General features: G+C 73.7%; 54 protein-coding genes, 3 tRNA genes and 1 pseudogene (2 of these 58 running past the window's edge). 27 read left to right on the plus strand and 31 right to left on the minus strand.

The genetic code is table 11. The features are described from left to right. Positions 1–224: the 3' portion of a valine--tRNA ligase gene (gene valS / locus ACI79U_RS05145; RefSeq protein ID WP_457069050.1), read on the plus strand. 2,353 nt of this gene lie to the left of the window's left edge; the window shows 224 of its 2,577 coding nt (coding positions 2,354–2,577); its start codon lies beyond the left edge, outside the window; its stop codon occupies positions 222–224. A gap of 96 nt (positions 225–320) precedes the next feature. Continuing rightward, the gene (locus tag ACI79U_RS05150; RefSeq protein WP_457069048.1) at positions 321–1,268 is read left to right on the plus strand and encodes a DUF559 domain-containing protein; all 948 of its coding nucleotides are present in this window, start codon (positions 321–323) and stop codon (positions 1,266–1,268) included. A 57-nt stretch (positions 1,269–1,325) separates the two neighbouring features. On the opposite strand, the gene clpX is transcribed toward ACI79U_RS05150, so the two are convergent. From clpX to ACI79U_RS05175, 5 genes are all read right to left on the minus strand, one after another. Then, a complete protein-coding gene (gene clpX, locus ACI79U_RS05155; RefSeq protein WP_457069046.1) occupies positions 1,326–2,600 on the minus strand; it encodes an ATP-dependent Clp protease ATP-binding subunit ClpX in 1,275 nt (424 codons plus the stop codon). 326 nt (positions 2,601–2,926) lie between these two features. Then, on the minus strand, positions 2,927–3,556 hold the full coding sequence (locus ACI79U_RS05160; RefSeq protein ID WP_457069044.1) for an ATP-dependent Clp protease proteolytic subunit: 630 nt from the start codon (positions 3,554–3,556) through the stop codon (positions 2,927–2,929). 17 nt (positions 3,557–3,573) lie between these two features. Further along, positions 3,574–4,215 (minus strand): ATP-dependent Clp protease proteolytic subunit, encoded by a 642-nt coding sequence (locus tag ACI79U_RS05165; protein ID WP_457069042.1) that lies wholly within the window; start codon positions 4,213–4,215, stop codon positions 3,574–3,576. Positions 4,216–4,506: 291 nt separating this feature from the next. Beyond that, positions 4,507–5,943 carry a trigger factor gene (gene tig / locus ACI79U_RS05170; protein ID WP_457069039.1) on the minus strand — a complete coding sequence of 479 codons (1,437 nt, stop codon included), beginning with the start codon at positions 5,941–5,943 and terminating at the stop codon, positions 4,507–4,509. Between the two features lie 93 nt (positions 5,944–6,036). After that, positions 6,037–6,110: transfer RNA gene (locus ACI79U_RS05175), tRNA-Pro, on the minus strand. A gap of 730 nt (positions 6,111–6,840) precedes the next feature. Between ACI79U_RS05175 and ACI79U_RS05180 the strand changes: the two genes are divergently transcribed. Next, positions 6,841–7,314, plus strand: coding sequence for a hypothetical protein (locus tag ACI79U_RS05180; protein ID WP_457069037.1), 474 nt, complete (start codon positions 6,841–6,843; stop codon positions 7,312–7,314). Positions 7,315–7,591: 277 nt separating this feature from the next. Further along, positions 7,592–7,662 (plus strand) — tRNA-Gly (locus tag ACI79U_RS05185). Between the two features lie 49 nt (positions 7,663–7,711). On the opposite strand, the gene ACI79U_RS05190 is transcribed toward ACI79U_RS05185, so the two are convergent. Further along, complete coding sequence (locus ACI79U_RS05190; protein WP_457069035.1) at positions 7,712–7,945, minus strand: hypothetical protein; 234 nt, start codon at positions 7,943–7,945, stop codon at positions 7,712–7,714. 96 nt (positions 7,946–8,041) lie between these two features. Between ACI79U_RS05190 and ACI79U_RS05195 the strand changes: the two are divergent. Then, a pseudogene (locus ACI79U_RS05195) lies at positions 8,042–8,562 on the plus strand (transposase); the annotation flags it as partial. Positions 8,563–8,811: 249 nt separating this feature from the next. On the opposite strand, the gene ACI79U_RS05200 reads toward ACI79U_RS05195, so the two are convergent. Beyond that, positions 8,812–10,035: a glycoside hydrolase family 6 protein gene (locus ACI79U_RS05200; protein ID WP_457069033.1), complete on the minus strand. Its 1,224-nt coding sequence runs from the start codon at positions 10,033–10,035 to the stop codon at positions 8,812–8,814. 427 nt (positions 10,036–10,462) lie between these two features. On the opposite strand from ACI79U_RS05200, the gene ACI79U_RS05205 reads away from it, so the two are divergent. After that, the gene (locus tag ACI79U_RS05205) at positions 10,463–11,611 is read left to right on the plus strand and encodes a glycosyl hydrolase family 8 (RefSeq protein ID WP_457069031.1); all 1,149 of its coding nucleotides are present in this window, start codon (positions 10,463–10,465) and stop codon (positions 11,609–11,611) included. Positions 11,612–11,664: 53 nt separating this feature from the next. Here the strand turns inward: ACI79U_RS05205 and ACI79U_RS05210 are convergent, their stop codons facing one another. Genes ACI79U_RS05210 through ACI79U_RS05220 form a run of 3 tightly spaced genes read right to left on the minus strand, consistent with a single transcriptional unit; the run spans position 11,665 to position 15,979 of the window. Continuing rightward, complete coding sequence (locus ACI79U_RS05210) at positions 11,665–13,485, minus strand: ArnT family glycosyltransferase (protein WP_457069029.1); 1,821 nt, start codon at positions 13,483–13,485, stop codon at positions 11,665–11,667. Continuing rightward, the gene (locus ACI79U_RS05215) at positions 13,482–14,789 is read right to left on the minus strand and encodes a glycosyltransferase (protein WP_457069027.1); all 1,308 of its coding nucleotides are present in this window, start codon (positions 14,787–14,789) and stop codon (positions 13,482–13,484) included. The genes ACI79U_RS05210 and ACI79U_RS05215 overlap by 4 nt, the downstream gene beginning before the upstream one ends. After that, entirely contained in the window at positions 14,786–15,979 is a 1,194-nt protein-coding gene (locus ACI79U_RS05220; protein ID WP_457069025.1) for a glycosyltransferase, read from the minus strand. The genes ACI79U_RS05215 and ACI79U_RS05220 overlap by 4 nt, the downstream gene beginning before the upstream one ends. A 706-nt stretch (positions 15,980–16,685) precedes the next feature. Here ACI79U_RS05220 and ACI79U_RS05225 point away from each other — a divergent pair. Next, positions 16,686–16,817: a hypothetical protein gene (locus ACI79U_RS05225; protein ID WP_457069023.1), complete on the plus strand. Its 132-nt coding sequence runs from the start codon at positions 16,686–16,688 to the stop codon at positions 16,815–16,817. A gap of 397 nt (positions 16,818–17,214) precedes the next feature. On the opposite strand, the gene ACI79U_RS05230 is transcribed toward ACI79U_RS05225, so the two are convergent. The 4 genes from ACI79U_RS05230 to ACI79U_RS05245 all read right to left on the minus strand — a co-directional run bounded on the left by ACI79U_RS05230 (position 17,215) and on the right by ACI79U_RS05245 (position 21,142). Beyond that, positions 17,215–17,541, minus strand: coding sequence for a chitinase N-terminal domain-containing protein (locus ACI79U_RS05230; RefSeq protein ID WP_457069021.1), 327 nt, complete (start codon positions 17,539–17,541; stop codon positions 17,215–17,217). A gap of 110 nt (positions 17,542–17,651) precedes the next feature. Beyond that, positions 17,652–18,668, minus strand: a complete 1,017-nt coding sequence (locus ACI79U_RS05235) for a sigma-70 family RNA polymerase sigma factor (RefSeq protein WP_457069019.1) — start codon at positions 18,666–18,668, stop codon at positions 17,652–17,654. A 73-nt stretch (positions 18,669–18,741) separates the two neighbouring features. After that, positions 18,742–20,550, minus strand: a complete 1,809-nt coding sequence (locus ACI79U_RS05240) for a hypothetical protein (RefSeq protein WP_457069017.1) — start codon at positions 20,548–20,550, stop codon at positions 18,742–18,744. A gap of 232 nt (positions 20,551–20,782) precedes the next feature. Further along, positions 20,783–21,142, minus strand: a complete 360-nt coding sequence (locus ACI79U_RS05245; RefSeq protein WP_457069015.1) for an MmcQ/YjbR family DNA-binding protein — start codon at positions 21,140–21,142, stop codon at positions 20,783–20,785. A gap of 372 nt (positions 21,143–21,514) precedes the next feature. On the opposite strand from ACI79U_RS05245, the gene ACI79U_RS05250 reads away from it, so the two are divergent. Continuing rightward, complete coding sequence (locus tag ACI79U_RS05250; RefSeq protein ID WP_457069013.1) at positions 21,515–22,759, plus strand: GNAT family N-acetyltransferase; 1,245 nt, start codon at positions 21,515–21,517, stop codon at positions 22,757–22,759. Between the two features lie 71 nt (positions 22,760–22,830). Here ACI79U_RS05250 and ACI79U_RS05255 read toward each other — a convergent pair whose 3' ends face one another. After that, positions 22,831–23,421, minus strand: a complete 591-nt coding sequence (locus ACI79U_RS05255) for a hypothetical protein (protein ID WP_457069011.1) — start codon at positions 23,419–23,421, stop codon at positions 22,831–22,833. A gap of 10 nt (positions 23,422–23,431) precedes the next feature. Then, entirely contained in the window at positions 23,432–23,917 is a 486-nt protein-coding gene (locus ACI79U_RS05260; RefSeq protein WP_457069009.1) for a ribose-5-phosphate isomerase, read from the minus strand. Positions 23,918–23,955: 38 nt separating this feature from the next. Between ACI79U_RS05260 and ACI79U_RS05265 the strand changes: the two genes are divergently transcribed. From ACI79U_RS05265 to ACI79U_RS05275, 3 genes are all read left to right on the plus strand, one after another. Then, positions 23,956–24,633 carry a DUF429 domain-containing protein gene (locus tag ACI79U_RS05265; protein WP_457069007.1) on the plus strand — a complete coding sequence of 226 codons (678 nt, stop codon included), beginning with the start codon at positions 23,956–23,958 and terminating at the stop codon, positions 24,631–24,633. Then, on the plus strand, positions 24,630–25,385 hold the full coding sequence (locus ACI79U_RS05270; protein ID WP_457069005.1) for an MBL fold metallo-hydrolase: 756 nt from the start codon (positions 24,630–24,632) through the stop codon (positions 25,383–25,385). The genes ACI79U_RS05265 and ACI79U_RS05270 overlap by 4 nt, the downstream gene beginning before the upstream one ends. A 113-nt stretch (positions 25,386–25,498) precedes the next feature. Next, complete coding sequence (locus tag ACI79U_RS05275) at positions 25,499–27,304, plus strand: SpoIIE family protein phosphatase (RefSeq protein WP_457069003.1); 1,806 nt, start codon at positions 25,499–25,501, stop codon at positions 27,302–27,304. Here the strand turns inward: ACI79U_RS05275 and ACI79U_RS05280 are convergent. Next, positions 27,301–28,068 (minus strand): SDR family oxidoreductase, encoded by a 768-nt coding sequence (locus ACI79U_RS05280; protein ID WP_457069001.1) that lies wholly within the window; start codon positions 28,066–28,068, stop codon positions 27,301–27,303. The genes ACI79U_RS05275 and ACI79U_RS05280 overlap by 4 nt on opposite strands. 100 nt (positions 28,069–28,168) lie before the next feature. After that, entirely contained in the window at positions 28,169–28,834 is a 666-nt protein-coding gene (locus tag ACI79U_RS05285; protein ID WP_457072602.1) for a DsbA family oxidoreductase, read from the minus strand. Positions 28,835–28,972: 138 nt separating this feature from the next. On the opposite strand from ACI79U_RS05285, the gene pepN reads away from it, so the two are divergent. Then, positions 28,973–31,522 (plus strand): aminopeptidase N, encoded by a 2,550-nt coding sequence (gene pepN, locus ACI79U_RS05290; protein ID WP_457068997.1) that lies wholly within the window; start codon positions 28,973–28,975, stop codon positions 31,520–31,522. 181 nt (positions 31,523–31,703) lie between these two features. On the opposite strand, the gene ACI79U_RS05295 is transcribed toward pepN, so the two are convergent. From ACI79U_RS05295 to ACI79U_RS05305, 3 genes are all read right to left on the minus strand, one after another. Beyond that, a complete protein-coding gene (locus ACI79U_RS05295; protein WP_457068995.1) occupies positions 31,704–32,183 on the minus strand; it encodes a DUF5130 family protein in 480 nt (159 codons plus the stop codon). 106 nt (positions 32,184–32,289) lie between these two features. Beyond that, the gene (gene ctaJ / locus ACI79U_RS05300) at positions 32,290–32,634 is read right to left on the minus strand and encodes an aa3-type cytochrome oxidase subunit CtaJ (RefSeq protein WP_457068993.1); all 345 of its coding nucleotides are present in this window, start codon (positions 32,632–32,634) and stop codon (positions 32,290–32,292) included. Between the two features lie 48 nt (positions 32,635–32,682). After that, positions 32,683–34,131: an amidase gene (locus tag ACI79U_RS05305; protein ID WP_457068991.1), complete on the minus strand. Its 1,449-nt coding sequence runs from the start codon at positions 34,129–34,131 to the stop codon at positions 32,683–32,685. A gap of 36 nt (positions 34,132–34,167) precedes the next feature. Here ACI79U_RS05305 and kynU point away from each other — a divergent pair, with 36 nt between their 5' ends. Continuing rightward, a complete protein-coding gene (gene kynU, locus ACI79U_RS05310) occupies positions 34,168–35,457 on the plus strand; it encodes a kynureninase (protein ID WP_457068989.1) in 1,290 nt (429 codons plus the stop codon). A gap of 3 nt (positions 35,458–35,460) precedes the next feature. Here the strand turns inward: kynU and ACI79U_RS05315 are convergent, their stop codons facing one another. From ACI79U_RS05315 to ACI79U_RS05325, 3 genes are all read right to left on the minus strand, one after another. Continuing rightward, positions 35,461–36,156: a class F sortase gene (locus ACI79U_RS05315; RefSeq protein WP_457068987.1), complete on the minus strand. Its 696-nt coding sequence runs from the start codon at positions 36,154–36,156 to the stop codon at positions 35,461–35,463. A gap of 1 nt (position 36,157) precedes the next feature. After that, positions 36,158–37,246, minus strand: coding sequence for a hypothetical protein (locus tag ACI79U_RS05320; RefSeq protein ID WP_457068985.1), 1,089 nt, complete (start codon positions 37,244–37,246; stop codon positions 36,158–36,160). A gap of 186 nt (positions 37,247–37,432) precedes the next feature. Continuing rightward, complete coding sequence (locus ACI79U_RS05325; protein WP_457068983.1) at positions 37,433–38,044, minus strand: HNH endonuclease; 612 nt, start codon at positions 38,042–38,044, stop codon at positions 37,433–37,435. 131 nt (positions 38,045–38,175) lie between these two features. On the opposite strand from ACI79U_RS05325, the gene ACI79U_RS05330 reads away from it, so the two are divergent. The 9 genes from ACI79U_RS05330 to ACI79U_RS05370 all read left to right on the plus strand — a co-directional run bounded on the left by ACI79U_RS05330 (position 38,176) and on the right by ACI79U_RS05370 (position 47,256). Then, entirely contained in the window at positions 38,176–40,269 is a 2,094-nt protein-coding gene (locus tag ACI79U_RS05330; protein ID WP_457068981.1) for a prolyl oligopeptidase family serine peptidase, read from the plus strand. Between the two features lie 74 nt (positions 40,270–40,343). Further along, a complete protein-coding gene (locus ACI79U_RS05335) occupies positions 40,344–41,360 on the plus strand; it encodes a mechanosensitive ion channel family protein (protein WP_457068980.1) in 1,017 nt (338 codons plus the stop codon). Further along, complete coding sequence (locus ACI79U_RS05340) at positions 41,357–42,679, plus strand: MFS transporter (protein ID WP_457069073.1); 1,323 nt, start codon at positions 41,357–41,359, stop codon at positions 42,677–42,679. Before ACI79U_RS05335 ends, ACI79U_RS05340 begins: the two co-directional genes overlap by 4 nt. Continuing rightward, the gene (locus ACI79U_RS05345; RefSeq protein WP_457068978.1) at positions 42,676–43,074 is read left to right on the plus strand and encodes a globin; all 399 of its coding nucleotides are present in this window, start codon (positions 42,676–42,678) and stop codon (positions 43,072–43,074) included. The genes ACI79U_RS05340 and ACI79U_RS05345 overlap by 4 nt, the downstream gene beginning before the upstream one ends. Positions 43,075–43,157: 83 nt before the next feature. Beyond that, positions 43,158–44,741: a glycoside hydrolase family 13 protein gene (locus tag ACI79U_RS05350; RefSeq protein ID WP_457068976.1), complete on the plus strand. Its 1,584-nt coding sequence runs from the start codon at positions 43,158–43,160 to the stop codon at positions 44,739–44,741. 34 nt (positions 44,742–44,775) lie between these two features. Next, entirely contained in the window at positions 44,776–45,336 is a 561-nt protein-coding gene (locus ACI79U_RS05355; protein ID WP_457068974.1) for a biotin transporter BioY, read from the plus strand. Further along, on the plus strand, positions 45,333–46,076 hold the full coding sequence (locus ACI79U_RS05360; RefSeq protein ID WP_457068972.1) for an energy-coupling factor ABC transporter ATP-binding protein: 744 nt from the start codon (positions 45,333–45,335) through the stop codon (positions 46,074–46,076). The genes ACI79U_RS05355 and ACI79U_RS05360 overlap by 4 nt, the downstream gene beginning before the upstream one ends. Then, positions 46,073–46,720, plus strand: coding sequence for a CbiQ family ECF transporter T component (locus tag ACI79U_RS05365; protein ID WP_457068970.1), 648 nt, complete (start codon positions 46,073–46,075; stop codon positions 46,718–46,720). The genes ACI79U_RS05360 and ACI79U_RS05365 overlap by 4 nt, the downstream gene beginning before the upstream one ends. Then, a complete protein-coding gene (locus ACI79U_RS05370) occupies positions 46,717–47,256 on the plus strand; it encodes an MOSC domain-containing protein (RefSeq protein WP_457068968.1) in 540 nt (179 codons plus the stop codon). Before ACI79U_RS05365 ends, ACI79U_RS05370 begins: the two co-directional genes overlap by 4 nt. Before the next feature lie 36 nt (positions 47,257–47,292). Here ACI79U_RS05370 and ACI79U_RS05375 read toward each other — a convergent pair whose 3' ends face one another. After that, positions 47,293–47,706, minus strand: a complete 414-nt coding sequence (locus ACI79U_RS05375) for an acyl-CoA thioesterase (protein WP_457068966.1) — start codon at positions 47,704–47,706, stop codon at positions 47,293–47,295. A gap of 73 nt (positions 47,707–47,779) precedes the next feature. Here ACI79U_RS05375 and ACI79U_RS05380 point away from each other — a divergent pair, with 73 nt between their 5' ends. After that, positions 47,780–48,211 (plus strand): protein-tyrosine phosphatase family protein, encoded by a 432-nt coding sequence (locus tag ACI79U_RS05380; protein ID WP_457068964.1) that lies wholly within the window; start codon positions 47,780–47,782, stop codon positions 48,209–48,211. Here ACI79U_RS05380 and ACI79U_RS05385 read toward each other — a convergent pair. The 3 genes from ACI79U_RS05385 to ACI79U_RS05395 form a co-directional block, all read right to left on the minus strand. Continuing rightward, entirely contained in the window at positions 48,204–48,863 is a 660-nt protein-coding gene (locus ACI79U_RS05385) for a maleylpyruvate isomerase family mycothiol-dependent enzyme (protein ID WP_457068962.1), read from the minus strand. The genes ACI79U_RS05380 and ACI79U_RS05385 overlap by 8 nt on opposite strands. Before the next feature lie 209 nt (positions 48,864–49,072). Further along, positions 49,073–50,743 (minus strand): energy-dependent translational throttle protein EttA, encoded by a 1,671-nt coding sequence (gene ettA / locus ACI79U_RS05390; RefSeq protein ID WP_457068960.1) that lies wholly within the window; start codon positions 50,741–50,743, stop codon positions 49,073–49,075. 116 nt (positions 50,744–50,859) lie between these two features. After that, entirely contained in the window at positions 50,860–51,399 is a 540-nt protein-coding gene (locus ACI79U_RS05395; RefSeq protein ID WP_457068958.1) for a single-stranded DNA-binding protein, read from the minus strand. 238 nt (positions 51,400–51,637) lie between these two features. On the opposite strand from ACI79U_RS05395, the gene ACI79U_RS05400 reads away from it, so the two are divergent. Continuing rightward, positions 51,638–51,710: transfer RNA gene (locus ACI79U_RS05400), tRNA-Arg, on the plus strand. A gap of 206 nt (positions 51,711–51,916) precedes the next feature. Here the strand turns inward: ACI79U_RS05400 and ACI79U_RS05405 are convergent. Continuing rightward, a complete protein-coding gene (locus ACI79U_RS05405; RefSeq protein WP_457068956.1) occupies positions 51,917–52,546 on the minus strand; it encodes a LysE family translocator in 630 nt (209 codons plus the stop codon). Between the two features lie 145 nt (positions 52,547–52,691). After that, entirely contained in the window at positions 52,692–53,510 is an 819-nt protein-coding gene (locus ACI79U_RS05410; RefSeq protein WP_457068954.1) for a hypothetical protein, read from the minus strand. Between the two features lie 530 nt (positions 53,511–54,040). Here ACI79U_RS05410 and ACI79U_RS05415 point away from each other — a divergent pair. The 3 genes from ACI79U_RS05415 to ACI79U_RS05425 all read left to right on the plus strand — a co-directional run bounded on the left by ACI79U_RS05415 (position 54,041) and on the right by ACI79U_RS05425 (position 56,439). Continuing rightward, complete coding sequence (locus tag ACI79U_RS05415) at positions 54,041–54,463, plus strand: hypothetical protein (RefSeq protein WP_457068952.1); 423 nt, start codon at positions 54,041–54,043, stop codon at positions 54,461–54,463. A 199-nt stretch (positions 54,464–54,662) separates the two neighbouring features. Next, positions 54,663–55,400, plus strand: coding sequence for an ANTAR domain-containing protein (locus tag ACI79U_RS05420; protein WP_457068950.1), 738 nt, complete (start codon positions 54,663–54,665; stop codon positions 55,398–55,400). A gap of 61 nt (positions 55,401–55,461) precedes the next feature. Beyond that, positions 55,462–56,439, plus strand: coding sequence for an anti-sigma factor RsbA family regulatory protein (locus ACI79U_RS05425; RefSeq protein WP_457068948.1), 978 nt, complete (start codon positions 55,462–55,464; stop codon positions 56,437–56,439). A gap of 19 nt (positions 56,440–56,458) precedes the next feature. Here ACI79U_RS05425 and ACI79U_RS05430 read toward each other — a convergent pair whose 3' ends face one another. Further along, positions 56,459–56,511: the 3' end of an LLM class flavin-dependent oxidoreductase gene (locus ACI79U_RS05430; RefSeq protein ID WP_457068946.1), read on the minus strand. 979 nt of this gene lie beyond the right edge of the window; only the last 53 of its 1,032 coding nucleotides appear in the window; its start codon lies off the right edge, out of view — the gene reads right to left on this strand; the stop codon is at positions 56,459–56,461.

The following is a 56,511-nucleotide window of genomic DNA, read 5'->3' on the forward strand; positions in this document are numbered from 1 at the left end:
CGGCGGTGGCCGCCGAGGTGCTGTCCGGCGTCCGCAAGGCGAAGTCCGACGCGAAGGCGTCGATGCGCGCCGACGTCGCCACGACCACGGTGACCGCGCCGGAGGCCCGGGTGGCCGCCATCGAGGCGGCCCGCGGTGACCTGGTGGACGCCGGGCGGATCGCGGAGCTGTCGATCGTGGCCGGCGAGGGCCCGCTGCGCGTCGACGTCACCCTCGCCGAGTGAGCTCCCCGCTCCGTTGAACGTCAGCGGCCCAGAACCAGCCGAGTTCTGGGCCGCTGACGTTCAGGCACCGCCCGTCATCCACAGGGAGTCAGCGCGGTGCCCCTCCGCTGGGGCAACCTGCCCGGCATGTACGAGCTCGCTCCACTGCTCCCCGACGGCGTCGCCCGACGCGACGAGCTGACCCTCGCGACCAGCTCGAGCAGCGTGGCCAGGTGGCTGCGGACCGGCGAGCTGGTGCTGGCCCACGCGGGTGTGGTGGTCTTGCCGGACCGGGCCCAGGAGTGGGCGGTCCGGGCGCGGGCGGCCACGCTGTGGGCGCGGGGGCCGCTCAGCCACCTGTCGGCGCTGGCCGCCGCCGGGCTGACCGAGCCACCCCGGGGCCCGATCCACGTGACCGTGCCCGCCGACCGGTTCCCCCGCGGCTGCCCGGACGTGGTCGTCCACCGCACCGGGCTGCCGATGGGCCCGACCCAGGGGTTCGCGCCGCCGCGTCTGCCGGTCGCCCGCAGCCTGGTGGACGCCTGGACCTGGGCGCACACCCCGCGACGGAACCCACGAGCGTCGCAGCAGCAGCCCGTGGCGCGGCACCTGGTCATCGAGTGCGTCCGCCGGCGGGACGTCCACGTCCGCGACCTCCGGCGGGCATCGGACCGGCAGCCGACGCACGGCGGCCGGGTGGCGTTGTGCGCTCTGCTCGACCTGGTCGAGGGCGGCTGCCAGAGCGAACTGGAGATCTTCGGGGTGATCCATGTGCTCCGCATTCCCGGCATCCCCGCGCCCGTGCAACAGCACCGGGTCTTCCTGCCGAACGGCCGGCACGTCGACCTCGACGCCGCCTACCTAGCCGCGAAGGTCGGCATCGAGCTGGACGGTGCAGCGTTCCACGGGAGCGCCGAGGACCGCGAACGGGACACCCGCCGCGACGCTGCCCTCGCTGCCCTGGGCTGGATCACCTTGCGGTTCAGCTACCGGCGGCTCACCGGAGAGCCGGCCACCTGCCAGCGGGAGATCGAGGCCGTTGTCCGCCAGCGTATGGATCCTTGAACGTCAGTGGCCCGGAACCACGCGGGTTCTGGGCCACTGACGTTCAGCGCTGATAGGTCAGGCGCTCTTCTCGCGGGGCGCGCGGCTGGGCTTGCGGGGCACGATCGTCGGGTTCACGTGCTCCAGCACGACGTCCTTCGTGATGACGACGGTGGCGACGTCCTCACGGCTGGGGATGTCGTACATGACCGACTGGAGGACCTCCTCCATGATCGCCCGGAGCCCACGCGCGCCAGTACCGCGCAGGATCGCCTGGTCGGCGATCGCTTCCAGCGCGTCGTCGGTGAACTCCAGCTCGACGCCGTCCAGCTCGAACAGCCGGCGGTACTGGCGCACCAGGGCGTTCTTCGGTTCGGTCAGGATGTTGATCAGGGCCTGACGGTCGAGCTTCTGCACGCTGGTGATCACCGGCAGGCGGCCGATGAACTCGGGGATCATCCCGAACTTCATCAGGTCTTCCGGCATGACCTGCGCGAAGGCGTTGGCCTCCTCGATCTCGGCCTTGCCGCGGACCTCGGCGCCGAAGCCGATGCCCTGCTTGCCGGTGCGGGCCTCGATGACCTGGTCCAGCCCGGCGAACGCGCCACCCACGATGAACAGCACGTTGGTGGTGTCGATCTGGATGAACTCCTGGTGCGGGTGCTTGCGCCCGCCCTGCGGCGGCACCGACGCCGTCGTCCCCTCGAGGATCTTCAGCAGCGCCTGCTGCACGCCCTCACCGGAGACGTCGCGGGTGATCGAGGGGTTCTCGCTCTTGCGGGCGATCTTGTCGACCTCGTCGATGTAGATGATGCCGGTCTCGGCCCGCTTGACGTCGTAGTCGGCGGCCTGGATCAGCTTCAGCAGGATGTTCTCGACGTCCTCACCGACGTAGCCGGCCTCGGTCAGCGCGGTGGCGTCGGCGATCGCGAACGGGACGTTGAGCATCCGCGCCAGGGTCTGCGCCAGGTGGGTCTTGCCGCACCCGGTGGGGCCCATCAGCAGGATGTTGGACTTGGCCAGCTCGACGGAGTCGTCGCGGCTGCCCGTGCCGCCCCCGGCCTGCACCCGCTTGTAGTGGTTGTAGACCGCCACGGCCAGCGTGCGCTTGGCCTTGTCCTGGCCGATGACGTACTGCTCGAGGAAGTCGTGGATCTCCTTGGGCTTCGGCAGCTCGTCGAACTTGAGGTCCGACGACTCCGAGAGCTCCTCCTCGATGATCTCGTTGCAGAGATCGATGCACTCGTCGCAGATGTAGACCCCGGGGCCAGCGATGAGCTTCTTGACCTGCTTCTGGCTCTTCCCGCAAAACGAGCACTTGAGCAGGTCGCCGCTCTCACCGATACGTGCCACCTGGCTGACCTCCACCTCGAGAGGGACGGCACTGTGGCTGCCCCGGTACGCGTTGTCGTGCCCTGTCGACGCCCGATGTCGTGGGCGCCTGCGGATGTCCCTGCGGTGCTGACCGAACGGTGCGGACCGGGGATCGGGCGTTCGCTGAACCTACCCGGCCGGTGTGACGTTCCGGGGTAGGAACGCACCCTGGACGTCCGGTACGTCACACCCGCCCCGGCTCCCCCGCGACGCCGCCGGCGACGGGCCGGTGGTCTCGCGGATTGGGTGAACGGTACGGGCCGGGAGCGCGACACGCGCGGCCCCGGCCCGTCCGCTCGGGTCGATCACGCCGGCAGCGCGTTGAGCTTCCGGCTGGCGATGACCTGGTCCACGATCCCGTACTCCTTGGCCTGCTCGGCCGTGAGGATCTTGTCCCGGTCGATGTCCTTGCGGACCTGCTCCTGGGTCTGGCCGGTGTGCCGGGCCAGGATCTGCTCCATCTGCACGCGGACCCGCTCGATCTCGCGGGCGTGGATCTCCAGGTCGGTGACCTGGCCGCCGGCCTCGCCGGAGGGCTGGTGGATCAGCACCCGGGAGAAGGGCAGCGCGAGCCGCTTGCCCGGCGTCCCGGCCGCGAGCAGGACGGCGGCCGCGGAGGCGGCCTGGCCCATGCAGACGGTCTGGATGTCGGGCCGGACGAACATCATCGTGTCGTAGATCGCCGTCAGCGCGGTGAACGAGCCACCGGGCGAGTTGATGTACATGGTGATGTCGCGGTCGGGGTCGTTGGACTCCAGCGTGATCAGCTGGGCCATGACGTCGTTCGCCGACGCGTCGTCGACCTGCACCCCGAGGAAGATGATGCGCTCCTCGAAGAGCTTGTTGTACGGGTTGCTCTCCTTCATGCCGTAGCTCGTGCGCTCCACGAAGGAGGGCAGGATGTACCGGCTCGAAGGCATCTGGAAGTCGCTCATGTCAGTCCTCCGACCGTTCAGTTCTCGGTGACCGGGTTGTCGGTCTGCGTGGTGCTGGACGCCCGCGTCACGACGTGGTCGACGAAGCCGTACTCGAGGGCCTCCTGCGCGGTGAACCACCGGTCGCGGTCGGAGTCCTTCTCGATCTGCTCGACCGTCTGCCCGGTGAACTGCGCCTGCAGCTCGTTGAGCTGGGCCTTGGTGTTGCGGAACAGCTCGGCCTGGATGGCGATGTCGGAGGCGGTGCCGCCGACGCCGGCCGAGGGCTGGTGCATCAGGATCCGGGTGTGCGGCAGCGAGTACCGCTTGCCCTTGGTGCCCGCGGTGAGGAGGAACTGGCCCATCGAGGCGGCCAGGCCCATCGCGTAGGTGGCGACGTCGCAGTCGATGAACTGCATCGTGTCGAAGATCGCCATGCCGGCGGTCACCGAGCCACCGGGCGAGTTGATGTACAGGTGGATGTCGCGGGTGGGGTCCTCGGCGGACAGCAGCAGCATCTGCGCGGCGAGCTGGTTGGCGATCACGTCGTCGACCTGGCTGCCCAGGAAGATGATCCGCTCGCGCAGCAGGCGCTCGTAGACCGAGTCGTTGAGGTTCATCCCCCCGGCGGCCGCACGCAGCAGCGGCATGCTCGCCAGGTTCGGGTCTGTGGTGCTCACGGGTGCGGTGACCTCCGTAGGACTGCGGTGCAGTCGGTCTGGTGGAACGGGTGGGTCGGTGGTCTCGGTGCGGTCGCGACCCCCGCCGACGGGTGCCGGCCGGTGGTCTGGCGGTGACCGCCTCGGTGTCACGTCGACCCTAACGCGCAGCCCCGACGCCTTCCTCCCGGTCCGGGCCGGTGTTCGCCGTGGGCGCAGCGCACGACCCGGGTCGCGAGCGCGGTACCCGGGAACGACAGCGCCGCCCGCACCCGAGGTGGGTGCGGGCGGCGCTGGGCGACCGGTGGGAGGTCAGGCCTTGTCGGTGCTGCCCTCGGCGTCGTCGACGGCCGCCTCGGCCTCGGTCACCGACTCGTCGGTGGCGTCGTCACCAGCCTCGTCGCCGGCCTCGTCGGCGGTGACCGTCTTCGGGCGGAGCGCCTCGAGGTCGACCACGTTGCCCGACGCGTCGGTGATCGTGGTCTGCTCGAGCAGCTGCGCCAGCGCCTTGGTGCGGCGGACGTCGGCGACGAACTCGGCGATGTTGTTGCCCTGCTGCAGCTGCTGGGCGTACTGCTCGGGGCTCACCCGGTTGCGCTGGGCCTGGGCCATGATCTGCGCCGACAGGTCCTCGTTGTCGACGGTGACCTCGCGGGCGTCGGCGATCGAGTCGAGCACGAACTGCGTCTTGACCGCCTTCTCGACGTTCTCGCGCATCTCGGCGTCGTAGCCCTCGCGGCCGCCCTCGATGCCGGCGGCGGAGAAGTAGGCGTCCCAGTCCATGCCGGCCTGGAGCAGCTCGCGCTCCATGGCCTGGCTGCGGAAGGCCAGCTCCTGCTCGACCAGCTTGTCCGGCACCGGGACCTCGATGGTCTCGAGCAGGTGCTCGACCAGCTTGTCGCGGGCCTGCGCGCCCTGCTGCAGCACCTTGGTGCGCGACAGCCGGGTGCGGACGTCGTCCTGCAGCTCGGCGAGGGTGTCGAACTCACTGGCGATCGAGGCGAACTCGTCGTCCAGCTCCGGCAGCTCCTTGGACTTGACCGAGCGCACCGTGACGGTGACCTCGGCCTCCTCGCCGGCGTCGGGGCCGTTGAGCAGCGGGGTGGTGAAGGTGGCGCTCTCGTCGGCGGACAGCCCGCGGACGGCCTCGTCCAGGCCGTTCATCAGGTTGCCGGAGCCGACCTCGTAGGACATCCCGGTGGTGCTGCCGTCCTCGAGCACCTCCCCGTTGAGCTTCGCCTCCAGGTCGATCGAGACGTAGTCGCCGTCCTCGGCGGCCCGCTCGACACCGGTGAGGGTGGCGAACCGCTCGCGCATGACGGAGATCTGCTGCTCGATCTCCTCGTCGGTGACCTCGACGTCGTCGACGGTGACCGCGAGCGAGTCCAGGGCGGGCAGCTCCAGCTCGGGGGCGACGTCGACCTCGGCGGTGAAGGCCAGCAGCTCGCCGTCCTCGAGGCGGGTGACCTCGACCTCGGGCTGGGCGATGACGCGGACCTGGTTCTCCCGGACCGCCTCGGAGTAGACCTCCGGAACGGCGTGCTGGACGACCTGCTCCAGCACGACGGGGCGGCCGACCCGCTGGTCGATCACACGGTTGGGCACCTTGCCGGGGCGGAACCCGGGGATGCGCACCTGGTTGCGCAGCTCCTTGTAGACCTCGCCGAAGGCGTGGTCGAGGTCGCTCCACGGCACCTCGATCGCGAGCCGGACCCGGGTCGGGCCCAGGTTCTCGATGGTGCTCTTCACAGCGCAGCGCTCCTCGTGATGGGGACAGACTCGTGGGGCGCGACGCCTGACGGCGCCGCAACTCCCCACGAGTCTAGAGACGTGGGATCCGTGTCGGGGTGGCGGGATTTGAACCCACGGCCCCCCGCTCCCAAAGCGGGTGCGCTACCAAGCTGCGCCACACCCCGTGGCCGCCTGAGTGTAGGCACCCCGGCCACCGGTATCCTGCGCGGGCACCGCGAGGTGCACTGCGGGTGGACTGTGTGAGAGAACGCCGGACGCCCACGTCAGAGCGGTGTTCTCTCACAGCTGGAGAACCAGTAGGCCCTTAGTCGCGAACGCGTAGCCGCCTCCGGCCCCGAGGTGCCCGAACTCGTGAGGGCCCGCCTCGCCGAGATCGCAGGTCAGTCGGGGGCGGTGTGAGGCGTAGCCCCACCTGACGCAGGCCACCGGAGAGACCCGGTGACGTCGGCGCGATCACCTAACGTGGTGGGCGTGCCACCATGCGTACTGCACGCCTTCATCGACGAGGCTGGGCAACGTTCGTCGAGCAAGTCCTCGTCCGACGAGCCAGGTCGTCGTCGACCTCGACCGGGTCCCCAAGCACGGCCTTGAGGTCAGGACGGCCGAGAAGCGGATGGTGGCCGTCAAGGAGCGGCTGCCTGGGATGGACGCCGTCCTCTACGACGCCGACATGTCCGGCGAGGTCATCGGCCGACTGTCCGGCGACCACGGGCTGGCCGTCGTCTCTCCTGTCTCGGCGGTGGCGGCGACTGACGACAAGCCGCGAGTGGAGAAGTCCAAGTTCATCCGGACCTACACCCGCCAGCACAACGGCCGAGACTGCCGGCACTCCCTGTACTACTACGGCGGGCGCATCGTTGAGACGGGCAAGGAGCCAGCGACGGCAGCCTCCCCTTGCGCGAACTCCGCTACCTCGGCGCCCGCCGCAAGACCAATCAGGCCGAGCTCGACCGTCGCGAAGCCGAGAAGAACGGCACCCCGTCCACCCGGCGCGCTCGCCGCGGCGGCCGGGACGTTTCGGCCTACCAGTGGTGGGCCGAGTACGAGCTGCAGTGCGGCGACCACGTCGACGTCATCCGCGAGCGCACCCTCACGGACCTGAGTACCGACAAGATCAACCGCAGCGAGAACGTCCGCCAGGTCCCGCCCGGCACCTGCCTGTACAAGGAGCTGTACCCGCACGGATCTAGCATCGAGGGCTTCAACAGCTGGGTCGACGGCCGCTTCTGGCTGCGCCGGGCCCGCTGCAAGGGCGCCGACCGCCAGCAGCTCGAACAGCTCGGCATGGTCAGTCTGTACAACGCTCTGGTCTGGCGGGCCAACCAACATCAGCTCGCGCCACCGGACGAGCTGCCGACCGCCGCGTAGCGGACCTCAGCCTCGGCACCAGCCCCGCCACCTCACACACCCGCCCCGCCACCGTGCCCGGCGGCGAGCCAGCATGCTCTGGAGCAGGGCCATCGGCGTTCACCGAGCCGCCGAGCCCCCCGACCGCGCGCGATCACGCACCCCCACGGCCGCCGGGCCCACCGCGCGCTACCCTCTACACGGACCGGGAACCCGGTTGATCTTAGCTGGCCTTGATCAACTCGGTTTTTTCACAGTGGGTGGACGGGTTTTGTGACACGTTCTGTCCCACAGTCCTGCGGGTGTAGCTCAATGGTAGAGCCCCAGCCTTCCAAGCTGGCCATGCCGGTTCGATCCCGGTCACCCGCTCCGCGCATAATCGCAGGTCAGGTCGCCCGTTAGGCGGGTCGTGAATGGGTCACGCCGGGCGGCTCGATAGGGCCAGGCAGAGGCCCTGTTCACCCCTCCGGGTGGACTCCCCCGTGACGACAACGGGCCACGCGGAGGGCCCGAGGTCGTGCCGCGCGGCGATCCACCGGGCGACGTCCTCCACCGGCACCGCCAGCCGCTCGGCCGCTGCCCGGCTGTAGATGACGAGCGCGAAGACGGCGTACTGCCACAGCGGGGTCCGCCACCAGCCGGCGTCGTTCACCAGGTCAGGCTGCAGCCGCCGCGCATGCAGGCGGCGGCGTACAGGGCGTACTGGCTGTTGCGGTGCTCGACGCGGCTGCGGACCGTCACCTTGGGGGCCACCCTGCTCGACGAGGGCGAATACCTGTGCTCGCTGTCGACCACGCACCGGCTGCTGCGCGCTGCCGGCCAGTCCGGGGAACGCCGCGCACGGCCCCCGGCCAGCGTGCACGCCGACCGCGGCACCTCGATGACCTCCGCGCCGGTCGCTCAACTGCTCGTCGAGCTGTCGCCCGCTCCCACTCCCGGCCGCACGTGTCCAACGACAACTCGTTCAGCGAGGCGCAGTTCAAGACGATGAAGTACGCCCCGGCCTTCCCCGACCGGTTCGGCTCACTCGCCGACGCCCGCGCGTTCTGCGAGGCGTTCTTCACCTACTACAACCATGAGCACCGGCATTCCGGCCTCGGGCTGCACACCCCGGCCTCGGTTCATCACGGCACCGCCCCCGAGATCCGCGCCCAGCGCGCGGCGGCCAACCCCACGCGCTTCGGCCGCCGACGCCCGACCCCGCCGCAGCTGCCGACCTCAGCCTGGATCAACCAGCCCAGCAGGGAGGCCATCATCCAGAGCACCTGACGCGATCTTGTCTCAACCGGCTTGGCACTTCCGCGGGGCCACCCCGAGCAGATCGACGAATCCGCAGCACGACAGCGAAGCGTCCGTCAGCCGGAGAGTCAGACCAGCCGGGGTGACCTCGTCTCTCACATCCTCACTGTCAGTGCGGTCACGGCTCGGGGTCGCCGCCGCGGCCTCGGTCGTGGCGCAGCAGGCGGGCGCAGCCGAAATTGCCGGAGCCCGTGCACGGACCGGCAACGCCGACAACGGCTACCCGCGCGCCAGCCCCAGTGCGTACTCCGGCCAGAACCGGCCCGCTGGAGGACCGCCGTTGCACGTCCCGTCGGACTCGCCGGGCGTCTTGACCCAGATGAAGGCGTCGACCAGCGGGTTGCCCGTGTGCGTGGTGGTCTCCTGCCCGAGCGCGCGCCCGGTGGGGTTGCACCAGTCGTCCCCCGGCCCGTTGCCGTTGCGGCTGGTGTCGACGACGAAGTGGGCGCCGCCGGCCAGTGCCGACAGGGCCGACCCGTAGGAGACGTTGCCCTCGGTCCCCTCGAAGTTCGACACGTTGAGCGCGAATCCGTCGGCGTCCTCGATGCCGGCTGCGAGCAGCCGCTGGGCCATCGTGCCGGCGTCGATCCAGTTGGCGTGCCCCGCGTCGATGTAGGTGTGTGTGCGAGGGTGTGCTTCCAGGACCGTCACCGCCGACCGGACAACGCGCAGGCGCTCGTCCGCCTCACCGCAGAGGAGCGCCAGGGTGTCCGGCTCGACGACGACGACGGCCTCGGCGTCCCCGATTCCCGCGGCGACCGCGCGGATCCAGCTCTCGTAGCCGGCTACCGACTGGGCGCCGCCGTTGGAGGCCGAGTGGCCGCCGCAGTCGAGGTTCGGCGCGTTGTAGGCGACGAACACCGGAACCGCACCCTGCGCCTGCGCCTCGGCGACCCGCTGTCGGACGGCGGAGGTGACGTCGGGGACCCAGGCGCCGAGCCAGGTGGCCGTGGGTACGCCCGCCATCTCGGCCAGCAGTGCCGCATCGGCGGGGTTGCTGCCCTGGAGCCGGGCGGACGCCTCGGCGGCACCTGCGTTGGGGCCGTACAGCGTGTCGCCGGCGAGCGGTCCGGCGACCGGAGCACCGGCAGCGGACGCGCCGGCCGCCGGGGTCCCGCTCCCGTCCACATGGGAGACCTGGATGTCCGTGGCCGCCGCATCCCGAGGCTCCTCGACGTCCGCGGGCTCGTGCAGAGCGACCCCACCGGCCGATTCCTGCTCCGGCTCCGAGGCACCGGAGCCCTTCGGGGCGGCCGGCGCCACGCCACCCGGCTCAAATGCCCCCAGCTCCGGCGCGACGCCGCCCGCGAGCTGCTGCTCGACCGCGCCGGGGGCCGGCGCCTCGGTCGTGCCGGGGGTCAGCGGTTGGCAGGCGGCCAGCGCCGGGACGACGACGGCCGCCACCAGCAGACGCAGCCGCCCAGCTCTCGTCGGTCCGCTCACCCGGCCGGACGAGGGCACCAAGTCGGGTGACGGATTAACTACGGAGCGTTGATACACCGCGCAAATGTAACCACTCGATTCCTTACTGTCACCAGCCAACCGAAGAGAAGCCCGGTCCACCGCATCCCTGCTGCGCAGACCACGGCCACGGACGTCGTCAGCGGCGTGCATGTGGAGGACGGGTGTGAGTTGCGGCACCCGGACGGCGGGCGGGCGCGGCTGCCATGCCCGGAGATCGGGGTCGTCGCGTCAGCGGACACGCCGCCACGCGGTAACGGCGCACGCGGCGACCCTCGCTCTGCGTCGTCGGCGGTCGCCGAGCCGCTCCACCGCAGAGGCTGCGGCTCGAGGGCAGGCCAGGACCGGAGCACCATGGTGGGTACGACGCCCTCGGCGGCTCCGCTGGGGGCAGCCGTCACCTGCTCCGGTGACGGTCGACGGAGACGGGGCCCAGGAGAGCGAGAGGCTGTTCATGCTCTGGTGCAGACGCGGCGCGACTGCGGTGCTCCTGCTGTCCGTGCTCCCGGTGGCCGGCTGCAGCACCGACGCCCCGAACCGGGACGCGGCCGTCGTTCCCAGCTCGCCGTCGGCACCGTCCGTCGAGGAGGTCGGGCGAGAGTTCCTGGCCGACTACGTGAGGCCGGAGGGCCGGGTCGTCCGCCACGACCAGGGCGGCGACACGGTCAGCGAGGGTCAGGCCTACGCCATGCTCGTCGCCGCTGGGATCGGCGACGACGAGACCTTCCGCGCGGTGTGGTCCTGGACCCAGGACAACCTCCGCCGTCCCGACGGCCTGTTGAGCTGGCGGTGGGCCGACGGCGCGGTGGTCGATTCGTCGTCGGCCGCCGATGCCGACCTCGACGCGGCGCGCGCCCTGGTGGTTGCCGGGGAGGCGTTCGACGATCCGGAGCTCACGGCCGCGGGCGTTGCCCTCGGGCAGGCGGTGCTCGACCTGCAGACGGTCGAGATCGACGCCGGTCGGGTGCTCGTGGCCGGCAACTGGGCCACCACCGCGCCCTTCACCTACAACCCGAGCTACCCCTCCCCCGCGGCGAACGCCGTGCTCGCGGAGGCCTCGGACGATCCGCGTTGGGCCGAGCTCGACGCAGGCACCCGCGCGGTGACCGAGGCCCTCCTGGACGACGGCACCCTGCCTTCCGACTGGGCCGAGATCCGGGAGGACGGAACCGTCTCCCCCACGGCTGGCCCGATGGGCCGAGGGGGCGAGCTCGTGTACGGCTTCGACGCCGCCCGCCTTCCCGTGCGCTTCGCGGAGTCGTGCGACGAGGAGGATCGCGCGCTGGCCGCCGCACTGGCCGATCCCCTCGACGGCGCCGGGGACGCCGCGCGGCTCGACCTCGGCGGCCAACCGCTCGTCGACTACGACTCCGTGGTCGCGGCCGTGGCGCAGGCAGCGGTCGCCGCGGCGGGAGGCGACGAGGACGCCGCGGCTCGCGAACTGGCCGACGCCGCCGCGATCGACGAGGCCACCGACACCTACTACGGCGCCGCCTGGAACGCGCTGGGCCGGCTGCTGCTGACCGACGAGTCGCTCGGTGGCTGCCCACCCGCCTGATCACGGGGGGGGGTGCAGCCGCCGGGCGCCTCGGCGGACGACCGGTCCGACGATCAGTCGAGCGGGACCGCCGACTCCTCGGTCGCCACGATGGTCTCGATCGTCTCCTCCGTGGTGACGTACTTGTCGGCCATCGCGGGGACCGACAGGGTCTCCTGGTCGACGAGGATGCCCTCGATCTGGCCGTTGGTCAGCCCGGGGTACTCGACGCTCGGCGCTGCCATGAAGGTCTCCAACCGCTCGGCCTCGGCCGCAGCCTCGGTGGCCTCGACCTCCGCCTGCTCCTCCAGCGACCGGACGCGGCGGATCTGCACCTCGTCCTCCCCCGACCCCCCGGTCCAGAGGAGCTCGCTGCGCTCGTAGGCCTCCTGGCCGATCGGGCCGGCGTTCCTCTGGGCGCTGATCGACCACAGGAGGTAGTCCACACCCAGATAGCTCCCGCCCACCTGATCGGTGACCTCCGCGTCGGAGTCGAGCTTGTAGAACCAGAGCACCTCGTCAGCGTCCCAACCCGCCGCGACCAGGTCGTTCCAGAAGGCGTTGTCGGTGACGACCGTGGAGTCGCGGGGCAGGTTCTCCTCGACGTATTGCAGGGCCTCGGAGTGGACGTCGTTGGTGTCGTCGCTGAGCGCCGCCTCGTACTGGTAGCGCCAGTCACCGATCGGCTGGGCGGCCACCGCGACGGCGGCGACCAGGGCCACCCCCGAGGCGATCCGCACCGGCACGGAGCCGGCCCGCACCAACCAGGTCCAGGCGATGTCCAGCAGCCCGACGAGGACCAGCGCGATGAACGGCAGGGCGGCCACGACGAACATCTGCGGGAGGTAGCCGTCGGGACGGAGGGCCACCGCGGCAGCGACCAGCACGCCCACCGCGAAAGGCCGCAGCCGCCGGACGGCGAGCGCGGGCAGGCAGGCGAGGACGCCGCCGATGATCAGCAAGCCCCCGTCGAGCGCCAGCCAGCCGGTGAAGGCCTCGTTGGCGCCGTCGGGCGGACCGTTCGGGTCCAGGAGCCAGCCCGAACCCTCCCGGCCGGAGAGCTGGAAGGCCACGGCGTCCCAGATGGAGACGTGGTCGGGGCCCGGGAAGAGCTCCCCGCGGATCAGCGCGAACAGCAAGTACATGGATCCCGAGATCGCCACGATGATGGTGAACCCCATGACCGCGAAGGGCCGCGTCGGCCGGTAGGCGGCGTACCACAGGGCCAGCAGCAGGGCCGGCAGGAAGATCAGGGTGGTCTCCTTGCTCAGCACGGCGATGCCGAAGCAGAGCCCGGCGGCCATGTGGTGCCCGAGGTTGCGGTCCTTGCTCAGGATCAGCACGAAGGCGCCGAGCAGCCACGGGAGGGCGACGTTGTCGAGGAAGACCTGCCGGCCCTCGAAGACCACCAGCGGGTTGAGCGCCCACACGAGCATCGCGGCCAGCGCCCAGCCCCGGGCCATGCCGATCCGCTTGGCGAGCACGTACGTCAGCAGCGCCGACACCAGGGTGTAGCCGACCATCACGATCCGGCCGGTCAGCAGCTCCGAGTTCACGTCGCCGAGCACGACGTCGGGGAGCCAGGTGAACAGTGCCATCTGCACCCAGCCCATCGGCGGGTGGTCGTACCAGTACGTGTAGGGCGTCAGCGTGCCGAGGTTGGTGACCGACCACGCCTGGGAGTAGTAGGTGCCCTCGTCGTCCCAGTAGCGGGGCCAGCCGGCGAGGTTGGCCGAGTGGACCACCCCGACGACCAGGAGGCTGAGGCCGACCAGCAGCCGCTCGGAACGGGCGCCGAGCGCACGGGAGGGGCGCGCCCGGTGGGCAGCGCGGTGGTGGCCGCCGGCGCCGGAACGCTCGAGGGGGGTGTCAGGCCGTTCGAGGACGGAGGTCATGCGGCACGCTCCTCGTCGGGGACGGCGGTCAGGTGCGGGGTGATGTGGGCGCCGGCGTGCGCGGTCTTCTCCCACGCGAAGTCACCGGTGAAGTACTTCCAGACCGCCCGCAGGACCGCGATCGCCAGCAGCAGCTGGTAGAAGGGCAGCGAGACGACGAGCCGGACGTAGTCGCGGAACCGGACCTCGAGGCCCATCTCCTGGCTCCACTCGCGCAGGATGAGCATCTCGAAGCCGAGCATCATGATGGTCGGCGCGAGCGGTAGCAGCGTGATGAGCACGACGAGCGGGGGCACGTCGGCGAGCAGCCCGGTCAGGATGGCGATCGGCAGCGCGACACCGGAGAAGGCGACCGCGTGCTGCTGGACCAGCGTCCACCAGGCGTGGACCCGCTGCGAGCGGGTCGGGAGCTTCTTCCACTCCCCCTTGGCCAGCACCTGCATGAAGCCCAGGGCCCAGCGGGTCCGCTGCTTAATCAGCTGCGGGATGCGCTCGGGGGTCTCCTCCTGGGTGGCCAGCGCCGGGTCGTAGCCGACGACGATCTTCTTGCCCAGGCCTGACAGCCGCACTCCGATCTCGCAGTCCTCGGCCAGGCAGTCGCCGTCCCAGCCACCGACCTGCTCGATGAGCTCGCGCTTGATGAAGACGGTGTTGCCGCCCAGCGGGATGAAGCCCGAGAGCGCGTGGCCGTGCAGCCGCGACCGGAACCAGATCCGGTACTCCATGCAGTTGCGGAGGCTGAACCAGGAGTCGCGGTAGTTCATCAGGTGCACCGCGCCCTGGACGACGTCGGCGTCGGTCTCCTGGAAGGTGGCGTCGACGTGCCGAAGCAGACCCGCCTGGGTCAGCGACTCGGCGTCGATGATGCCGACGACGTCCTTGGTGCAGTCGAGCAGCGAGGTGTTGAGCTGCCGCGGCTTGTTCTTGACGGGGTCGTAGTTGATCGAGACGCGCACGCGGGTCGGCCACCGGCGGGCCAGCTTCTCGGCGATCTGGACGGTGTTCAGCCCGTTGCTCATCGGCTTGGCGTCGTCGTGACCGACCGAGAAGATGATCTCGAAGTCCGGGTGGTCCTGGGCGAGCAGGCGCTCGACCGTGGACCGCATGACCTCCTCGCTCTCCTCCCGGCACGGGACGATGAGGCTGAAGGAGTACTGCGACCGGATGGGCACCCGGAAGCCGACGGACTCGAAGGACCGCGGGGTCATCCAGGCGTGCATCTGCCACCACAGGGTGGTGCCCGCCACCCCGAGGAGGACCAGGGCGATGAGGACGAGGACGGCGGAGAGGACGACCACGGTCATACCCCCACCCTCGCGCCGGCCGGGACGGGGGTGCCGGACCGCTCGTGCGAGCGGTAGACCACCCGGCTCATGAACAAGAACCGCGCGACGAACGCGATGGCGAGGGTCAGGGCCTGCGCGAGCAGGGGGTAGATGTGCATCGTCTCCACCAGTAGGACGAGGACCGGCAGCCGCAGCAGCGCCTCGAGGTTGTTGAACGCCAGGTGCTGGACCAGCCGGCCGCCCCAGGTGTTCCGGCCGTCGCGCAGGTCGCGGAACACGAAGCGTTCCTGGAGCAGGAAGTTGTGCAGGATCGACACCTCGGCGGCGAGCACCGCGGCGAGGACGTAGTTCAGCCCGACCGGGCCGCTCAGCAGGAGCGCCATGACGGCCAGGTTGACCAGCGTGCCCAGTGCACCGACGACCGCGAAGCGGCTCATGCGCCCCATGCGCAGGCTCGCCATCTGGCGCAGAAAGGCGACGCCGTTGCGCCACGAGGCCTTGCTCTCGCCGGCCAGCCGGTCGCCGAAGGTGAACGGCAGCTCCCGGACCCGCAGGTCGTGGCGGGCGAGGATCTCCAGCAGGATCTTGAAACCGCGGGGCCGAAGGCGCTGGGCATCCACCGCGGACCGCCGGAAGCAGAAGAACCCCGTCATCGGATCGGTGCAGACGCGGCCGACGCGGCGAGGGAAGCACGCCTGCGCGAAGAGCGTGCTGACACTGGACACCCAGCGGCGGGCACCGCTGCTCAACCCGGACGCGTTGCCCCCGCCCCCGTAGCGCGACGCCACGGCGAGGTCGACGTCGTCGGCGGCCTCGCGCAGGTCGCGGGCCATCTCGGGTGGGTGCTGGAGGTCGCCGTCCATGACGACGACGAAGTCGCTGTCCGAGGCGTGAATACCGGCGGTCACGGCGCCGGCCAGGCCACCGACGCGCTCCTCGCCCGTGCGGTGGATCAACCGAACCGGCAGGTCCGCGCGGGCAGCCGCACGCGCGACTTGCCGCGGGGTGTCGTCGGTGCTGTCGTCGACGAAGAGGACCTCGGCGCTGCGACCGCGGAGCGCCTGGGACAGCCGCTCGACGAGGGCGCCGACGTTCGCGCCCTCGTTGTAGGTAGGGACGATGACGCTCGTGTCGTAGCGGCCCCCTGGGGCGGGCCGGCGCTCAGGCGGGACCGCTGCGGAAACATCGGCAACCGTGTTGCCGGTCATGACGAAGGTGCGGTCGGGGACCGCGGTGGCGCGTGGGTGGGCAGGTGGGGGCACAGATGCCTCAATCACGGGAGGGGCGCGACCGCCCTCGGTCTCGAGGCGGTGCCGGGGGCGGGGCTGGGGCCGGTGGTCGTGAGCAGGGCCGCACAGCGGCAGTGCTGTGCCTGTCCGGACGGCGTCGTCCAGAGATGCCAAGGGGCGTCTCGGGGTCGGCCTCCTGTGCAGTGGAGGCCCAGGCGCTCCTGGCACCGTGGCGGTCGTGGGGGGCAGGGCTGAGGGCGGCACCGGGTCGGTCAGCGCGGGGGCTACGTCGACCCTGCGGGGGCGCCGGGCGCCCGCACAGCAAGACTGCAGGCAGCCGCACGGCCGCATGGCGCATTCACACACCGTTCTGCAACACACCGCCAGAAGGTGACGTTCAGTTAGCAATCTCCCCGGATAAGTAGGTCGTGAACGGTGTGTGTTAACTCACCGTTATCTTGTGCGTAATTTGTCAGCGACGCACCAGCGTGAGGCGCGTCTCGTCGTGTCGCTGCCCGCGCGCCGAAACGTTCGTCAGCGTGCCCCGCGGCCGGGCCGGAGGCCGGCGGACGGTGGCATGGTGTCGGAGAGCCGGACGACACGGCGCTGGGGTAGGTGGCCCGGCGAGGGGCCATCGGCCATCGGACGGCATCAGCGGGACGGAGCAGCAGAGGCAACACATCTCGTGGCCGGTGCGGCGACGGCCGGGCGTCCGGCCGACGGCGAGTCCTCGACGACCCTCTCGGCCGGCAAGGTGACGGTCGTCGTCATGGCGCGCGACCGACGGGACAACGTGCTGGCCACCTCGATCAGCTGACCGCGCTGCCGCAGCGTCCCCCGGTCGTCCTCCTGGACAACGGCAGCAGCGACGGGACACGGGCCGGGCTTGCCGGCGCCGCACGGGCGCGGTGCCCCCCCATCACCCGGAGGGGCCGCATCCGCTGACGTCCTTGTCATCTGCTCCCGTTGGCGTCGGCAGCAGCCGAGCGGAGCCAGACGAGATGCGGTGTCGACGTCGCGCCCGCTCCCGTCGACTGGGGCACGTTGAAGGCACGGCCATCCCTGGCAACGCCGTGACCAGGACAGACACCGTCCAAGCGATCCAGCCTTCCAAGCTGGCCATGCCGGTTCGATCCCGGTCACCCGCTCCACGTCTTGACCAGCCCAGGTGTCCGTCTGCGCAGCTCAACCGGACAGCGTCGCTACTTCCGCGCCTAGAAGACGACTGTCATCTCGTTCGAGCAGGCGCTCGTGTCGGCCTCGCAGACCTTGTAGGTGTAGCTGCCTCCGCCCTTCTGGCCGATGGCGTCGGTGTGGGCGCCATCGTTGGCCGTGGTGGCCACCTTCTGTCCGTTCCGGTGCACGTCCACGGACGTCGACGTCGCTCCGGACCACACTAGGTCGACCTGCTGGAGGCCCTTGACCTTGGAGCCGGTGGCACTTGTGAGCGCGATGCTTCCGGTCGTAGGCGCGGAGACGGTCACGGTGCGGCTGGTGGTCCGGGTCGCGCCCAAGATCACCGCGTACAGCAGGCGGCCCATCAGCCCTGCTCGATCACGGAGGAGGCGCCGGACGCGGCGCTGTGGCCGAGGAGCGTGGTCGGTTCCTGGGTCGGGGTCATGCCCCTACGGACCCCGGCCGGCCGCCGGACTCATCGGCCGGCCGGCACGGGGTTGCGCGGCAGGCCGAACAGCTCGAAGAGCCGGGGGCCGAGGAACGCCGTCGTCCGCACGACGAGGCCGTCGCGGAACTCCAGGGCGTGCACCGCCCACGGCTCGAACGACCCGTCCGGCCCGCTGGGCCGCCACTGGGCGAAGGCCGGGTTGCCGTTCATCTCCAGCGGCACCACATGCGATCCACGGCACCCGTGGCCGGGGCCGACGTACCAGGTGGCGATGTCGGCGGAGCCGCGCAGCCACATGGCGTACGGCGGCATGTCCATCACCGCGTCCTCGTGCAGCAGCGCCACCAGCGCGTCGACGTCGTAGCGCTCGAACGCGTCGAGGTAGCGGGCCAGCAGCTGGGTGTGCTCGGCGGCGACCGCCGGAGCGGGTGGCTCGGCCTCGGCCCGGTGGGCGGCGAGGGTGGCCCGCGCCCGCTGCAGCGCGCTGTTGGCCGCCGCGACCGAGGTCTCCAGCAGCCCGGCGACCTCGTCGGCCCGCCAGCGCAGCACGTCGCGCAGGATCAGCACCGCCCGCTGCCGCGGCGGCAGGTGCTGCAGCGCGGCCATGAACGCCAGCTTCACCGACTCGCGCTGGACGGCGAGCTCGGCGGGGTCGCCGCCCACGGGCAGCACCTGGCGGTCCAGCGCGGGCTCCAACCACGCCCCGTCGGGCAGCACCCCGGCCAGCGACGCCACCACCGGCGCGCTCGGCTCACCACCGGACAGGTCGACCGGCAGCGCCCGCCGCTTGCGCCCGTCGAGGGCGTCGAGGCAGACGTTGGTGGCGATCCGGTAGAGCCAGGAGCGCAGCGCCCCCGGCCCGGCGAGCCGGTCGAGGGAGCGCCAGGCGCGCACCATCGTCTCCTGCACCGCGTCCTCGGCGTCGAAGGACGAGCCGAGCATCCGGTAGCAGTAGCCGGTCAGCTCCCGCCGGTGCTCGGCCAGCCGTGGCTCGAGCTCCGCCACCTGCCCCGGGCCGGTCTGTTCGGCCACCACACCGGTCATCGCACCGCTCCTGCCCTCGTCGGACGGTCGCGGTCGATCCTGCCGGAGGGCACCGACAGAACCAAGGTGCCGGCTACTGGTAGGTGACGAGCTCCGGCGTCGGCTGGACCTGCTCGATGGTCTGCTCGGGGCTGATCATCGGCTCGTCCTCGTCGATGAAGTTCTTCCAGCCCCAGTACAGCGGCTGCGGGGCGTTGCGGTGCAGCACCTCCCAGGTGTCCTGCTTGGCCGGCTGGGAACCCTGCCCGTCGACGTGGACCAGGACCGCCAGCTCGTCGCGGGAGGTGTCCAGCCGCTCCCGGTCGATGATCATCCGCACCTGGAACTGGTGCAGCACGAGCAGCTTCTGCGGCAGCGCCCGCTCCCGGGTGAGGTCGGCCAGCCAGGTGACCACCTGGTTGACCTCGTCGATGTGCACCTGGCCGATCTGCCGCAGGTGCACCTCGTTCGGCTCCAGCCGCCACTCCGGGTCCAGCGCCAGGCCGACGTGGGGCAGCTCGAGCAGGGGCTGGTACTGCTTGGCCTGGGTGAGGAAGTCGGTGCGCCCCGGCTGCAGGTCCAGCACCACGTACAGGCCTGCCTCGCCCGCGCCCTCGACCCAGGGACGCAGCGTCTCGATGTCCTGCTCGGCGGAGTAGTTGCCGTCCGCCCCGGCGCTCGCCGACGCGACGGTCGCGATGATCTCGAACGTCGGGACGACGGTGGTGTCGACCAGCGGCCGGTACTCGTCGGCGTACTGCTGCGCCCGCGTGATCGCCGCGGGCAGGTCCTGCTCGCCCAGCAGGCCCAGCGCCCCGCTGCCGGGGATGCCGTAGAGGGCGATCAGCGTGTGCTCGGGGAACAGCAGCTGCCCCCCGCCGGGCAGCTGGGTGCCGGTGGCCGCGGTGTCCAGCTTCCAGTCGATCCCCTCCGCGCCGGCCAGGTCGGCGCCGAGCACCACCACGGTGGGCTCCGCCGCCAGGCGCTCGACGACCTCGGCGGAGGCCCGGGGGTCGGTGACCCCGCCGGTGAGCAGCACCTCGGCGCCGGCGGCCCGGGCGGTCGCGATCCCGGCCAGCGACTGCGCGCTCCCGCTGGCCAGCACCACCACGTCCGCCAGCGGCTCGGGGCGCTGCACCTCGGGCAGCTCCCCCGTCGGCTCGGTCGGCTCCGACTCGGACGCCTCGGTCTCCGAGGCCTCCGACTCGGACGCCTCGGTCTCGGAGCCCTCGGTCTCGGCGCCCTCGGTGCCCTCCCCCGCCGCCTCTCCGGAGGGGCTCGCCGGGGCCGGCGGCTCCTCCGCCGTGAGAGCCGTCAGCGCGTCCGGCGCCAGCCCGGCCACCGCAGCCGCCCGCTCCGCGTCGGGCACGGTGGTGGCCTCGGCGAGGTCGAGGCCGGTCGCCTCCTCCACCGCCGCGGCGGTGGAGGGGGTGGCCACGACGTCGACGTCGTCCGAGCCGCCCGGGAGCAGACCGGTGGCGTCCTCGCCGACGGCGAACACGGTCTGCACGCCGAGGCGGTCCAGCTCCTCCCCGAGGGCGTCGGCGGGGCCGTCCGAGCCCAGCAGCAGGGGCACGCCCAGACCGACCGCCGCCACCGCGCCCAGCAGTTCCGCGTCGGCATCGCCGCTGCCGGCGACGACGGCCACGTCCGAGCTCTCGTACAGCGCGCGGCTGGTGGACACGGCGGCGGCCAGCGGGTCGGCGTCGGCGACCAGGGTGCGCGCCGCGTCCGGAGCAGCGGTCACGACCTCCGCCACGGCGGGCTCGTCCGAGCCACCTGAACCGCCGGCACCACCGTCGTCCGAGCCGGTGCACCCGGCCAGCACCAGGGCGGTGACCAGGGCGAGCGCCGGGACGGCGGGACCGCGGGCGGGACGGGGCAGGGCTGCGGTGCGGCGCATGGGCTACTTCCTGTGCCCGCAGCCACCAGGGAGCCGGGGTCCCGGGGGCGGGCAGGCACGAACACGGTCGGGGCTCACCGAGCGTAGATGCGACCGGCGCCGGTGCGGTACCCGACAGGTGGAGGGGTCCTGGACAGGGCCGGTGCGGGCCGGGAGCATCCGCGCCCGAGATGGACGCGGACAGGTCGGGTCAGCCCGAAGCGGGACCGGCCAGCCAGCGGGCTCGGCGCGGTCATCCCGGCGGGCCGGCCCCGGACGCGTCGAAGGCCGCCCGCAGCCGGGCCGGCGCCCGGCACCGCCAGGCCTCGGTGAGCAGCTCGGCCAGCTCCACCCGGTCCACGGCCGCGAGCTGGACCACGACCATGCTGCTGTTGCGGTAGTGGTGCGGCACCGAGAAGACCTCCGGCCGTTCGGCGGCCAGCTCGGCGTTCTCCCCGGCCGCCAGCCGGATCGCCACCCACTCCTCCGCCGGGGGCATCGAGGCAAAGATCTTGTCGCGCACCCGCAGGCAGGCCATGTCCCAGGCCGGCCGCTCGGTGGCCTCCGGCAGGGCCAGGGCGATCGCCCGCACGTCGTCGGCGGTGGCTGCCATGGCGGCAGGGTGCCACCGGCCACCGACAGGACGTCGTTCTCGGGCTGACCGGCAGCCGGGTTCGGGCCCAGCCCGACCTCGATCGTTGGTCAGCGGCAACGACATGACCGATGGGCCCGAGGAACTCGGTGCAGTGACAGCGCGTCCGCGGCGCCCGAGCCGGAAGGCCCCGTCGTGAGCGTGCCCGGGCGGTCGCCGTCCTGGTCGACGCCACGCTGGTCCGCGGGGTGCTGCTGCCGGCCGCGATGGCCGCGCTGGGCGAGGGCACCTGGCGGCTGCCCCGCTGGCTGCGCTGGCTGCCTGCGCCGCAGCCCTGACCGTCCCGGCGGAACTGGTTGGCGGATCGTCGTACCCGCCCGGTAGACACCGACCGTGACCGATCTCGCCGACCAGCTCCGCCCGATCACCGCCGACGAGTGGCCGGCCTTCATCCGGTCGATGCTCACCACGTTCGCCGAGGAGCTCAGCGGCCCGTACCTGGACCAGCCCGCGTCGGTGGCCGAGCTGGACCGGTCGCTGGCGCTGTTCGACGGCGACCGGGTCGCCGCCACCTCGGGGATCTACAGCCTGGAGATGACGGTGCCCGGCGGGGCGGCGGTGTCGACGGCGGGCGTCACCTGGATCACCGTCTCCCCCACCCACCGGCGCCGCGGGGTGCTGACCGCGCTGATGCGGCGGCAGCTCGACGAGGTGCACGCCGCCGGGCGCGAGCCGGTCGCCGCGCTGTGGGCCGCCGAGGCGCCGATCTACGGCCGCTTCGGCTACGCCCCGGCCACCTGGCGCGGTGGGTGGTCCGGTGCCACCGCGCGCCTGCGGCTGCGGCCGGACGTCGACTGCGGCACCGGCACGGTCCGGCTGGTCGAGGAGGCGGAGTTCCGCGCCGCCGCCGTCCCGCTGCACGACGCGCTGCGGCGGTGGGTGCCGGGCAACATGGCCCGCGACGAGCGCTGGTGGGACCGCCGGCTGCTCGAGCGCCCCGAGGACCGCAAGGGCGGGCCGCCGCGCCAGCACGTGCTGCACGTCGAGGGCGACGGCACGGTCACCGGCTACGCGATGTACCGGGTCCGGGCGGGGTGGAGCGCAGCCGGCGAGCCGAAGGGCACGCTCACCGTCATCGAGGTCCGGGCCAGCACCCCGAGCGCCTACGCGGCGCTGTGGCGCTACCTGTTCTCGATCGACCTGGTGCGCACCGTGGAGGCGCCGCACGCCTCGGCCGACGACCCGCTGCGCCACCTGCTCGCCGACCCGCGCGCCTGGCACGGCCGTCCGGGCGACGCGCTGTGGGTGCGGCTGGTCGACGTCGGCGCCGCACTCTCGGCCCGGCGCTACCCCGCCCGGATCGACCTCGTGCTCGAGGTGCGCGATCCGTTCTGCGACTGGAACGACGGACGCTGGCACCTGTGGGGCCACCCGGCCGGTGCCTTCTGCGACCGCACCGACCGCGACCCGGACCTGGTGCTCGACGTGGAGGCGCTGGCCGCGGCCTACCTGGGCGGGGTCTCGCTGGCCGCGCTGCAGGGCGCCGGCCGGGTGACCGAGGTCAGCCCCGGGGCGGTCGTCGCCGCCTCGACGGCGTTCGGCTGGCCGACCGCGCCCTGGTGCCCCGACCACTTCTGAGGAAGGACCACCTCTCCCCCCACGCCTCGCACGCTCGGCGCGGGCCCCTGAGAGGTGGCCGTTCCAGGATCTCACCGGGGCTGCGTGCCGTCCCACTCCTCGAGCGGGGCGCAGTGCCAGCGCCAGGAGGTGACCGGTTCCCGGCCGGGCAGCTCGCCGCGGCCGGTGGCCCACAGCAGCGCCGTCCACGGGTCGGCGTCGGCCGGTGCCCACGGAAACAGCCGGGCCCGGACGGCGCCGGCCAGCCGGGGCGGCGGCGTCCAGTCCAGGTCCCGGTCCAGCGCCACGTCGCCGGCGTGCAGCAACAGCTCCGCGCACCCCATCCCCGCGAAACCGGAGGCGTCGGCCAGGCCCCAGTCGTGGAAGCCGCGCTCGTCCGGACCGGCGGCGTCGACCACCCGGGCCAACACCTCGGTGGCGGCCCGCAGCTGGACGCGGACGTCGACCAGCCCGGCGTCCGGCCGGCGCACCAGGTCGAAAGCCGTGGCCTCGTCGGTCCCGGCCACCAGATCGGCGGCGTACCAGGTCAGGCAGGAGGTGACGTGCGCGGCGACACCGACCACGTCGGTGCCCAGGGTCGGCACCGGTGCCGCACCGTCGGGCACCCGGGCGAACAGCTCCTGCACCGCGGCGCCCGCCGCACGCAGGTCGTCCCCGGTCACCGGACCGCCGTCAGGGGGTCCGGGTGGGCAGCCCGCCGGCCGGGCGGTGCCGGTCACGCTCGTAGTCGGCCAGCAGGCCGATCCGACGGGCGTGCCGCTCCTCGCCGCTGAACGGCTCACGCAGGAAGGTCAGCACCAGGGCGGTGGCCTCCTCGACGGTGTGCTGCCGGTTGCCCACCGCGGCCACGTTGGCGTCGTTGTGCTGGCGGGCCAGCTGCGCGGTGCTCTCGTTCCAGATCAGCGCGGCCCGCACGCCGGGCACCTTGTTGGCGGCGATCTGCTCGCCGTTGCCCGACCCGCCGATCACGATGCCCAGGCTGCCCGGCTCGGTGACGACCCGCTCCCCCACCGCGAAGCAGAACGGCGGGTAGTCGTCCTGCGGGTCGTAGTCGAAGGCCCCGCAGTCGACGGGCTCGAAGCCCTCGTCGGCCAGCACCTGCAGCAGGTGGGACTTCAGTTCGAGACCGGCGTGGTCGGTGCCGAGGAAGACGCGCATGGCCCGATCTTCTCACCGCGGCCTGGCAGGCTGGCCCGGTGGCGGTGCTCGGGGTGGACGGCTGGCGCGGGAAGTGGGTCGGCGCGCTGCTCGCCGGCCGTGCGGTGGAGCTGGTGGTGCTCGACGACGCGGCGGCGGTGCTGGCGGTGCCGGACGTCGAGGTGGTGGCCATCGACATGCCCATCGGGTTGTCCGAGGACGGCGTCCGGGCGTGTGACCGGCAGGCTCGCGACCTGCTGAAGGCCACCGGCGCGGCGAGCTCGGTCTTCCCCACGCCGGTGCGCGGCGTGCTCGCCACCGACGACTACGCCGAGGCGCGGGCCATCTCCCGCGCGGCCACCGATCCGCCGCGTGCCCCGTCGGCCCAGGCGTTCATGCTGGTCCGCTCCATCCGTGCCCTGGACGACGTCCTCGGTGACCGGCCGACGGACCGGGTGGTGGAGGTGCACCCCGAGCTGGCGTTCCGGCTCGGGCTCGGCGGGGTCAGCGACCGCAAGGGCACCGCGGCGGGCAGCGTGCAGCGGCTGCGGGCGCTGCGCGCGGTGATGGACGTCGAGGAGGCGCTCGCCGGGGCGCCGACCGGGATCCCGCTGATCGACGCCCTCGACGCCTGCGCCGCCGCCTGGTCGGCGCAGCGGCTCGCCGCCGGCACCGCCGAGTGCGTGGGCGACGGGAGCACCGACCGCCGCGGCCGGACGATGCGGATCTGCTGGTGACCGCCGGCTGGCGGGAGGTCGGCGACCGGGTGTTCGTCCGCCGGCACCGGGAGCTCGACCTGAACTGCGGCCTGGTGGTCGGCGACGGCGCCTGCCTGGTCATCGACACCCGCGCGCACCTGGGCGAGGGCCGGGCGCTCGCCGAGGCCGTCCGCTCGGTCACCACGCACCCGTGGACGGTGGTGAACACGCACGCCCACCACGACCACTGCTTCGGCAACGCCGCCTTCCGCCCGGCCGACGTGTGGGGCAGCCGCCGGTGCGCCGAGGAGCTCGCCGACGACGGCGAGCTGCAGCGGGCCGCCGTCGTCGCCGATCTGCGCACCGCGGGCGACCCGGCGGCCGAGCTGGTCGCCACCGCACCGCTCGACCCGCCCGACCACCTGGTCGACGGCTCGGCGGTGCTGGACGTGGGCGGACGCCCGGTCACCCTGGCGCACCTGGGCCGCGGGCACACCGACGGCGACCTGGTCGTCGCCGTGGACGACGTCGTCTTCGCCGGTGACCTGGTCGAGGAGGGTGCGCCACCGGCGATGGAGGACGCCTTCCCCCTGGAGTGGCCGGGCACGCTGACCGCACTGCTGGACCTGGTCCGCGGCCCCGTGGTCCCCGGGCACGGCGCGGTGGTCGACGCCGGTTTCGTCCTTGCGCAGCGCGACGACCTGGCCCGCTTGGCGGCCTGGCTGACCGACCCGACGGGCCCGGCGCCCTTCGACGAGGCCACCCGGGAGACCGCCCGCGCGAGGGTGTGACCGGTCCGCTCCGGCGAAGGGTCGGAAGTCCCTGTCCCAGGTCGATTGCGCGTGATCTGCTTGCGGCCGCCCGTCGAGCACCGGCAGGCCCACCCCATCCCGGGAGGACGTCCGTGCACGACCGGGTCGCCCCCCGCCCCGAACCCGCCACCGAGCGTGCGCTGCGCTGGGTCGACTCCGCGGCCACCCCGCTGGCCTGCCTCGACCTCGGGCAGCGGCTGGTCTACGTCAACGACGCCGCGGCCGACCTGACCGGCCTCGGCCGGACCGAGCTGCTCGGCCGCACCCCGTGGGACCTCTGGCCGTGCCTGACCGGTACGGCCCTGCACGAGGCCTGCCAGGAGGCGCTGCTCACCGGGCGCCCGGTGAGCGTGCAGCAGCACCGTCCCCGGCCGGGCCCCGACCAGGGCACCGCACCGGACACCGCACAGGACACCCCACCGGACACCTGGTACCGGATCGACCTGCAGCCGGTCCCGGCCGGCCTGGACGTCGTGCTGACCGACGTCACCACCGAGGTCAGCGCCGAGATCCGCGCCCGGCAGCGGCGCTCCGCCGGCCGGCCGGTGGACGACGACCGCACCCGGGTGCTCGTCGACCTGCTCACCGAGGCCAGCGCGGTCCTCCACCAGACGCTGGACGTCGAGGACAGCGTGCACCGGCTGGCCCGGCTGGTCGTCCCGCGGCTGGCCGACTGGTGCATCGTCAGCCAGATGCGCCCCGAGACCGGGCTGCTGGAGGACATCGCCGTGGTCCACCGGGACCCGGCCCGGCAGGCAGCCGCCGAGGAGTACGCGGACGGGCGGGTGGCCGCGCTCGCCGTCGAGGCCCCGGCCCGCCGTGCGCTCGCCGCCGGGCGCCCGGTGGTGGCCGGGACCGGGCGTCGGGACGGGATCGCCGACCTGGTGCCGCAGCTGGTGCGCACCCGGGAGGCCCAGCGGCGGCTGACCGTGCTCGGCCCGGGCGCGGTGGCCGTCGTCCCGCTGCTGGCCGGGTCGCGGGCGGTGGGGCTGATCAGCCTGTTCCGCGACGCCGGCGCCCCGCTGTGGAGCGACGCGGAGCTGCGCACCGCCATCGACCTGGGCAACCGGGCCGGCGCGGCGCTGGCCAACGCCCGGTTGTTCACCGAGCAGGTGCAGCTGGCCGAGGGGCTGCAGCGCAGCCTGCTGACCGAGCCGCCCGAGCCCGGCCACGCCGAGATCGTGGTGCGCTACCTGCCCGCCGCCGAGGCGGCCCGGGTGGGCGGGGACTGGTACGACGCCTTCCTGCAGCCGGGCGGCACCACCATGGTGGTGATCGGCGACGTCGCCGGGCACGACACCGCGGCCGCCGCCACGATGGGCCAGCTCCGCAGCCTGCTGCGCGGCATCGCCGTCCACGGCGATGCCGCCCCGGCCGAGGTGCTCGGTGGTCTGGACCGGGCGATGGCCGTGCTCGACGTGCGCACCCTGGCCACCGCGGCGGTGGCCCGGTTCGAGCAGGACGAGGACGAATCGACCCGGGGCGTGACCCGGATGCGCTGGTCCAACGCGGGGCACCCGCCGCCGATGGTGGTCGACCCCGACGGCGCGGTCGGCCTGCTCGCGGACGGACCGGCGGAGCTGCTGCTGGGCGTGGACCCCCAGCGGGCGCGGCGCGAGTCCGTGGTCACCCTGCAGCGGGGGTCGACCGTCCTGCTGTACACCGACGGCCTGGTCGAACGGCGGGACACCGACCTCGACACCGGCCTGGCCCGGCTGGCCGACACCCTGCGCGAGCTCGCCGGCCTGCCGCTCGACGACCTGTGCGACGCGGTGCTGGACCGGCTGGTGCACGGCCGGCCGGACGACGACGTCGCCCTGGTGGCCGTGCGGTTGCACCGCCAGGACCGCCCCCTGCCGACGGCGACGGGCCGGCGGCGCCCGGGGTCCGGGCGCTAGGCCAGCCGGCGGACCACCGGCAGCGGCAGCGCGCGCAGCAGCCCGGCCACCGGGCGCCACGGCCACTCCGGCACGTAGGCGCGCACGGGTTCGCGCTCGATCGCCGCGGTCAGCGCGGTGACGCCGGTGGCCAGGTCGACGGTGAACGGCCCGCGGCGGCCGGTGTTGATGTCGGTCTCGATGAAGCCCGGGTGCACGGTCGTCACCCGGATGGCCCGGGTGCGCCGGTCGCCGAGCAGATCGGCCCGGATGCCCTCGGCGAGCACGGCGTCGGCGGCCTTGGAGGTGGCGTACGCCGTCCGGGTGCCGCCCATGCCCCGCACCCCGGCGACCGAGGAGATCACCACGAGGTGCCCGCTGCCCTGGGCGCGGAAGAGCTCCACCGCCGCCTCGCAGCAGGCGTGCGTACCCAGCACGTTGGTGACCAGCACCTGCCGGTTCGGCCGTGGCCGTCCGCTGCCCACCGGGGTGCCCTTGCCCAGCCCGGCGTTGGCGATGAACCGGTCGATCCCGCCCAGCTCGGCGGCCAGGCGGGGCACGACGTCGGCGACGGCGTCCGGGTCGTCGACGTCGAGCTCCCCGACGACCACCCGGCTGCCGGGGTGCTGGGAGCGGAGCTCGTCGCGCAGCTCGGTCAGCCGGTCGAGCCGGCGGGCGACCAGCACCAGGTCCCGGCCGCGGGCGGCGAACTGCCGGGCCATGCCCGCGCCGAGGCCGGCGCTGGCGCCGGTGATGAGGATCCGCTGACGGACGGGGTGCGGCATCGGGTCATCGTGCCGCACCCCGCTCGTGACGGCCTGGGACGGCCCCCGTCCAGAGGCTCGTCCCGAGCCTGCGAGGGATGAGGAGGACGGGGGTCCTTCCTCAGCGGGTGCGGCGCAGCTCCAGCGCGTCGGCGGGCACCGAGGACATGTCCGGACCCGAGGTGCGGGTGCGCTTGAGCTCCCAGAAGTCGGGCAGGTTGGCCAGCAGGACGGCGCCGTCGAAGGCCTTGCCGGCGTCCTCCCCGGTGGGCACCTTGCTGATGACCGGACCGAAGAAGGCGACCCCGTCGATGTGCATGACCGGGGTGCCGACGTCCTCACCGACCGGGTCCATGCCCGCGTGGTGGCTCTTCTCCAGCTCTTCGTCGTACTCGGTCGACCCGGCGGCCTCGGCGAGCTCGGCCGGCAGGCCGACGCGCTCCAGGGCCGGGGCGATCACGTCGGCGATGTCCAGGCCGTCGTGGTGCCGCAGCGTGCCCATCGCGGTGTACAGGTCGCCCAGCACCTCCTCGCCGTGCTGCTGCGCGGCGGCGATGAGCACCCGGACCGGGCCGACCGCCTGGGCCATCGTGTCGCGGTACTCCTCGGGCAGGTCGCGGCCGCGGTTGAGCACCGACAGGCTCATCACGCGCCAGTGCAGGTCGATGTCGCGGACCTTGGCCGCCTCCAGCACCCAGCGGCTGGTGAGCCACGCCCAGGGGCACAGCGGGTCGAAGAAGAAGTCGACGCGTGCCTTCACGGGAGTGCTCTGCACTGCCTCGGTCATGGGTGGGTGTCCCTCCGTCGTCCGTCGACCCCGTCATGCGACGGGGCCCTCCGCTCGCCGGGAAGTCCGGCGGCGGTGGGCTTGTTCCCACCGGCACCCCGGCGCGAACCGTCGGTGCCCCGTGGGAGGCTCCGGGGCGTGGCAGTCCCCAACCTGACTCGTGACGACGCCGCGGCCCGCGCCGCGCTGCTGTCGGTCTCCAGCTACGACCTGGCCCTCGACGTGACCGACGGCGCCGGGCGCCCCGGCGAGGAGACCTTCCGCTCGGTCACCACCATCCAGTTCACCGCGCGGACGCCCGGGGCCGACACCTTCGTCGACCTGGTCGCCGACCGGGTCCGCTCCGCCACGCTCAACGGCGTCGCGCTCGACGTGGGCACCTACACCCCCGAGGGCGGCCTCCCGCTGCCCGGGCTGGCCGAGACCAACGAGCTGGTCGTCGACGCCGACTGCCGGTACTCCCGGTCCGGGGAGGGGCTGCACCGCTTCGTCGACCCGGAGGACGGCCAGGTCTACCTGTACTCGCACTTCGAGCCGGCCGAGGCGAAGCGGATGTTCACCTGCTTCGACCAGCCCGACCTCAAGGCGACCTTCACCGTGCACGTGACCGCGCCGTTCGACTGGCAGGTCATCAGCAACACCGGCGACCGCACGATCGAGGCCGGCGAGGGCGGCTCCCAGCTGGTGCACTTCACGCCGACCAAGCGGATCTCCACCTACCTCGTCGCCCTGGTCGCCGGCCCCTACGCCCGGGTCACCGACCTGCACGACGGGATCCCGCTGGGGGTCTACTGCCGGGCCTCGCTGGCCCGGCACCTGGACGCCGACGCGATCTTCGCCGTCACCAAGGCCGGCTTCGACTTCTACCACCGGGTGTTCGACTACCCGTACCCGTTCGACAAGTACGACCAGCTGTTCGTGCCGGAGTTCAACGCCGGGGCGATGGAGAACGCCGGCTGCGTGACGTTCCTGGAGGACTACGTCTTCCGGTCCAAGACCAGCCGCGCCCGCTACGAGCGGCGGGCCGAGACGATCCTGCACGAGCTGGCGCACATGTGGTTCGGCGACCTGGTCACCATGCGCTGGTGGGACGACCTGTGGCTCAACGAGTCCTTCGCCACCTACATCTCCACGCTCTGCCAGGCCGAGGCCACCGAGTACACGACGGCGTGGACGACGTTCGCCAACACCGAGAAGAGCTGGGCCTACGCGCAGGACCAGCTGCCCTCCACCCACCCGATCGCCGCGGACATGGTCGACGTCGCCGCGGTCGAGGTGAACTTCGACGGCATCACCTACGCCAAGGGCGCCTCGGTGCTCAAGCAGCTGGTGGCCTACGTCGGGCAGGACGACTTCCTGGCCGGGGTGCGCCGCTACTTCCGCAAGCACGAGTACGGCAACACCACCCTCGACGACCTGCTCAGCGAGCTCTCCGAGGCCTCCGGTCGCGACCTGTCCGACTGGTCGGCGCAGTGGCTGCAGACCAGCCAGGTCAACACCCTGCGCCCGGTGTACGAGCTCGACGGCTCCGGCCGCTACGCCTCCTTCGCCATCGAGCAGACGGCGGTCCCCGAGCACCCGGTGCTGCGCCGGCACCGCCTCGCGGTCGGCCTCTACACCAGCGGCCCCGACGGGCTCACCCGCTCCCACCGGGTCGAGCTGGACGTCGACGGCGCCCGCACCGAGGTGCCCGAGCTGGTCGGATCCCCGGCCGCGGACCTGGTGCTGGTCAACGACGACGACCTCACCTACGCCAAGCTCCGGCTGGACGAGCGCTCGCTGGCCACGCTGCGCAGCCGGATCGGCGCGATCCCCGACTCGCTGGCCCGCGCGCTGTGCTGGTCGGCGGCGTGGGACATGACCCGCGACGGCGAGACCCCGGCGCGCGACTGGGTGCAGCTGGTGCTGGCCGGGGTCGACGCCGAGACCGAGATCAGCGTCGTGCAGTCGCTGCTGGCCCGGGTGCAGAGCGCGCTGGCCTCCTACGCCGACCCGGCCTGGGCACCGACCGGCTGGGCGCTGCTCGGCGACAAGGCCCTGGCCTCGCTCGCCGGCGCCGCCCCCGGCAGCGACGCGCAGCTGCAGTGGTCGCGCACGCTGGCCGCGGCGGCCCGCACCGAGGAGCACGCCGCCGCGCTGCGCGGGCTGCTCGACGGCTCACGGGTGGTCGAGGGCCTCGCGGTCGACGCCGACGCCCGGTGGGCGTTCCTGCACGGGCTGGTCGCGATGGGCGCCGCCGGCGACGCCGAGATCGACGCCGAGGCGGCGCGCGACGCGACCGCCACCGGTGCCCGCCGGGCCGCCACCGCCCGGGCGCTGCGGCCCACCGCGGAGTCCAAGGCGCAGACGTGGGAGCGGGCGTTCACCGACGAGTCGATCCCCAACGCCGTGCACGAGGCGATGGTCGCCGGCTTCTGGCACCCGGCCCAGCAGGAGCTGACCCGCCCCTACGTGCAGCGGTACTTCGCCGACATCCGCGGGGTCTGGGACCGCCGGCCCGGCGAGATCGCGAAGAACGCCGTGGAGTACCTCTTCCCGAAGGTGATCGAGGAGCAGACGGTGGCCGCCGCCGACCAGTGGCTGGCCGATCCCAGCCACCCGGCCCCGCTGCGCCGGCTGGTCAGCGAGGGCCGTGACGGTGTCGCCCGCGCGCTGCGGGCCCGCGCCCGGGACGCCGCCGCCGGCTGAAGCAGGACCCCGTCCTCCTCAGCCCTCGCACGCTCGGGCCGAGCCTCGGGACGGGGCCTGACGCCAGCGGCCCAGAACTCGTCGAGTTCTGGGCCGCTGGCGTGTACCGAGCTGGTGGAACAGCCCCGCTGCAGGGGCCCGCGCCGAGCCTGCGAGGCGTGGGGGGCAGTGGGGTCCTTCGTCAGTGGGTGGTGGCGATCCCGCGGGGGACGTCGTCCTCACGACGGCGCTGGTGACCAGCCGCGTCGGACATCTGCCGCAGACCGTTGACGATGGCGCCGGTCAGGTCACCGGCACCGAGCCGGTTCGTCATCGACAGCACGGCCAGCGCGCAGGCACGGTCGGGCAGCCGGCGGGCCGCAGCCGACCCGGTCACGATCTCCACCACCCGCTGGCCGGGCGAGAGCGCGACCAGCACCCCGATCGAGGTGTCGCCGCCGGCGCGGGCGTGCAGGCCCTCGGCCGTGCTGCGGGTGTCGCTCCCCAGGTCGCCGACGTAGAGGGTGAACCGCAGCCCGGTCTCCCGGGAGGACATGGTCAGCGCCTCGTCCAGGCGGGCCAGATCGGAGTAGCTGAACGGGCCGGAGCCCGGCTCGGCCACGGCGGTGTTGACCGTGACCTCGCTGGCGCTGGGGCCGGTGTCCACGTGCTGCGTCGTCATCAGCGGGTGCCTCCGGTCGGCAGGGGGTGGCGGGTGGGGAACGGCAGGGGGTGGTGGGTGGGGAGCGGCCGGGAGTGGCCGGTCGCGAGCAGCGGCACCGGCGGGGTCACCAGGTGCCCCGGGCGCCGCCGGCAGCGGTGCGCTTCGGGGCGGGGGCCTCGTGCGGGTGCTGGCCGATCGCCAGTGCCGAGGCGGTGGCCCCCAGCGAGCGCCGGCCGTGGACGCCGCCGCCGGAGCCGTGCTCGGCGGGGTCGTCGTCCCCGTGCCCACCGTGGACGCCGGGGACGTCCGGGTGGGGTTCGAACCAGACCGGCTCGTACTCCCAGGGCTGGCCGGGCTTGTACCGCGTCCGGTCCTTGCCGCGGCCGGGGATCAGCGTGGCGAGCGCGAAGAGGAGGACGATCACCAGCGGGATCACGGCGTAGATCAGCACCGTCTCGTACCAGGGCATGCCGGCAATCTACCGGGAGCCCGGGTCAGCGGCCCGGCAGCCGCGCGGTCACCACGTGGCGGGGTGCCGGTGCGCCCAGGGCCGGGCCACCTCCAGCTGTGCGGCCAGCGACAGCAGCGTCGTCTCCTCCGCCGGGCGGCCGACCAGCATCGTGCCGATGGGCAGCCCCTCGGACGTCCACCACAGCGGCACGCTCAGCGCCGGCTGCCCGGTCACGTTGTAGACGGCCGGGAACGCGGCGTACCGCTTCTGCCGCTCGAAGTCCGCCGCCCCGCCGGTCAACCCGTCGACGGGGCCGTCGAACCAGCCGACCGGCCGGGGCGGCAGCGTGCAGACCGGGGCGAGCAGGACGTCGAAGGCGCTGGTCGCCTGGATGAACCGGCGGGCGAAGACGCGCAGGGTGAACATCGCCTGCATCGCGTCCCGGGCCGACAGCGCCAGCCCGCGCTCGCGCAGGAAGCGGGTGAGCGGACGCAGCCGGTGCACCTGCGACTCGGCCACCGGCAGCGTGGTGGCCGACAGCGCCCACACCACCTCGAAGGCGGGGAAGACGCCCTCGGTGAGCGGCGGGGCGGGCAGGTCCTCGATCTCGTGGCCGAGGCCGGCCAGCAGCGCGGAGGCGTCGTCGAACGCCGCCCGCACCTGCGGGTGCAGGTCGGCACCGGGCATCCCGGAGTCCAGGTACCGGCCGATCCGCAGCCGCCCCGGCGGTCGTTCCGTCGCGCCGAGGAAGGTCTCCCCCGGCGGCAGCGGCGGAGCCCAGTACGGGTCGCCGGGCACCGGCCCGGCGATCGCGTCGAGCACCGCGGCCGCGTCGCGCACCGTGCGGGCCAGCGGCCCCTGCACCCCCAGCCCGGTCGCCTCGCTGCCCAGCGGGGCGTTGCTCACCCGGCCGCGGCTCGGCTTGAGCCCGACCAGTCCGTTGATGCCGGCCGGGATCCGGATCGAGCCACCGCCGTCCGAACCATGCGCGAACGGCACCATCCCGGCCGCCACGGCCACCGCCGCCCCGCCACTGGAGCCGCCGGCCAGCAGGCCGGGATCCCAGGGGCAGCGCGCCGGGCCGGCCAGGTCGTTGTCGGTGTAGCAGGGGAAGCCGAACTCCGGGGTGCTGGTCTTCCCCAGGCTGATCGTGCCCGCCGCGGACAGCGCGGTGACGACGGCGTCGTCGACGTCGGGCACGAAGTCGGCCAGCAGGGCCGACCCGAAGGTGGTGCGCACGCCCGCGGTGTTCGCCAGGTCCTTGATCGCGGTCGGGACGCCGAACAGCGGGGGCAGCTCGCCGCCGGCCACCACCGCCCGGTCGGCCGCGGCGGCGGCGGCGCGCGCCCGCTCGGGGGTGACCGTGATGAAGGCGCCCAGCCCGGCGTCGAGGGCCTCCACCCGTGCCAGCGCATGGTCGACCAGCTCGCTGGGGCTCACCTCCCGCGCCCGGACGGCGGCCGCCTGCTCCAGGGCCGTGAGGTCGTGCAGCTGCGTCCCGCGCGCGGAGGTCACGGCCGGACGCTAGCCAACCGGGGGCAGGATCGGGCCGTGGACCTCTCCCGCGCCGCCGCCCAGGCCGCCGACGCCGCCGACCCGCTGGCCGGCTTCCGCGCCCGCTTCACCGGCACCGACGACGACGCCGGCGACGGTCCCGGCGACGGCGGCACCGACCGGCTGCTCTACCTCGACGGCAACTCCCTGGGCCGGCTGCCGCGGGAGACCCCGGCCGCCGTCGCCCGCGTGGTCGAGCAGGAGTGGGGCCGGGGGCTGGTCGGCTCGTGGGCCGACTGGGTGGGGCACGCCACCCGGATCGGCGACCTGCTGGCCACCGGCGTGCTCGGCGCCCGGCCGGGTGAGGTGCTGGTCTCCGACTCCACGAGCGTCGACCTCTACAAGCTGCTGGTCGCCGCCGCCGACGCCCGCCCGGGGCGCGACGTGCTGGTCTGCTGCGCCGACGACTTCCCCACCGACCGCTACGTCGTCGCCGGGGTCGCCGGGCAGCGCGGGATGACCGTGCGGGAGGTCGAGGCGCACATCGACGAGGGGCTCGACGTCGACGTGCTGTCCGCCGCGCTCGACGAGCGGGTCGCGGTGGTCGTGCTGTCGCAGGTGGCGTACCGCTCCGGTGCCCTGGTCGACATCGCCGAGGTCACCCGGCTGGCGCGGGACGCCGGCGCGCTGGTGCTGTGGGACCTGAGCCACGGGGCCGGGGCGGTGCCGGCGGAGCTGACCGCCGCGGGTGCCGACCTCGCCGTCGGCTGCACGTACAAGCACCTCAACGGCGGCCCGGGCGCCCCGGCGTTCCTCTACGTGCGCCGCGAGCTGCAGGAGCAGCTGCGCCAGCCGATCTGGGGGTGGTTCGGGGCGCGCGACCAGTTCGCCATGGGCGCGGCCTACGACCCGGCGGAGGGCATCGACCGCTTCGCCGTCGGCACCCCGCCGGTGCTGGCGATGGCCGCGGTGGAGGTCGGCGCGCGGATCACCGCCGAGGCCGGCGTCGAGCGGATCGCCGCGAAGGGCCGCGCGCTCACCGACCTGGTCGTCGGGCTGGCCGATGCGTGGCTGACCGGGCACGGGGTCGCCGTCGCCAGCCCGCGGGACGCCGCCCGCCGCGGCGCGCACGTCAGCCTCACCCACCCGGCCGCGTGGCAGCTCACCCAGGCGCTGATCGACCGCGCCGTCGTCCCGGACTTCCGGACGCCGGACCGGCTGCGGCTGGGGCCCGCGCCGCTCTACACCCGGTTCGTCGACGTCTGGGACGCCATGGACCGGCTGCGGACGCTGCTCGCCGACGGCACCTGGGCCGGCTACCCGACCGAGCGCAGCCGGGTCACCTGAGCCTCAGGACTCGGCGAAGACGACGAAGTTGTCGTCGGTGGTGCGGCCGTCGTCGTCGACGAAGCAGGTGATCAGCACCAGCCGGCCCGGCATCACCGTCCACACGTCGGTCGCGCCGGGGAGCGCGTCCTTGTCGTACCGCTCGGTGTGGCTGACCGTGTAGTCGACGCTGCCCCCGGGGGTCCGCACCGTGACGACGTCCCCGGTCGAGATCCCCGCCCCGTGGTCGCCGGGCATGAGCGCGTTGAACGCGGCCGCGCCCTTGGTCCACGAGTGCCCGGCGATGTAGACGGTGTTGTCCGGCTGGGTGCCCGGTTCGCCGTAGGGCTCGATCCAGTAGCCGTCGACCATCGACGGCGGGTCGATGACCCCACCTCGGGGCGTGTGCGGCAGCACCGCGACGTCCAGGCCGACCGACGGCACCGCGAGGCGCACCGGGGAGGCCCGCGGGGTCTCCGCCGGCGGGGTGGGCGGCGGGGTGGACGGTGGGGTGGTGGGCGCCTCCGTCGTGGGGACGGCGGTCGTCTCCGGAGCCGCGGCCGGCCCGGCGGAGATCGCCACCGGTGCTGCTGCGGCCCGCACGGCGCCGTCGTCCCGGCCGCCGATCAGCACCAGCGCCAGCAGCACCGCCACGATGCCGAGCACGGCGGCCCCCGCGAGGGCCGCCGTGCGTCGGGTCGGGCGCGACGAGGTCCGCACGTCAGCCCTGCGCGACCGACCGACGGCGGGATCGGACGACGCCGCCCAGGGCCAGCGCACCGACCGAGCCGAGCACCACGGGCAGCAGCACCGGTGCACCGACGTCGCCACCGGTCTCCGACCGCAGCCCCGGGTTCACCGCCGGGGCCACGACCTCGACCACCGAGTAGGTGGCCGAGACGACCTGCCCCGCGCCGTCACCGACGACCGAGATGAGCACGTAGCGCCCGGGCCGGGTGCTGGCGGGGACGGTCATGGTGGCGATCCGCGCGTCCACGGAGGGCGTCGCCTCCAACGGCAGGGCCAGGCCCTCGATCTGCGGACCCCCCGGGACGTCGCTCAGGGCGAAGTCGCTGTGCTCCAGGCCGGGGATGCCGAGCTCGTCCAGCCGGGTCTCGGCCGGCAGCACCACGTCCATCGCCGTGCCCGCCGTGACCGGGACCGGGGTGCAGGTGCTGAAGTCCGTGTCCGACGCCGGGCAGCCCACGGTGGACTCGGCATCGACCTGGCTGGTCAGCGTGACGGCGGCGGGCGCGCCCGCGGAGAGCTCGAGGAACCACCGCGCGGGCTCGATGAACGAACTCCAGGCCCCCAGCGTGGAGGCCAGGCCGGTCAGCTCGAGGCGGGCACCCGGACCGTTGACCCCGTCGTCGGCCGGCAGGTCGATGCGGTGGCTGCCGCCGCCGAGTGCGGTCACCACCAGCACGTCGGCCGGCGCGACCGCACCGGTGGACCAGGTGCGGGTCGCCTCGTTCTCCTCGTCGACCAGGGCCAGTGAGGCCTGGAGCGTGGGCCCGGTGGGCGCGACCTGGGAAGGCAGGGTGATCGTGACCGCGCCACCCCAGGCGACCGGGATCGCCTCGAACCCGGAACCGGGCAGCGGGCTCTGCACCGGCAGCTCACCGGAGTTCTGCGGCGACCAGAGGGCGAACTGCACCGACTCCGGCGTGAGGGTGGTCGTGGGGTTCTCCGGCGCGGCACCGGCACCGGACACCCCCAGACCCACCGAGGCGAGGGCGGCCAGCGAGACGACGCCGGTGCGGGCGAGCGGACGGCGGACGGGACCGCGGGGCGCGGTGCGGGACCACATGGGAGACGCCTCTCTGGCACGGGGAGCGACACCCACCCGGCGCCACCGAGGCGGAACCTATCCGTCCGTTGGGCCAGCGGAAGAGCGATTCCCACCGGTCGGCGGCATCGACGACAGCTTCGTCGAGAGGTGCCAGCCGAGGCGTTGGCACCTGTCAGTTCCACCCCTGTCCGGCACGCCGGACGGTCAGGCGCTGACGGACTCCGCCATGCCGAGCCAGGTGCGCCAGCGCGGATCGACGGTGCGGTGCCCGAGCAGCCGCCAGGCCGCGCCGCTGGGCGCCCCCGGCGGGTAGGGCAACGTCCACCCCATCTCGGCCAGCGACCTGTCGGCCTTGGTGTGGTTGCACCGGCGGCAGGCGGCGACCACGTTGTCCCAGGTGTGCGTGCCGCCGCGGCTGCGTGGCACCACGTGGTCGATGCTGGTGGCCGACCCGCCGCAGTAGACGCAGGTCGACCCGTCCCGGGTGAAGACCGCGCGGCGGGACAGCGGCACCTGCACCGGGTAGGGCACGCGGACGTAGCGGGTCAGCCGGACGACGACCGGCACGGCGACGGAGAGCCGCTCGGCGTGGACGAGGTCCTCGGTGACGTCCACCGCCTCCGCCTTGGCGCCCAGCACCAGCACGATCGCGCGGCGGCTGGAGACCACGCACAACGGCTCGTAGGTGGCGTTCAACAGCAGGGTGGCGGCGGTCGTCACCTGCGCCGGGACGGGCGCGCGCGGACCGGGGAGGGGGTCGGTGGCCGCTCCCGGATGCGCGGGCGCGGACGACGACTTGAGTGCGGTGATCGACACGGGACACCTCCGAGGGCCCCTGGCTCCCGACGGCTTCGAGAGTCCCTGGGTCGCCTCATAGTGCCCTGTCGGCGTGTGATAACGGGCAGCGGCCCCTCGGACGGCCGCCCCCCGGCGGCTACCGTCGCGGCGTGCGCTATCCCGACGCCCCCCGCCTGGACCTGGTCGAGGACCTGCACGGTCACCGGGTCGCCGACCCCTACCGGTGGCTGGAGGACCCCGCCGACGGCCGCACCGCCAGCTGGGCCGCGGCCCAGGACGAGCTCGCCGCGGAGCTGCTCGGTGGCCTGCCCGCGCGCCCGTACTTCGCCGAACGGCTGGCCGAGCTCGTGCACGCCGGTGCGGTCGGCATCCCGGTGTGGCGCCGCGGGCGCGCCTTCTCCACCCGGCGTGATCCCGGCCAGGAGCACGCGGTCCTGCGGGTCACCGAGCCCGACGGCAGCGTGCGGGTGCTGGTCGACCCGACGGCGCTGGACCCGGCCGGCACCACCACGCTGGACGCCTGGTCACCGTCGTGGGAGGGCGACCGGCTGGCCTACCAGATCTCGGTCGGCGGCGACGAGGAGTCGCAGCTGTTCGTCCTGGACGTCGGCACGGGCGAGCTGGTCGAGGGCCCGATCGACCGCTGCCGCTACTCCCCCGTCGGCTGGCTGCCCGGCGGGCAGGAGCTGTTCTACGTGCGCCGGCTGGCCCCCGAGCTCGTCCCGGCCGGCGAGGAGCAGTTCCACCGCCGGGTGTGGCGCCACCGGGTGGGCAGCGACCCGGAGACCGACGTCCTGGTGCACGGCGAGGGCAGCGACCCCTCGACCTACTTCGGCGCGCGCACCAGCGCGGACGGCCGCTGGCTGGTCGTCTCGGCATCGGTGGGCACGGCGCCGCGCGACGACGTCTGGCTGGCCGACCTGGCCGGGGACGGCGTCCTCCGCGAGCTGCAGGTGGGCGTGGACGCGCAGACCTCGGCCTGGGTGGCCCGCGACGGCCGGCTGTGGCTGCACACCGACCGGGACGCCCCCCGCGGCCGGCTGGTGGTGGCCGACCCGGCCGACCCGGCCAGCTGGGCGCCGGCGGCCTGGCGGGAGGTGGTCCCCCAGGCCGACGACGGGGTGCTCTCCGACGTCGCCCTGGTCGACGGCCCCTACGGCGACCTGCGCGTGCTGGCCGTGCACGCGGTCGACGCCACCGACCGGCTCTCCCTGTGGGCCGGGGACGGCTCGGGCCGACTGGCCGAGGTGACCGACCTGCGCTCGGGCAGCGTCACCGGCGTCAGCGCGCCCCCGGAGGGCGGCACGACCGCCTGGGTCGGCTTCACCGACTACGCGACGCCGCCGTCCGTGCTCGGCTGGGACGCCGCCGAGCCCACCGCGCTGACCACGCACGAGCAGGCGCCGGTCGCCGGGTCGGTGCCCGGCGTGCAGGTGGTGGAGACCCACGCGACGTCGGCGGACGGGACACCGGTGCACCTGTTCGTGCTCTCCCCCTCCGGCCTGCCCGACTCGCCGCGCCCCACCGTGCTCTACGGCTACGGCGGGTTCAACGTCTCGCTCACCCCGGCCTACAGCGCGCAGGCGCTGTCCTGGGTCGCCGCCGGCGGGGTGTGGGTGGTGGCGAACCTGCGCGGCGGCTCCGAGCACGGTGAGGAGTGGCACCGGGCCGGGATGCGGGAGCGCAAGCAGAACGTGTTCGACGACTTCGCCGCCGCCGCGCAGCACCTGATCGCCACCGGGTGGACCACGCCGGCGCAGCTGGGCGTGATGGGCGGCTCCAACGGCGGGCTGCTGGTCGGCGCGATGGCCACCCAGCACCCGGACCTGATCGCCGCGGTGGTCTGCAGCGCGCCGCTGCTGGACATGGTCCGGTACGAGCTGTTCGGGCTGGGCCGCACCTGGAACGACGAGTACGGCACCGCCGCCGATCCCGAGGAGCTGGGCTGGCTGCTGGGCTACTCGCCCTACCACCGGGTGGTGGAGGGCACCGCCTACCCGGCCGTGCTGTTCACGACCTTCGAGTCCGACACCCGGGTCGACCCGCTGCACGCGCGCAAGCTCGCCGCGGCGTTGCAGCACGCGACCTCCGCCGAGGCACCCATCGTGCTGCGGCGGGAGCTGTCGGTGGGGCACGGCGCCCGCGCGGTGAGCCGCACCGTGGGGCTGGCCGCCGACCAGCTGGCGTTCCTGGCCGCGCACACCGGGGCCTCCCCGGCCCAGGAGCCGCGCACCGGCGGCTGACCGGCGGGGGAAGCCACGGAACGACACCGTCCGGGTGATCGACGGCCTGGAACCCACCTGCGAGACTGCGCGCGATGAACGGCACACACACGGTCACGGCAGCCGACGCAGGAGCACCGGCACCCGCCTGTGCGGCGGACCCGGGGTCGCTGTGCGCGCGCCTGTGGGAGTGGACCGGGCTGGACTGGCTGGCCGCCAACGCCGACACGATCGTCGGCCGGCCGGCGCGCATCCTGCTGATCGTCGTGATCGCCGCCGTCCTCCGGCTGCTGCTCAACCGGGCGATCCACCGGCTGACCGACCGCACCGCCACCGGCGCCGTCCCGACGATCCTGCGGCCGTGGCGCAACCGCGCCCGGCAGGCCGACCCCGACGGCATCGAGCTGATCGCCGCGCGGCGCACCCAGCGGGCCGAGGCGATCGGGTCGGTGCTGCGCAGCTGCGCGTCGTTCGCGGTGCTCGGCATCGCCGTGGTCCTGGTGCTCGGCGAGCTGGGGATGAACCTGGCGCCGATCCTGGCCAGTGCCGGCGTCATCGGCGTCGCGCTCGGCTTCGGCGCGCAGAACCTGGTCAAGGACTTCATCGCCGGGATCGGGATCATCCTGGAGGACCAGTACGGCGTCGGGGACGTCGTCGACCTGGGCGAGGCCAGCGGCACGGTCGAGGCCGTCGGCCTGCGGATCACCCGGCTGCGCGACATCAACGGCGTGGTCTGGTACGTCCGCAACGGCGAGGTGCTGCGGGTGGGCAACCGCAGCCAGGGCTTCGCCCAGGTGGTCATCGACATGCCGGTCGCCCACGACACCGACCTCGAGCGCTGCCGCGCCGTCATGCAGGAGGTCGCCGACGCGATGGCCACCGACGCACAGTGGGCCGAGGTCTTCCTCGGCGAGCCGGAGTCCCTCGGCGTCGAGCAGATCACCGCCGAGGGCGTCGTCCTGCGCGTGCAGGTGCGCACCACCAACGCCGTCCAGTGGCAGGTCGCCCGGGAGCTCCGGCAGCGGCTCAAGGAGCGCTTCGCGACCGAGGGCATCCGCACGCCGCTCCCCCTGCTGGGGATGGGCGCCGGCCCGGGCGCGGGCACCCGCTGAGCCGCCGTCGTCCCGACCGGGACACCACTCCCGGCCGGCCGGCCACCTTCGGGCAGGTCTTCGCGGTCGCCGAGTTCCGGCCGCTGTTCGGCTCCTTCACGCTGTCCACGATCGGCGACGAGCTCGCCCGGGTGGCGCTGACCGTGCTGGTCTACCAGCGCACCGACTCGGCGCTGCTGTCCGCGATCACCTTCGCCATCAGCTACCTGCCCTGGGTGCTGGTCGGGCCGGTGCTGGCCTCGCTGGCCGACCGGTTCCCCCGGCACCGGGTGCTCATCGCCAGCGACGTCGCCCGCGCGGTGCTGGTCGCCGCGATGGCCGTCCCGGGGACGCCGCTGCCGGTGCTGCTGGGGCTCCTGCTGGTCGTGGCGATGTGCGCCCCACCGTTCGAGGCGGCCCGCTCGGCGCTGATGGCCGACGTCCTGGAGGGCGACCGCTACGCGGTGGGCACCTCGCTCACCGGTGTCGCGTCCCAGGTCAGCCAGCTGATCGGCTTCCTGCTGGGCGGTGCGCTGATCACCGCGCTCTCCCCCTCGGCGGCGCTGCTGATCGACGCCGCCACCTTCGCCGTCTCCGCCGTCTGGCTGACCCGCGGGCTGCAGCGCCGGCCCGCGCCGGCCGCCGAGGACGACGCCGGCTCGATCTGGCGGGACACCGGCAGCGGGCTGCGGTTCATCGCCGGCTCCCCGCGGCTGCTCGCGATCGTCACGGTGCTGTGGGTGGGGGCGCTGTTCATCAACGCACCGGAGGGGATCGCCACCCCGTGGGCCTTGCAGCTGCAGGGCACCGCCGCGGCCGCCGGGCTGCTGCTGGCCGCGAACCCGGCCGGCACCGCCATCGGCGGCCTCCTGGTGGGCCGCTTCTGCCCGCCGCACGTGCGCACCCGGTTGCTGGTGCCGCTGCTGGTGCTCTCGCTGGCCGGGGTGCTGCTGGCCGGCCTCACCCCGCTGTGGCTGGGCACCGGCTCGGCGGCCTACGTCGTCGTCCTGGTGCTGCTGTTCGTCGCGGGGCTCGGCGGGGCCAGCAGCATCCCGCTGAACGTGGCGTTCGTGCAGGCCGTGCCGAGCGCCTACCGCGGCCGGGCCTTCGGCGTCGCGGTGGCCGGGCTGTCGGGCGTGCAGGGGCTCGGGGTGGTGCTGGCCGGGCTGGGCGCCGAGGTGCTCGCACCGGGCACCGTGGTCGCGCTGGCCGGGGGGATCGGGCTGGTCGCGCTCGCCGGCCCGCTGGTGGGCCTGCACCGCACCCGTCCCGGACGTGACGCGTACGACGCCGGCCCCGTGCCCCGGACGGGCCCGGCTGAGGGACGATCGACGGCATGAGCGAGACCAGCCGGTCGCTGCCCTCGGCGCGCACCTTCTACGACGAGGTCGGCGGCGAGCCCACCTTCCGGGCGCTCGTCTCCCGGTTCTACGCGGGGGTGCGCGAGGACCCGGTGCTGCGGCCGATGTACCCCGCCGACGACTGGGACGGCGCGGAGACCCGGTTGCGGATGTTCCTGGAGCAGTACTGGGGCGGGCCCAAGACCTACTCGGAGAACCGCGGGCACCCGCGGCTGCGGATGCGGCACGCGCCCTTCGCCGTCGACGTGGCCGCCCGCGACGCGTGGCTGCGGCACATGCGCGACGCCGTCGACTCCCTGGAGCTCACCGACGAGCAGGACGCGACGTTGTGGGGTTACCTGGTCATGGCGGCACAGAGCATGCAGAACCGGTAAGGACCCCGCTGCCCCCACCACTCGCACGCTCGCGGTGGGCCCCTGCACCGGGGCCGCACCTGCACAAGCCTTTGAGGAGCCCGGTGACCGCGGTCCCGATGTCCCCCCGCCCTGACGCCGACTGGTGGCGGGAGGCGGTCTTCTACCAGATCTACGTGCGCAGCTTCGCCGATGCGACCGGCGACGGCGTGGGTGACCTGGCCGGCATCCGCAGCCGGCTGCCCTACCTCAGCGAGCTGGGCGTCGACGCGCTGTGGATCACCCCGTTCTACCCCTCGCCGATGCACGACCACGGCTACGACGTCGCCGATCCGCGCGACGTGGAGCCGGTGTTCGGCGACCTCGACGCGTTCGACGCCCTGCTGGCCGACGCGCACGCCCGCGGCATCCGGGTGACCATCGACCTGGTGCCCAACCACAGCTCGCACGACCACGAGTGGTTCGCCGAGGCGCTGGCCGCCCCGCCGGGGTCGCCGGCCCGGGCCCGGTACTTCTTCCGCGACGGCGACGGGCCCGACGGCGCGGAGCCGCCGAACAACTGGCCCTCGGTGTTCGGCGGGCCGGCCTGGACCCGGGTGCCCGACGGGCAGTGGTACCTGCACCTGTTCGCCCCGGAGCAGCCCGACCTGGACTACTCGAACCCGGAGGTCGTCGCCGACCTCGAGGAGACGTTGCGGTTCTGGCTGGACCGGGGGGTCGACGGCTTCCGGATCGACGTCGCCCACGGCATGGCCAAGCCGCCGGGGCTGCCGGACATGGTGCCGGCGGAGGACACCGGCCTGTTCGCCGACGACGGCCCGGGCGACCTCCGGTTCGACCAGGACCACGTGCACGCCCTGCACCGCCGGGTCCGGGCGGTGCTCGACGAGTACCCCGACCGGATGGCGGTCGGCGAGGTGTGGGTCTTCGACGACGAGCGGCTGTCGCACTACCTGCGCCCCGACGAGCTGCACCTGGCCTTCAACTTCCGGCTGCTCACCGCCGAGTGGGACGTCGAGGAGCTGCGCGCGGCCGTGGAGCACTCGCTGAACACCGTGTCGACGACGCCGGCGCCGCCCTGCTGGGTGCTGTCCAACCACGACCGGCCCCGGCACGTCACCCGGTACGGCGGCGGTGCGGTGGGCACCCGGCGGGCGCGGGCGGCGGCGCTGCTGCAGCTGGCCCTGCCCGGGGTCGCCTACGTCTACAACGGCGACGAGCTCGGCATGCCCGACGTCGACCTGCCCGACGAGGTGCTGCAGGACCCGATCTGGGAGCGCTCCGGGCACACCGAGCGCGGCCGCGACGGCTGCCGGGTGCCGGTGCCCTGGTCGGGTGACCGGCCCGCCTACGGGTTCTCCTCGACCCCGGACACCTGGCTGCCGATGCCGGAGGGCTGGGGCCCGCTGACCGTGCAGGCCCAGGAGCAGGACCCGGACTCGATGCTGTCGCTGTACCGGGCGGCGCTGCGGCTGCGCCAGGGCTCGCCCGCGTTCGCCGGTGAGGGCGTGGAGTGGCTGCCGGCCCCCGCGGGCTGCCTGGCGTTCCGCCGGGCGGGCGGGCTGGTCTGCCTGCTCAACGTCTCCGGCGCGCCGGTGCCGCTCCCGGAGGGCCAGGTGCTGCTGGCCAGTGAGCCGGTCACGGACGGCGTCGTCCCGGACGATGGGACGGTGTGGCTCACCCACTGAGCCGCGCGGCCGGGGTCCGGTAGCTTTCCCGCCCGTGAAGACCCGTGACCTCGCGTACGTCGCACTGTTCGCCGCGCTCACCGCCGTCCTCGGCATGATCCCGGCGGTGCAGATCGGCCCGGTGCCGATCACCGCGCAGACCCTGGGCGTGATGCTGGCCGGCGCGGTGCTGGGGGCCAAGCGCGGCTTCCTGTCCCAGCTGCTGTTCCTGGCGCTGGTGGCCGCCGGCCTGCCGCTGCTGGCCAGCGGCGCCGGGGGCCTGGGGGTCTTCGCCGGCCCCTCCGCCGGGTACCTGGTGGCCTGGCCGATCGCCGCCTTCGTCACCGGGCTGCTCACCGAGCGGGTCTGGAACCGGTACAACGTCGTGTGGGGCACGCTGGTCAACGCCGTCGGCGGCATGGTCGTGATCTACCTGATCGGCGTCCCGGTGCTGGCCGCGGTCGCCGACCTCTCCCTGGGCGCGGCGATCGCCACCGGCGTGCTGCCGTTCCTCATCGGGGACGCGGTCAAGGCCGTGGTCGCCGCGGCGATCGCCGTCCAGGTGCGGCGCAGCTACCCGGTGATCGAGCGGGCCCGGGTGGCTCCGGCCTCGTGAGGCCCCGGCGCGCCGCGTCGCGGGCGGCCGCTGACCCCGAGCCGGACCCGACCCGGGGCATCGAGCTGCAGGGCGTCTCGCACGCCTACGGCGAGCGCGCCGTGCTCACCGGTGTCGACCTCACGCTGACCGAGCACCGGGTCGGCGTCGTCGGCGCGAACGGGTCGGGCAAGAGCACCCTCGCCCGGCTGCTCAACGGGCTGGTCGTGCCGACGGCGGGGCGGGTGCTGGTCGACGGGTTGGACACCGCCACGCAGGTGCGCGCGGTGCGCCGCCGGGTGGGGTTCGTCTTCCAGGACCCGGACGCGCAGATCGTGCACCCGACGGTGGCCGAGGACGTCGCCTTCGGGCTGGAGAACCAGGGCGTGCCGCCGGCCGAGCGCACCGAGCGGGTCGCCGAGGTGCTGGACCGCTACGGCCTCGCCGGGCACGCCGACCACCCCGCGCACCTGCTCTCCGGCGGCCAGAAGCAGCTGCTGGCCATCGCCGGGGTGCTGGTGATGCGCCCGGCCCGGATCGTGTTCGACGAACCGACCACGCTGCTGGACCTGGTCAACGCGCGACGGGTGGCGGAGCTGATCGCCGACCTGGACCAGCGGGTCGTGGTGGTCACCCACCAGCTGGACCTGCTCGACGGCTTCGACCGGGTGCTGGTGGTCGACGGCGGCCGGGTGGTCGCCGACGACCGACCGGCCGCCGCAGTGGCCGCCTACCGCGCGCTGATGACGGGCCGGGCGTGACCCTCGCGCTGTACGTCCCGCGCGCCAGCCCGGTGCACCGGGCGCCGGCGGGGGCGAAGCTGCTGCTGCTGGCCGCGCTCGCGGTGCTGCTGTTCACCCTGCCCACCCTGACCACCACCGCGGTCGCGCTCGTCGCCGTGCTCGCCGTCGGGGTGGGGCCGGCCCGGTTGCCGGTGCGGGTGCTGGCCCGCCAGGGACGTGCGGTGCTGGTCTGGCTGGTCGCGCTGCTCGTGGTGCACGCGCTGCTGACCGACCTGGTCACCGGGGCGACGGTGGTGCTGCGGCTGCTGACCCTGGTGCTGGCCGCGGCCGTGGTGACCTCGACGACCCGGGTGACGGCGATGGTCGCGGTGATCGAGCGGCTCTGCGGCCCGCTGCGCTGGGTGGGGGTGCGCCCGGCACGGGTGGGGCTGGCGCTGGCGATGGCGCTGCGGTTCATCCCGCTGGTCGCCGAACGCGCCGACCGGGTCCGCGAGGCGCAGGCGGCCCGGGGCGGGACCACCCGGGGGCCGCGGGCGCTGGTCCGACTCGTCGTCCCGGTGCTCGTGCAGGTGCTGCAGATGGCGCACACCACCGCGGAGGCGCTGGACGCCCGCGGTGCCGACGACGAGCCGGTGCCGCGCCGGTGGAGGGAGCGGTCGTGACCGGTCGGGTGCTGGAGATCTGGACGGCGCCGGAGGCGGCGGCGCCGATGGTGCGCCGCGCGTCGGTGCCGGCGGTGCCCGGCGTCGGGCTGGCCGGGGACCGCTACGCCGCCGGCGGCGGCACCTGGGCGCAGTACCCGGTGCAGGAGAAGCAGGTGACCCTGATCGACGTCGACGACGTCGCGGTGGTGGCGGCCGAGGCCGGCATCGACCTCTCCCCCGGGCAGACCCGGCGCAACCTGGTCACCCGGGGCATCGAGCTGCCCGCGCTGGTGGGGCGGTACTTCCTGGTCGGCGAGGTGCTGCTGTTCGGCACCAAGCGGTGCCCGCCGTGCGCGCACCTGGAGCGGCTGACCGGGATGCGGCTGGTGAAGCCGCTGGCGCCGCGGGGCGGGATCAACGCGGCGGTGTTCGGCGGCGGTGAGGTCACCGAGGGCGCCGCCGTCGCGCCGGTGGACGACGCCGAGGCCGCCCGCCGCGGAGCGCCGACCGGAGCCGACCGGCCGGTCCCCCGCATCGTCGCCCTGCCCGGCTGACCCCGCGCACCCGCTCCGGGTCAGTCGTCCGCCGGGTCAGTCGTCGTGGTGCGCGGCCAGGAAGGTCTTCTCCTCCGGCGTGAGCCGGCGTGGGCGGTTGAGCGCGAAGTCGAACGGCACCAGCACCGTGCTGCCGGTGACGGCGAGCTGCCCGTGGTCGCGGAGCTCGTAGTGGCAGGTGAAGGAGGCCGCCCGCACACCGGAGACCCAGATCTGCACCTGCAGCGGCTCGGCGTCGTAGACCACCGGGCGCTTGTAGGCGATCTCGTGGCTGGCGACGACGATGCCGCGGCGGAGCCCGGTCTCCTCGTCGTGCGTCGGCTGGTCGAAGAACAGGTCGACCCGCGCCATCTCGAAGTAGTCGAGGAAGGCCACGTTGTTGATGTGCTGGTAGACGTCCATGTCCGACCAGCGCATCGGGACGGCGACGGTGTGCCTCACGGTGGTCACCCTGCCTCATCGCCTGTCGACGTCGTGCACGGACCCGGTTCCCGCCGGGGCCGGCCCGGCCTACGGTTCGGGCATGGACCCCTGGGGCGACGGCGAGCCCGGCGTGCTGGTGCTGCCCTCGGGGCGCCGGGTGCGTGGGCGTGGGCTGCGGCAGGAGCTGGCGCCCGGCCCGGCCCCGGGGTTCGGCGTGTACCTGCTCGGCCGGCCGCCCTGCCCGGTGCCGTGGGAGACCCGCTGGGTCCGCTGGCCCGACTTCCGGTTGCCCGCCGTCCCGGGTGACCTGCACGAGGCGTTGGTCGAGGTCTGGGAGCGAGCGGCGACGGAGCGGGTGGAGGTGGCCTGCACCGGCGGCACCGGGCGCACCGGGACGGCGCTGGCCTGCCTGGCCGTGCTGGACGGGCTGCCGGCGGCCCGGGCGGTCGCCTACGTGCGCAGCCACTACCGGCGGCACGCGGTGGAGACCCGCGGCCAGGCCCGGTTCATCGCCCGGTTCGGGATCAGCTGACCGGCTGCGCCGGCGCGTCGTCCCCGGGACCGGGGGCGGTCCGCCGGGCGACGCGGCCCTGGCCGGGACCGGACAGTTCCGCTGCAGCCTGCCCGCGGCCGGCCAGCGTCATCAGCAGCGCCTCCGCCGGGCCGTGGACCTCGGGTCCGCGACCGAACGCCCAGTCGACGTCGGTGGCCACCAGCCGGACCCCGCGGACGCGCCACGCGCCCAGCAGCGTGGGCGCGAACAGGGCGGTGCGCAGCGCCGGCACCAGCCGTCCGGGCGGGATGGTCCGGGGCAGGCCGAGCGGCCGCCGGATGTCCTGGTGGTGGATCAGCCCGTCGGTGAGGGCGATGGCCCCGTGCATCCCGGCGGTCAGCCCCGCGGGGGTGAGGTGACGGCCCAGCAGCTCGACCAGCTCGGCAGGGGACCGTGCGGAGTACTCGCGCAGGCCGAGCGCGTTCACCCGGTCGAAGGCCAGCCGGCCCCGGGCGAACCGGGCGGCCAGCTGACGCGCGGACAGCTCCTCGTAGCTGATCACGTGCGCGACGACGTCCTGCACGGTCCAGCCCGCGCAGAGGGACGGGGCGCGCCACTGCTCCGGCGTCAGGCCGACGAGGAGGGCGAGCAGGTCCTCGCGTTCGGCTCGGGCCAGCGGCATGAGGTCCATCCGAACTCCTCCGCGCAGGTGACGGCCGCCGCGGGCGGCACGGTGCCGCGACCCTAGGGGAGACCTGCCCGGTCCGGTGCCCGCGACGCCCGCCTACCACGACGGCCGGCCGGAGCGAGAGCTCCGACCGGCCACGCAACGTGCTGGAGCGGCCCCGCTGCAGGGTCCCGCGCCGAGGTACGAGGCGTGGGGGGCAGCGGGGTCCTTCTTCAGTCGCGGGTGAGCTTGCGGTAGGTGGCCCGGTGCGGACGCGCCGCGTCGGGGCCCAGCCGCTCGACCTTGTTCTTCTCGTAGTCGTCGAAGTTGCCCTCGAACCAGAACCACTTCGAGTCGCCCTCGTAGGCCAGGATGTGCGTCGCCACCCGGTCGAGGAACCAGCGGTCGTGGCTCACGACCACGGCACAGCCGGGGAACTCCAGGAGCGCACCCTCCAGGCTGGTGAGCGTCTCGGTGTCCAGGTCGTTGGTGGGCTCGTCGAGCAGCAGCAGGTTGCCGCCCTGCTTGAGGGTGAGCGCCAGGTTCAGCCGGTTCCGCTCACCACCGGAGAGCACCCCGGCCTTCTTCTGCTGGTCGGGGCCCTTGAACCCGAAGGCGGAGACGTAGGCCCGGGAGGGCATCTCGACGTTGCCGACCTTGATGTGGTCCAGGCCGTCGGAGACGACCTCCCACAGGCTCTTGTTCGAGTCGATGCCGCTGCGGCTCTGCTCGACGTAGGCGACCTTGACCGTCTCGCCGACCTTGATCTCGCCGTCGTCGGGCTTGTCCTCGCCGACCAGCATCTTGAACAGCGTGGTCTTGCCGACGCCGTTGGGCCCCACCACGCCGACGATGCCGTTGCGCGGCAGCGTGAAGGAGAGGTCGTCGATCAGCACCCGGTCGCCGAAGCCCTTGGTGAGGTCCTTGGTCTCGATGACCACGTTGCCCAGCCGCGGGCCCGGCGGGATCTGGATCTCCTCGAAGTCCAGCTTGCGGAACTTGTCCGCCTCGGTGGCCATCTCCTCGTAGCGGGCCAGCCGCGCCTTGCTCTTCGCCTGGCGGGCCTTGGCGCCCGAGCGGACCCACTCCAGCTCGTCCTTCAGCCGCTTGGCGCGCTTGGCGTCCTTGGCCCCCTCGACCTTGAGCCGGGTGGCCTTGGTCTCCAGGTAGGTGGAGTAGTTGCCCTCGTAGGGGTAGGCCCGGCCGCGGTCGAGCTCGAGGATCCACTGGGCCACGTTGTCCAGGAAGTACCGGTCGTGGGTGACGGCGACGACGGTGCCGGCGTACTTCTCCAGGTGCTGCTCCAGCCAGGCCACGCTCTCGGCGTCCAGGTGGTTGGTGGGCTCGTCGAGCAGCAGCAGGTCGGGCGCCTCCAGCAGCAGCTTGCACAGCGCCACCCGGCGGCGCTCCCCACCGGACAGGACCGTCACGTCGGCGTCGCCGGGCGGGCAGCGCAGCGCGTCCATCGCCTGCTCGATGCGGTTGTCGAGCTCCCAGCCGTCGGCGTTCTCGATGACCTCCATGAGCTCGCCCTGCTCGGCCATCAGCGCGTCGAAGTCGGCGTCGGGCTCCCCCATCGCCGCGCTGACCTCCTCGAAGCGCGTCAGCGCCTGGCGGAGGTCGGCCACCGCCTCCTCGACGTTGCCGCGCACGTCGAGCTCCTCGTTGAGCGGGGGCTCCTGCTGGAGGATGCCGACGGTCGCCCCGGGGGCGAGCACCGTGTCGCCGTTGGAGGCGGTCTCCATGCCGGCCATGATCTTCAGGACCGTCGACTTGCCGGCGCCGTTGGGGCCGACGACACCGATCTTCGCGCCGGGCAGGAACGCCAGGGTCACGTCGTCGAGGATCACCTTGTCGCCGTGCGCCTTGCGCGCACGGACCATGGAGTAGATGTACTGGGCCACTGGGCTGTCGAGCCTTCCGTCAGGTCGCGAATGGGGGCGGGGCGGGGCGGCCGCGCTCGGCGGGCACCGGCCCCGCCCCCTGCGTTCTCAGCTCCGATCCTCCCAGTCGGGGAGGCTCACGTCAGCGCCGGGACCGCCGGCTCCTGGGACGTGACCTCGGAGTCTGCCCCGTGCAACGTCTCCTCCCCCTCGATGTAGTCCGTGGGCCGGTGCGCGTACGGGTCGCCGTCCGGGGCCACCTCCCCGGCCACCTCCCCGGCCGGCTCCGCCGGGGAGGCATGGGCGGGCGACCGGTCGACGCGGGCCGGCCGGGTGAAGTCCGACCACCCGCGGGCCAGGTTCAGCCCGACGGCCGTGGCCTTGATCCGGTTCGAGCTGCGGCGCCCCGCCTCGCTCTCCCAGGACTCGGTCAGCAGGTTGCCGACGACGAGGACCGGGTCGCCCTTGGTGACGCTGCGGGCGACGTTGCCGCCGAGGTCTCCCCAGCAGGCGACATCGATCCACAGCGTGGCGCCGTCGATGAAGCCCTTGGTCTCCTCGTCCCAGCGACGGGAGGTGGAGGCCATGCGGAAGTTGGTCACCGAGCCGTTGCTGGTCCGGTTCTGGCGCGGGACGTCGACGACGTTGCCGACGACGTGCAGCGGGGTGTCGTTCACGGTGCTCCTCGGGCGAGGTGGGGCGCCGGGGGCCGGCGCGGCCGGCGGTTCGCCGGCGTGGACCCACCGTCGCGGGGACGCCGCGGCCGGGACAGGGCTCCGGTCCGGATGTGGACGCGCACCCCGGCTGTGGACGGCCGCCGGCGGGCCGGGCCGCCGGCGGCTACCGCGACGCAGGGTTGCAGCACGGCATCGTTCCCACCCCGTCCCCGGCCGCCGATGTCATGATCGGGCGCGAGCGCCCGTAGCTCAGCGGATAGAGCAGGTGCCTTCTAAGCACTTGGTCGCAGGTTCGATCCCTGCCGGGCGCGCCCTGGTCCCGCACCGCACCGCACCGCGGCGGCCCGGGCCCACGGATCGTGGGTCCGGGCGCTCGTCGTCCCCGGACGCGGAGCCGTCCACGCCGGGCCGGGCGTCCCGGTGCTCGTCGTGGCCGCCACCGCCGTGCGCGAAGGCGGCCAACAGCAGCTCTGCTGCGTGCGGCAGTCGCTCCGACCACGAGCCGCAGCGCGTCGGCTCAGGTGCGCTCGGTGGCGAGCCGGGCGCCGAACCCGAGCAACGCGGCACCGGTGGCGGCATCCAGGGCGCGCCGGACCGGGCGCCGGGAGAGGAGCCGCCGCGCTCGGTGCATCCCGGCCACGAGCAGGAGCAGGTACAGCAGGGAGAGGACCGCGTGGCTGAGGGCGAAGGCCAGCAGCGCGCCCAGCGGTGCGGTGCGGCCGAGGAACTGCGGCAGCACCGCGAGGTAGAACACCAGCACCTTGGGGTTGGTGATGTTGCAGATGAACCCCTGGCGCCAGCCGGCCAGAGCCTGGCCCGATCCGGTGTCCCGCGGCGCGTCGGGGGTCGTGTAGCGCCCCGCGATCGCCGAACGGATGGCCTGCACCCCGAGGAGGACCAGGTACCCGATGCCCACCCACCTGATCGCCTGGAAGACCGGCTGGGAGCGCGTGATCACCGCACCCAGACCGGCAGCCGCCGCGATCCCCTGAACGGCATTCGAGCTGGACACGCCCACAGCGCTCCAGGCCCCTCGGCGGCGGCCGGCCGCCAAGGCGTTCCTGGTCACCACCGCGAAGTCCGGACCCGGCACGAGGACCAGCACCACCGCGAGGGTCAGGAACGACCCGTAGGCGGTCCACGTCACGATCGCGACGATAGGCGGACACGGCCGCCGGTCACCTGGGCCCCGGGGACCAGGTGACCGGCGGCCGTGGTCGGGACCGACCCGTCCTACCGGGCCGACGCTCTGCCGGCGACGCGACGACCCGGGGTCCGGCGGTCGGTCCGCGTCAGGGAAGGGTCCGGAAGGTGCCGGACGCGACCACTGTGCGATCCGTACCGGTCTCCAGCTGGTAGTGGTACGACCTGTTCGGCGCGAGGCTGCTGGTGATGGCCAGCGGGACGACGTCGCCGCTGGTCGTGCGGTAGGTGTAGAAGCCGGTCTGCGAGCCGAAGGGCGACGCGGAGACCCGCAGGGTGGTCCGGGTCGTGTTCGGTGGGACGTACGCGGACACGGTCACGCCGACGCGGGTCGGGGTGACGGTGTGCTCCCACGGCTGCGGGCTGGCCACGGGCTCGAACCCGGCGATCGGGGTGGCGTGCCGGTTGAGGACACCCTCGATGATGGTGCCGAACTGACCGTTGCGGGCGTGGCCGACCCCGGCCGGGTGCTCGTGCGAGGTCCGGAAACCGCGGTCGGCGTACCAGGCCTCGCCGACCTTGGCCCCGTAGGGACCGTTCAGGGAGTTCAGGCCGCCGGGCGCGGACCCGTTGGTGTCGGTGTCCAGCTCGCCGGTGTCCCAGTGCATGTGCACGTTGGCCTTGAGCGACGCTGGGAACGTGTCTGCGGTGACCGCGGGTGCGCCACCCCCGCCGATCACGATGGTCCCGCCGCCGGTCATGAGCTCCGAGTGCCGGGGGAACAGGAACCGGGTCGTCAGCTGCGCGCCGGTGCTGTACCCGCCCAGCCACACACGGTCCCGGTCGATGTCGTACTGGGCGTAGACGGACTCGATCAGCGCGGCGAGGTGGTCGGCGTAGCCGGCCGGGTCGCCCCGCTCCCAGCACTGGCAGCTGCGATTGGGGCTCGACGGCGTCAGCAGGATCATGTTGTGCCGCTTCGCGACGGCGACGACCCCGTTGACCCCACCGAGTGAGTAGGTGGCCGACGGGTTCTCGAACCCGTACTCGCCGGTGCCGTCGGCGTAGACGAGCAGCCCGACCGGCTGGGAGGGGTCGATCCCGGCCGCGTACAGGTTGGTGCTGGGCGGTGTACCCGGCGCCGGTGAAGGTCATCAGCCGCGGAACGGACGGGTCGTCCACGCCCCCGTCGGCGAGATGTCCGAATCACTCGACGCTCTTGGAGCCCTCGTGCGCCCGTTCCGCACCGCGCTGGCAGCGCTGACCGTGCTGCTCGCCACCGCCACGCCCGCTGTTGCCGCCCCGACCGGCGGTTCAGGTGGCCAGCTCACCGACCGCACGTTCCAGTCACAGGCCGGTCACAGCCTGCAGGGTGAATTCGGGGCACGCCCGGCGATGCCGGGAGAGGCTTCTCACCGTTCAGCCGCCGGCTGCCTGCGGGTCGGCACAGCAGGGAGGGCTCCGCCGATCGGCGCCGCGATCGCTAGCCTGCCCCGCCATGGGCCTCTTCGGGACGTTCACCTACAGCGACGGCACCTGGACCAGCCCGGACGCCCGCCGCGAGCCCTGGCTGGCCGTCGACGTCCACGACAGCGACATCGCCACCGTCGACTACCGACCGGCCGGGGACGCCGGCGGGCGCTGCTACCTCGGCTTCCAGCCCCGCGTCTACTTCGAGGACCCGACGGCGAGCGCGCCGGTCGACAACGACGCGGAGGCGCACGGGCTCGCCCGCTGGGCCCGGCTGGCCACCGGGCGGGAGGTGGACCCCCAGGACGTGGCCGCACTGCTGGCGCCGGACGACGAGGACGACGACCCGGAGGACCTGTTCGTCGAGCAGACCGTGCGGCGCCTGCTCGAGCTCACCGGTGTCCCGGTCCCCGAGGAGCTGACCGGCGAGGTGCCACCCCGCGACGAGTGATCCGGCGTACGGCCGGTGACCGACCACCTCCGACCCGCTCGGTTGTGCACCAGTAAAGTGGCGGGACCTCGCGGGGTCGCCGAGTGCTCCTCCGGCGTCCTCCCGGGGCCGCGCCGTCGCGGGTTGACGTCACAGCCCTGCGCCGGCCCAGGACCTCTCGGAGATCGTCGTGTCCGGCGCACCGCCGCCCCTCCCGCCCGTGGGCGACACCCCCCTCACCTCCCTGGCACACCAGGTGATCGACGCACTCGGCCGGGGCACCTGGGGCCCCGACGCCCTCGACGTGCTCGTGCGCGCGGCCGTCGCGCAGCTGCCCGGGTGCACCGATGCCAGCCTGACCTCGGTCGCCCCGGGCCGGTCACCGGACACGGTGGCCGCCTCCAGCGAGCGCGCCGTGCGGGCCGACGGCTGGCAGTACGAGCTGGCCCAGGGCCCGTGCCTGGACGCCGCCGCCGGCAGCCCGCTGGTCCGCGCCTCGCTGGTCGACGGTGGGACGCCGTGGCCGGAGTGGGCGTCCCGGGTCGCCTCCGAGACCGGCTACACCGGCGTGCTCAGCGTCCGGCTGGGCAGCCAGGCGCGGCCGCTGGGCTCGCTCAACCTCTACGGCGCCGACGCCCCCGCGCTGGTCGCGCTGCCGGCGGAGGACGCCGAGTCCTTCGCCGCGCTGACCTCGGTCGTCCTCGCGTCGGCCCGGCGGGCCGGCAACCTGGAGGAGGCGGTGGAACGCCGGACGGTCATCGGCCAGGCCCAGGGGATCCTGATGGAGCGGTACAAGATGACCGCCGCGGATGCGTTCGCCCTGCTGCGTGGGCTGTCCCAGCAGTCCAACACCAAGCTGTTCGACCTGGCTCAGGAACTCGCCGAGACCGGCCAGCTCCCGCCGGGGTCCGGGGTCACCCCGACCCGGCCGGCTGCGGGCCCACCGACCCTGTCGTAGCCTCGCTGGCGCGGGGCCGTTTCAGCCGAGAGCCGGTTCCGGACGAACAAGGGACTGATGCGTGACCCTGTCCGCGCCCGACCTGACGGCACGCCCGTCGGGCGGTCTGGTGCACGACGTGGCTTTCGCGACCTCCCCGGCCGGCCTGGCCGCGATCGCCCTCCCCTTCGTGCGGGACGGGCTGGCTGCCGGCGACCCGGTCGTCGTGGTCACCAGCACACCGGTCGCCGACGTCGTGCGGTCGACCCTCGGGGCCCCTCCGGGGCTGACCTTCGTCGACCAGCAGCACGTCTACGGCCGGCGCACCCCCGCGACGCTGACCGCCTTCCGGCGGCTGGTGGCCCAGGTGCCACCGCCGCCGGGGCGGCACCTGCGGGTGGTCGCCGAGCTCCCCGGCGAGATGCATGCGCGCGACTGGCTGGAGTGGCAGCGCTACGAGGCGGTGCTGGAGCACGCCCTGGCCGGCTGGCCGGTGTGGTTCCTCTGCCTGCAGGACACCGGGCGGCTGCCCGCGCAGGTGGTGCGCTGGGCGCACTGCACGCACGGGCACGTCCTCGACGACCGTGGGCGCCACCCCAACCCGGGCGTCCAGCCGCCCGAGCGCCTGCTGCGGCAACTGCCCGTGCCCGATGAGCCGCTGCAGGCCACGCCCCCGCTGCTGGCCGCCGACGGGGTGACCCGCCCGGGCGCCGTCCGGCACGCTCTCGTCCCGCTGCTGTCCGCAGTGGACCGCTCCCCCGACGCCACCGACGACCTGTTGCTGGCCATCGACGAGCTGGTCACCAACGCGCTCGTACACGGCAACCCCCCGGTCGACGTGCGGGTCTGGGCCGACGGCGGCACCGTCGTGTGCACCGTCGTCGACGGCGGCCGCGGCCCCGGTGACCCGTTCGCCGGCTACGGACCGGCGCACGGGGAGGACCTCTCCCGCGGTGGCATGGGGCTGTGGCTGGCCCGCCAGCTCTGCGACCACGTCGACATCTGGACCGACGAGCGCGGCGTCACGGTGCGGGTGACCACGGAGCTGCCGGCACGCTGAGCGGGCCTGCAGCCCCGGCTCAGCGCGCCGCGGGCGGGACCCAGCCGATCGCCGGGGCGACGTGCCGGGTGA

The sequence above is a fragment of the Modestobacter sp. SYSU DS0904 genome (assembly GCF_054051115.1).

Excerpts from the sequence above, each read along its gene's own strand:
- ACI79U_RS05380 (WP_457068964.1), top strand. The coding sequence starts at position 47,780 with ATGGACCCCTGGGGCGACGGCGAGCCCGGCGTGCTGGTGCTGCCCTCG.
- ACI79U_RS05410 (WP_457068954.1), bottom strand. The coding sequence starts at position 53,510 with ATGATCCTGCTGACGCCGTCGAGCCCCAATCGCAGCTGCCAGTGCTGG.
- ACI79U_RS05280 (WP_457069001.1), bottom strand. The coding sequence starts at position 28,068 with ATGCCGCACCCCGTCCGTCAGCGGATCCTCATCACCGGCGCCAGCGCC.
- ACI79U_RS05160 (WP_457069044.1), bottom strand. The coding sequence starts at position 3,556 with ATGAGCGACTTCCAGATGCCTTCGAGCCGGTACATCCTGCCCTCCTTC.
- ACI79U_RS05220 (WP_457069025.1), bottom strand. The coding sequence starts at position 15,979 with ATGACCGGCAACACGGTTGCCGATGTTTCCGCAGCGGTCCCGCCTGAG.
- ctaJ (WP_457068993.1), bottom strand. The coding sequence starts at position 32,634 with ATGCCCTGGTACGAGACGGTGCTGATCTACGCCGTGATCCCGCTGGTG.
- ACI79U_RS05345 (WP_457068978.1), top strand. The coding sequence starts at position 42,676 with ATGAGCGAGACCAGCCGGTCGCTGCCCTCGGCGCGCACCTTCTACGAC.
- ACI79U_RS05415 (WP_457068952.1), top strand. The coding sequence starts at position 54,041 with ATGGGCCTCTTCGGGACGTTCACCTACAGCGACGGCACCTGGACCAGC.
- ACI79U_RS05240 (WP_457069017.1), bottom strand. The coding sequence starts at position 20,550 with ATGCGCCGCACCGCAGCCCTGCCCCGTCCCGCCCGCGGTCCCGCCGTC.
- ACI79U_RS05235 (WP_457069019.1), bottom strand. The coding sequence starts at position 18,668 with ATGACCGGTGTGGTGGCCGAACAGACCGGCCCGGGGCAGGTGGCGGAG.
- ACI79U_RS05215 (WP_457069027.1), bottom strand. The coding sequence starts at position 14,789 with ATGACCGTGGTCGTCCTCTCCGCCGTCCTCGTCCTCATCGCCCTGGTC.
- ACI79U_RS05210 (WP_457069029.1), bottom strand. The coding sequence starts at position 13,485 with ATGACCTCCGTCCTCGAACGGCCTGACACCCCCCTCGAGCGTTCCGGC.
- ACI79U_RS05335 (WP_457068980.1), top strand. The coding sequence starts at position 40,344 with ATGAACGGCACACACACGGTCACGGCAGCCGACGCAGGAGCACCGGCA.
- ACI79U_RS05320 (WP_457068985.1), bottom strand. The coding sequence starts at position 37,246 with ATGTGGTCCCGCACCGCGCCCCGCGGTCCCGTCCGCCGTCCGCTCGCC.
- ACI79U_RS05285 (WP_457072602.1), bottom strand. The coding sequence starts at position 28,834 with ATGACCGAGGCAGTGCAGAGCACTCCCGTGAAGGCACGCGTCGACTTC.
- ACI79U_RS05245 (WP_457069015.1), bottom strand. The coding sequence starts at position 21,142 with ATGGCAGCCACCGCCGACGACGTGCGGGCGATCGCCCTGGCCCTGCCG.
- ACI79U_RS05260 (WP_457069009.1), bottom strand. The coding sequence starts at position 23,917 with ATGCGCGTCTTCCTCGGCACCGACCACGCCGGTCTCGAACTGAAGTCC.
- ACI79U_RS05295 (WP_457068995.1), bottom strand. The coding sequence starts at position 32,183 with ATGACGACGCAGCACGTGGACACCGGCCCCAGCGCCAGCGAGGTCACG.
- ACI79U_RS05385 (WP_457068962.1), bottom strand. The coding sequence starts at position 48,863 with ATGGACCTCATGCCGCTGGCCCGAGCCGAACGCGAGGACCTGCTCGCC.
- ACI79U_RS05230 (WP_457069021.1), bottom strand. The coding sequence starts at position 17,541 with ATGGGCCGCCTGCTGTACGCGGTGATCTTGGGCGCGACCCGGACCACC.